Consider the following 57,671-nt stretch of genomic DNA (forward strand, 5'->3'; position numbering starts at 1 on the left):
TTGCCGATCATTTTAATCCTATTCGCGACCGCTTTAGAAATGAAGGGAAATTAAATCCAAAAGTAAAAGACGTGGAACCAAAAACATTGCTGTATAAAGTGCCTGGTGGGATGTTGTCTAATCTTTTAAGTCAATTAAATGAACAAGGATTAGGAGATAAGTACGATAAAGTTTTAGCTGAAGTGCCAAAAGTGCGGGCTGACTTAGGTTATCCGCCGTTGGTTACACCGCTGTCACAGATGGTAGGAACGCAAGCGTTAATGAATATTATCAGTGGTGAGCGTTACAAATTAGTACCAAAAGAAATTAAAGACTATGTCAAAGGATTGTACGGCAAGCCGCCAGTAGCAATTTCTGAAGCGATTAAAGAAAAAATTATCGGTAATGAAAAAGTGATTACCGAACGTCCCGCTGACTTACTGGCGCCACAATTACCAGGTTTTGAAGCCGAAATAAAGGAGTATGCCCGTTTCATGGAAGATGTCTTAAGCTATGCTGTTTTTCCACAGCAGGCTAAAGACTTCTTGGGCCGCAGAGAAGATCCATTTTACGATGTGCCATTCCAAAATGTCTCGGTGAAAATAGAAGTATAGCAAAGTGATTATCATGTTTTTGTTAGTAAAAGGCCCGAATAAAAGGTGGCGCTAAAAAAGCAGTGACAAAAATTTTGTCACTGCTTTTTTGATGTAATACTAAGTTAGCAGCTATAACAGCGGCATCGTTTAAGGCGAGTGTAGCTGCGCCGACTTAAACTCAAGCGGGCGTTTTTATGACAAATAACTTGCCACTTTCGTTGTAATCAAGTCGACAGCGACGTGATTTTCGCCACCTTCTGGCACGATGATATCTGCATAGCGCTTGGTTGGTTCAATAAATTGGTGATACATTGGTTTTACTACTGATAAGTATTGTTCAATGACCGAGTCAAGCGTACGACCTCGTTCTTCCATATCCCGTTTAATACGGCGGATAATGCGAATATCATCATCAGTATCCACATAGATTTTAATATCCATCAAGTCCCGTAAACGTTCATCTTCTAAAATTAAAATTCCTTCTAAAATAATGACTTCTTTTGGTTCTTGCACGATAGTTGCTTTACTGCGGGTATGGGCCACATAATCATAAACGGGTTTTTCAATTGCTTCATAACACATCAATTTTTTGATATGTTCAATCAAAAGATCAGTATCAAAAGCAAAAGGATGATCGTAGTTTGTATTCAGGCGTTCTTCAAAGCTTAAATTACTTTGATCTTTGTAGTAAGAATCTTGTTCCAGCATCATGATGGAGTGGTCGGGAAAATTATTAAAAATTGCCCGGCTGACACTTGTTTTACCACTACCAGAGCCACCAGTCACACCAATAATGATGGGCTTGTTCTTTGTCATGAGAAAACCTCTTTCATTTTTTGTACTAGGTCTATTATATAGATTTTTTCAGAAAATGCTATGCTTTTTCGTTAAATGACGCGCCTAAAATAGGATAGAGTTGATCTAATACTTTGACTTCATAGGTTGGTTTGACATCTGGTAATAATTGTTTTGCTTCAGGATTTAACCAGACACTGTCTAAACCAGCATTGTTAGCTCCTTTAATATCAGAGGTTAAAGAGTCCCCAATCACCAAAGCCTTTTGGGCAACAAAGTGGGGAATACGGCGGGCCACGTAGTCAAAATATTCTGGCATTGGTTTTTGATAGCCGGTATCTTCTGAAACAAAGATATCTTTAAAATAAGGGAGTAATTTTGCGTCTTCTAAGCGCTTGTATTGCGTTTCAGAAACGCCGTTTGTTACGACATATAAATCGGCTTTATTCGCCAAATCGGCGATAATGCGGCGGCTATTGCCTAATAATTGGTGTCCTTGGGTTAAATAGTGGCGATAGTTTTGATCAAGCGCGGGACCATCGACATCTTTGCCTAAAGTTGCAAATAATTTTTGAAACCGGCCGTTGGTCACTTCTTGGCGACTTAACTTACCTTGTTCATAATCAGCCCACAATTTGTGATTCATCGTCTTGTAATATTTTTCAATTTCTGGCGTTAGGGTCATATTCAGCTGAGCAAAGAGCTTTTGTAAGGCTTGGTCTTCGGCTGCTTTAAAGTCCAGTAAAGTATCATCTAAATCAAATAACAGGGTAGAATAATTCATTTTATTCGCTTCTTTCTATCTAAAATAAGGTTTTAATAAGGTTAATTGCGCTTTTGTTAAGGGAAAATAATCTCCGGGCTGCGAGTTTTCAGGTAAATATAAAGGTCCCATAGCAAGTCGGCGTAAAGTTAGTACTTTTTTTCCACAAGCTAAAAACATTTTCTTGACTTGATGGAATTTACCTTCCCAGATGGTTAGACGGATATAGCTGCGCTGATTTTTCGTATCTATTTGGAGTATTTCTAAATTGGCGGGTTTGCACTGTGTACCATCCAAAAAGATAATCCCATCTCGAAATTTAGTGATATCAGTTTCGGTTACGATTTCATTAATGCAAGCTTCATAAACCTTGGCTACTTTTTTTTCAGGGTGCAATAAATCATAACCGAGTGGCCCGTTGTTTGTTAAAAGTAAAAAACCAGAAGTATCGCGATCTAGGCGACCAACAGCGTATAAATCGGGATACCTGTCAGCTTTTTTTAAACAATCAAAAACAGTTTGGTGGTTTAGATCAGAGTTAGCAGTTACCACGCCAGCTGGTTTATCTAATAAATAATAGACTTCATCGGTAAAGAGCTGTTGATTGCCGACCATGATTTTATGAATTTGACTATCGACGTTACGATTTTGGTGGCGTTCCTTTGTGCCGTCAATTGTTACCTGTCCACTTAAAAAAAGGCGTTTCATTTCTTTGCGGCTGGTATGTAGTGCCTCTTCAATTAATTTGTCTAAGCGCATATTTACTCCTTTATTCAATAGCAAAGTCTTGTCTATTATAGCGAAAAAAAGAGGGATTTACAGCAAAACAGCACTTTCCTTGACTTAAATTTAAATAAGGCCTAAGGTTAAATAGTAAAGTAAATAAAGTTTCTCATACACACAGCGTTACGACCTGGTGGAGAAAGTTTTAACCGACTTTGACAGGACAGTTGTGCATACGACTGTCCTTTTGCGTATTTTTATACGCACCACACTGATGTGCTGAGTAACAAATTTGCTTTTAAAGATTACCGCAATTGCGGCCAAAATTTAGGAGGAATTTAGTTATGGCAGTAAAATTAAATGTAGAAAAAAGAGCAATCCGTCCCCGTTCCCTACGCAATAAATTGCGTCACGAAGGTAAAGTACCAGCAGTTGTAAATGGTTACCAAATTGAAAGTACACCAATTGCAGTTGATGCGGCAGCTCTTGAAAAAATCTATCGTGAACACGGCGCCAATGCTGTTATCGTATTAAGCATTGATGGTAAAAACGTGAACACATTAGTCCGCGGCACACAATCAGATACTTTTACTAAAAAATTGACACACGTTGAATTCTTGTCAGTAAATATGACAGAAGAAACAGAAGTTGAAGCCGAAGTAGTGCTTGTCGGCGAAGCAGCAGGCGTGAAAGCCGGCGGTGTGTTGACACAAACATTATACAATGTCGTTGTTTCAGCAACACCAGACAAATTACCAGAACGCATTGAAGTAGATGTTACGGCTCTTGAAATTGGGGATGCCTTATCAGTTGCCGACTTGCCAAAAGATGCTGACTTCACAATTGTAACTGATCCAGAAGAACAAATCGTAGCTGTAAGTGAAGCGCAAGTCGCTGAAGAAGAAACAGAAGAAGCACCAGCACCAGAAGCACCTGCTGAAGCTGAATAAATTTGACTTAAAGCGCCGCTTTTTTGCGGTGCTTTTTTTCTTTGTAAAGTAAAATTACAGCAACTTTTCCAATTTAAACAAAGCTTTTACAAATTACCTTTATAAGTGCAATTTTTTTGCATTCTTACTTATTTAAAGTATGATAGACATAGAATCGATACTGATGTTTAACCTACGAATTAAGATGGTAAAAAAACCATTTCTAAAAAAATGAATCGTAGTAAACACTGCCTTAGGAGGTTTTGAATTTGTTTGAAGTATTTGATAAAAAACGTAGCCGCTTTGCTTCTGTTGGCGTTGTTTCTAGCATGCCAGGAGAATTAATTGACAGCATTTGGTTCATTATCGACCTTGATTTAAAAGGAGTAGTACCTTTAAATAATTTAATCGCTTTTGAATTACTAAATCATGATGGCAAAGTGACCATGCATTTTTCGCAAGAAAATAGTGAAGTTGAAATGGATATAGACTTACCTTTCCCATTTTCTTATGAATTGCCCCAAGAAGTTTATGCTTATGACGATGGAAAACAACAAACAATCTTGTTGCCAAGTGAAACAAACCGTTAGAGATATTTACTCTCACCTTGAAAGGTGAGAGTTTTTTTACGATCAAAGGTTTTTTACCTGAGATAGCTAGTGTGTTTAAAGATCGTTTGCTCCTGGGATAATGCGAGGGCTAATAAGAAATGATTGACAAGGGGGAGTTTTACGGTTAGAGTAGTGAACATGCGATGAGTCGATAAGACCAACTTGTTTGGTCGAGTCAAACAGCAACACCAGAAGGAAACTTCACTGCCGGATTTGCAGGGTGTTGGAAGTGAGGTAGTGGACGACCAAGCTTCTACCAATTTTGGTACTGGAAAAAGTAGCTTTGAGAATTTTCTCTCAAAGCTACTTTTTTGTTTTACAATTAAGAGGCAAAATGAAAGCGTTTTGTCACAAGCAATAAGCAGGAGTTTTCAAAAATTTTTTTAAATTTTTAGGAAAGTTCAGCTTATTGTCGCAGCGACTGCTCTTTGTTTTACCGTTTAACACGAGGCAAAATAAAAAGTTCTTATAAAAAAGGCGGAAAGAAAAAGTTCTCGTAACTTTTTCTTTCCGCCTTTACATTTATTATGCCAGTAATAAATGAATAGTTAATGCGTTTGATTATTTTGCTTTTTCGGCAGCGTAGATAGCGTTACGTTTTTTCATTTCTCGTGCATACCAGACGAAGATTAATAAGTAAGCGACTAAGGCTAAAGCTGCGTATAAGACAAAGGTGATTTCACCTTGAGAAGCGTTTCCGACTAGGTAAGCCAAGAATTTTTCAACTGGGCCTTCCATCGTTGTATGAGAAATCAAAGCATCTGCATTTAAACCTTTAGGGAATGCGCCAACTTTTTTAGCTGTTTCTGTAATAAATGGTGCCATTAATGTACCAGACCATAAGAAGACAGGTAATTCGATTGCACCGATAACGATCATGCGGATTAATTTCCCGCGTGTTACAACTAACAATGCTGGTGTAACACCCATTGCAATGATACCACCAAGTGGCAATAATTTATTACCAGGTAAGATCATAGCTTCTAATAACATAATTGGTGCTAAAACGTTCGCAGCAGCCCAAATTTCGGCACGGCCTGCGATGAACGGCCAGTCTAAACCAATGTTTAATGTGCGACCTTTTAATTTGTTGCTGGCAAAATCAGTAATACCTTGTGATAGAGGTTCAACAGCTGCGATAAACCAAGCACCGATCATTGAGAATAACTCCAAACAGGTTGCGGCTGTAAATGCTAAAGCGAAGATTTGTGTTGGTGTTTGTCCAGCTAACATCCCCACGAAGATACCTAAATAAATACCAATTGCAAATTTAGAACCCCAAAAACCGATTTTACTGTTCAATTTAGCAGCATCAAAATCGTATTTATCTAACCAAGGGAAAACTTTGTCAAAAATTTTATCAAAAACCATAATAATTGGATTCATCATATAGTTCATGTGGGTGGTTGTCATTGGGTTAGCATCAGGTGCATTTAATAAATCGTTAAAAGTTGGTTTCATCAAGTCAGAGTTGATAATTTTCAATACGCCGATGAAGATAACCAATGCTGTTGCGATAAACAAGTTGGCACCACAAAAGATTGCAAATAAGCCAACGATAGATAAATGCCAAATATCAAAGATATCAACATCTAATGTATTGGTACGATTTAAAACTAACATTACAATATTGACAATTACCATAATCAATAAGAAATAAAGTGTGTAAGGGGAGCCCCAAGTAATAGTAGCAAGAGGAGCCCAACCAACGTCAGTGATATTTAATGAAAGACCTGTACGTTCAACAAATGATTGCATGGCATCAGCAAATGATGTCGATAAAATATTAATAATAGCTCCGATACCGGTTAATGCAATCCCTAATTTAAGCCCACCTTCTAATGCTTTGGTGAATTTTACTTTGAATAATAGTGCGATTAACGTTAAAACAATTGTCATTAATGGCGCTGCCCCTAAATTGATTAAGGGTTGAAAGACCTTGTTGGCTAAATCAATAACTGTACTCATATTTTCTTCTCCTCTTTAGATAGTGCAAACGGAGAAAAAGAACTCCGTTTGCTACTTATTTATTTTTGCACTTGTTTAATAGCTGCTTCCATTTGCGTGTAAACCGGTTCAGCCATTGCAGGAATGCGATAAAGGATTGCGCCAGCATCGACAACAGGAATATTAACAGGAAACCCTAAATCTGTGTTGGCAATTTGAGCAAAGATATCGTAGTGAGACAACATTTCTTCATTAATGTCTTTAATCATGACCGCATCACAACTTACTTGATACCCACGTTTTGCTAATTCGCTTTCTAAAGCGCTTTTAATTTGGTGGCTGGAATTAACTCCGGCGCCACATGCTGCTAGAATTTTGACCATTTCAATTTCATCCTTTCTTAATTGCGATAGTATTATTTTTGTACTTGTTTAATAGCTGCTTCCATTTGCGCGTAAACCGGTTCAGCCATTGCCGGAATGCGGTAAAGAATTGCGCCAGCATCAACGACAGGAATATTAACAGGAAACCCTAAATCTGTGTTGGCAATTTGAGCAAAGATATCGTAGTGAGATAACATTTCTTCATTAATGTCTTTAATCATGACCGCATCACAACTTACTTGATACCCGCGTTTTGCTAATTCGCTTTCTAAAGCGCTTTTAATTTGGTGGCTGGAATTAACTCCGGCGCCACATGCTGCTAAAATTTTAACCATAGTGATTACTCTCCTTTAAAATTTTCTACTAAAAATTGGTAAATTTGTTTTGGATCTTCATAAGTAAAGAATTCAAGCATTTTTTTGCGATCAGTAGAATTAATAAAATCCATGATATCTGCCAATAAACCGGCCTGCGCTTCACCATCTTCATTCAAAATCATAAATAGAAAAGAAACTTGTAATTCTTCATCTGGATTGATCATATTGTGAAATGTGATTGCTTGATTAATTTTGATTGGCACAATTCGCGTTGTTTTAACGAATTCGCTTTCAGTATGAGGTATCGCAATATTAGGTAACTGTGAATCAACAGGGGTCATATCTAAACCTGTTGGATAATTTAACTCACGTTCAATCAAATTTACGATGAAATCATCTGTTACCAAATCTTTCTTTAATAAATCTTGGTAAACTTCGTTGAAGACTTCTTCTTGCGTGGTTTTATCAGATACATAAACCGTGTCAGGGGCAAAGAATTCTTTTCCTGTACTCACTATAATTCCTCCTGTTCGCTTTTGTTTAATAGTGTGTTTAAACCTTGCTTACACTCATATTATAATCGCTTTCAAACGCTTGTCAACTAGAAATCAAAATAAAATAAACACTAATTCGCGTTTTATTGTTGAAAAATGTTTTGTTCTGTTTTAATATGAGGATGAAAGGAGGGTGCATATGCTTAAAAGTGAACGACAACGCTCCATTTTAAATCTTTGTGAGCAATATGGTGTGATTACAGTACAATTTGTGCGTAAAAATCTCCAAGTATCGGATATGACGATTCGGCGTGATTTGGAAGAATTGGCGCAGCAAGATAAAATCATTCGCGTTCACGGTGGTGCGCAAAGTAAAACATTTGCCACTGGGAAAAGTACGGTGACTGAAAATGCTGCAATAGTGCCATTAGACGATTTGGAACTTTCCCATTTAGAGAAAAAGCGCATTAGTATAGAAGAAAAAAATTATATTGCCAAACAGGCTGTTCAATTTATTGATTCAGGAGATACGATTTTTTTAGGTTCAGGGACAACAATTGAATTAATGACAAAATATTTAATGAAACATGATTTGCGGGTTGTTACGAATAGTTTGCCAGTCTTTAACTTATTACAAGAAAATGAACAGTTGGATTTATATTTGGTTGGCGGGTCTTATCGGCAAAAAACTGGCGCTTTCGTGGGATCAATCGCCAATGAAACAATTCAAAAGTTAAGTATTGAAAAAGCGTTTGTTGGAGTCAATGGCGTAAGGGAAGAATATGTATCTACTTTCAGCATCGAAGAAGGCAAGTTTCAACAACTGGTTTTAAATCAGGCAAAGAAGCGTTACTTGGTTGCCGATGCACATAAATTTAACCAAAGTGATTTTTATAACTTTTTCAATTTACGGGATATTGATGCATTATTCACCGATAAAAATATTGAAGAAGCTGTCAAAAATAAATATCAACAATATACCACTATCTATAGTTAGAAAAGATAGCGAAATTAGAGGAGGAATACAAATGCGTGTCGTACTTGGTTCAGATGCACAGGCAAAGAAATTGAAGGATATTATCAAAGAGTATTTAGTTGGCGAAGGTTTTGAAGTCGTGGATAAAACAGAAACACCAGCCGCAGATTTCGTTGATTCAACTTTAGCTATCGCAAATGATATTAAAGAAAACGAAGGCTCAATGGGAATTGCTTTTGATGGTTACGGTGCGGGGAGTTTTATGGTAGCCACAAAAGTTAAAGGGATGGTCGCTGCAGAAGTTTCAGACGAACGTTCTGCATACATGACTAGAGAACACAACAATGCCCGTATGATTACGATTGGTTCTGAAATTGTCGGTGAAGAGTTGGCAAAAAATATTGTCAAAGAATTTTTATCTGCTCACTATGACGGTGGCCGTCATCAAATTCGCGTGGATATGCTAAATAAAATGGCGTAGAGATTTTTGTTTTGCCAACTGCCTGTAAGAAGTAAGTTTTTGAATTACAAATGATGAAATTAGTTTAAAGATGAGAGGAAGAATGAATAATGAAAATTGCCATTGGTTGTGACCACATTGTCACAGATACAAAAATCGCAGTTTCTGATTTTTTGAAAAGTAAAGGTTATGAAGTAATAGATTGTGGCACGTATGATTTTACCCGGACCCATTATCCAATTTACGGTAAACGCGTCGGAGAAGCAGTAGCAAGCGGGGCTGCAGACCTTGGTGTGACGATTTGTGGTACCGGCGTTGGGATCACAAACTCTGTCAATAAAGTGCCCGGTGTACGTGCTGCCCTAGTGCGGGACATGACGACTGCTATTTATTCAAAAGAACAATTAAATGCCAATGTAATTGGTTTTGGTGGAAAAATTACTGGTGAATTCTTAATCAATGATATTATTGAAGCTTTCATTAAAGCAGAATACAAAGAAACACCAGAAAACAAAGCGTTAATTGAAAAAATTAATGCCGTTGAAGGACCAAAACCAGAACAAGCAGATGCGCATTACTTCGATGAATTTTTAGCAAAATGGGATCGTGGCGAATATCACGACTAATTTTGGCTCATAAAAGCTGAGATTTTTGTAAATTCAAGTTGTTTCTGTTAAATTTTAAGTACAGTTGTGAGTAAGCCAGCAGTTGATAATCAACTGTTGGCTTTTTTGCTATCAAAAATATATCATCCTCACAGGAATATCTCGCTTTGCAGCAGTGTATCAATGACTCAAAGATGTGCGATTCCGTCAGCTTTTCTGAGCTGGCTAACCTTTTGAGGGAACTTGCTGTGAGAATAAGCCAAATTTCAAGAAAAAGGAGAATTTATCATGATTTCATATGGAATTGTCAGTACCGCATCAATTGTACCTCGCTTTGTGGCAGGAATTCGTGCTAGTAAAGAAGGCGATGTAGCTGCGATTGCTTCACGAGAATTAGCCAAGGCACAAAAAGTAGCAACCAAGCTTCAGATTAAAAAAGCTTATGGTAGCTATGAGGAACTGTTTTCTGATGAAGAAATCGATATTATCTATATTGCAACTTATAATAAAGGACACTACGAAACCGCCAAGCAAGCCCTAGAAGCAGGAAAGCCAGTACTATTGGAAAAACCTTTTACTTTATCTGCTAATGAAGCAAGTGAATTGTTTGAATTGGCTGCAAAAAAAGGTCTCTTTTTGATGGAAGCGCAAAAAGCTGTTTTTTTACCGATTACTTTAGCTGTGAAAAAAGCAATCGAAGCTGGAAAAATTGGAGAAGTTAAATTAATGCGCTCGATAACGTCATATCCCAATATCGATCATGTGAAATGGTTTCCAAGTCTTGAAGCAGGAGGGGGAACGTTGCATGGTTCAGGCAGTTATCCGCTTCATTATATGCACTACATTACAGGGGAGAACTATCAAGCGGTGACCGGCAACGCGATCATGCCAAAGGGGCGTTCTGATAAGCAAAGCGACTTGAGTTTGAAATTTGGGACAGCTATTTTAGCTAATATTTTTATTACGACTGAATTTGGTACAGATAATGGAATGACAATTTATGGCAGTCAAGGTCGCATTGAAATTCCTAACTTTTGGAAAACGCAAGTCGCTACGATTTTTACCAAAGAAGGACGGGAAGATTTACAAATTCCTTTTACCAGTGAATTTGCTTATGAAGTCGATCACGTGAATGAATGTTTGAAAAAAGGCTTATTGACAAGTCCAATTATGACACCGGAATTGACCATTGAAACAGTAACATTAGTGGAAAATCAATATAAAAAATGGTTACAAGCTCAATAAAAGTAAAAGACCAAGGGAAAAATTGCACCATATATTTCCCCCTGGTCTTTTGTATTTGAAAATAATTTTGCAGTCAATGGTAAAACACAGGTGCGCTACTGGAGTATTTATTTTTATTGCTTAGCGGGAATTTTAACTCTAAAAATGACACCTTTTGGTTTTAAATCATGCACCGAAATTTTCCCGTGGTGATCTTTAACGATTTGCCAAGCGATAGAAAGTCCCAAACCAAAACCACCGCTATTTTTGTTGCGGGAACGTTCTTCGCGATAAAAGCGTTCAAAAATTTGTTTTTTGTCTTCATCATGAATGGTTGCGCCAGTGTTGCGGACTTCCAAAAGCCAATCATCATGCGTAATTTGAGAAAGCACCGTAATTTTATCGCCACTTTTTGTATATTTTAAAGCATTATCTAACAGAATAACCAAAAGTTGGTGAATTCTTTTTTCATCAACGGTAACTGGAATTGCGGCGTAATTTTCTAATACAAAAATTTTCCCATCTAATTGCGCAATCTCTTGGAAAGGTTTTATTGATTGTGCCAGAAAAGGCTGGGGTGCTAGCTGCTTTAAAGTAAGTGTCGTTTCGTTTGCATCACTTCTGGCAATAGTTAGTAAATCAGTCGTAAGAGAATTCAGGCGTCTGGTTTCGTTGAGGGCTTGGGCGATAGGTTTAGACTCTTCTAAGATAGTGTGATTGGGTGTTGTAAACAACTTTTGCAAACTATTTTGAATAATTGTTAATGGTGTCCGTAACTCGTGGGAGGCATTTTCCACGAATTCTTGCTGCTTTTGCCAGGCGAGCAGAATGGGCGCCATATTTTTCTTTGAAATAAAATAGCTGACTGCTAAAGATAACAGCCAAAATAAAATCATACACATAATCAATACCGTTTTGAAAGTCTGCAGCGATTCGTCGATTTGATCGGTATTTTCCAACAATTGTACATAGGCCACATTTTCTTTTGGCGTTGCTAATTTTCGCGTAATTGAACGGAAATGTAGCTGTTGCTGCCCGTTTTTTACAGTAATCCTTTCGATACTGTCTAATTTATTTTGCGTTAAAGTTAAATCTTGCAGCTCAGTAAAGCGCCCACCTAACGCCGCTTGATTTAAAATTTTCCCCTCAGCACTCCATAAGATCATTTGGGAATTAAAGCGATTGCTCCGGTTTTCCATTGGCGCAAAATCTGATTTTGGCATCAAAAAAGGATTACCTTCTTTGAGTCGTATAATTTCCATGGTGACACTGCGCTCATCTTGGCTAATATTTTTTAAAGATTCGTCTGTTTGTTTATAAGCAGAACTTTGTAATAACTGTAAAACAATAAAACCCAATAACAAGAAAATAAGGGCAAATGCGCCAGCATTTAATAAAAAAAATTGCCGGCGTTGCTTTTTGGATAGCTCTTTATTCATAATTTACTCCTATTCCTGCAGCAGGTAACCGACATTGCGCAACGTCTTGAAATCATCGGCTACGCCGGTTTTTTTTAGATGTTTGCGTAAATGGCTCATATAAACTTCCACAACTGTTAATGTCGTGTCGGAATCAAAGCCCCAAATGCGGTCGAAAATCTGTTCTTTAGTTAAAATGACGCCTTTATTTTGAATGAAATAAACGAGCAGCTCGAATTCCTTGCCTTGAATGGCTAAAGTTTCGTCTTTAAAAATAACTTGGTTACTTTGTAAATTGCAGGTGATGGGCCCATAATGCAGCAGATTTTCTTCGTATAAGCCAAGGGAGCGCTTAAGTAATGCTTTTACCCGTAACAATAATTCTTCGCGGTAAAAAGGCTTTGTCAAATAATCATCTGCTCCTTTTTGAAAGCCGGTAACTTTATCATCAATGCCGTCTTTTGCCGTTAAAATCAAAACAGGCGTTTGAATGTTTTGACGGCGCAGTTGCGCCAATAATTCGTAACCGTTAATTTCTGGCAACATTAAGTCTAATAAAATTAAATCGTAAATATTACTTTGGGCTTCAAATAAGCCAATCTCCCCATCAAAAGCTTGTGTTACTTCACCTAAGGGCTGAATAATTTCTTTGATATTATCTGATAATGTGTGTTCATCTTCGACTATAAGTAACTTCAACATACACTTCACCTCAGCTTCATTTTACCATGCTCCTCCTAAATGAAACTTAAACTTTCTCTTTGCTATTAAAAATAGTTTTTTTAGTGGTTTAAGCTGATTTTAAGCTGATAAAAATAGTCTGAAAAAACAAATAAAACCAACAGGAGGATTTGAAATGAATTTTTTAAAACGAGCTTACCAAAGTCTTTGGGCTAAAAAGGGGCGAAGTGTGTTATTAATCGCCGTTTTTTCAGCAATTTTGATTTTTGTTTTAGCTGGGTTAACAATTAAAAGTGCAGCTGAAGTTGCCAGTGAAAACGCCAAAAAAAGTATTGGTGCAACAGTCACGCTCACCACTAATCGCGCGGCGATGTTTCAAAAAAGTGAAGAAGAAGAGAGTAGCGAGACGTCAACTCGTCCTGACCCAGCCAGCTTTAATTTGACACCGGTAAATTTAGCGGATGCAAAAAAGATTGCCGCCCTTTCACAGGTGAAATCTTATTCTTTTGAAGTTAGCACCTCAGCGGCTAAAAGTACGGGGATTACGCCAATTTCAAGTGAAGCTGATCAAGCAGAAGATACAAGTAGTACGCAAAATTCAGAAAATGAAAGTATAAAAACTCCCGGTGGACAAATGCCGGCAAACATGGGGCAGATGGATCAAGGAGACTTTCAAATTACAGGTGTTTTGGCGAGTGATTCTTACAGTACGTTTGCAGCAGGTACTGCCAAAATTACGTCAGGTACTGCATTGTCTGAAAAAGATGAAGGCAGTAACGATGTCTTAATTGAATCTTCCTTAGCTAGTGCCAATGATTTAACTGTTGGGGATACCTTTAAAATTAAAAATAGTGAAGATAAAGATGTAACCGTCAAAGTAAAAGGTATTTATGAAACGAGTGATAGTGGTACGAGTATGGGGATGCGTTTTAATTTTATGAATCCTGCCAATACGATTTTTTCTTCTTATACTTTAGCTAATAGTTTAAAAGGCAGCACTAGTGCAGATACAATCGATTCGGCCGTTTACAATTTGGCTGACCCTAAAGAAATGACGAAATTTGTCAAAAAAGCGAATCAATTGATCGATACAGATACCTATAGCTTACAAACAAACGACCAAATGTATCAACAAATGCTACAACCTTTGAACAATGTTTCAGATTTTGCAAAAAATATAATAGTGCTAGTAGTTGTGGCAGGTGTCATTATTCTAACTTTAATTGTTATGTTAACGATACGCGAACGACGTTATGAAATTGGTGTTTTACTATCTTTAGGAGAATCGCGCTTTAAAGTGATTTTGCAATTCTTTAGTGAAATTTTTGTCTGCATGATCTTTGCTTTGGTGATTGCAACATTTAGTGGGAATTTAGTTGGTAATGCAGTTGGAAATCAATTGTTGCAACAGCAAAATCAAACAACTGTCACAAATAATCAAGCATCAAGAACAAATGATCAAGGCAATCCACCCTCTGAGCAAAATGGTGGACCAGCTGGTGGTAAAATGGGCGAATTTGGCGCTAGAGGCGGTGGTTTTGGTAGTGTGATGCAAACTAGTGAAGAGGTTAAAGAATTGAAAATCAGTGTTTCTCCAACTGAAATTGCAAGTTTAGCAGCTATGGGCTTAGCAATCAGTCTGTTGGCCATTTTACTAGCCAGTGTCGGCATTTTACGCCTAAATCCTAAAAAGATTTTAGTTTCGTAAATCTAGTTTAAAAATTGAAGGAGGAATAATCAATGACACTAACAACAGAAAATTTGGGCTATTGGTATGAACCAGATGGCCCTTTGTTTGAAAATGTAAATCTGAGTTTTGAGTCAGGAAAGCTCTATGGAATTTTAGGAAGCAGTGGTTCTGGAAAAACGACTTTTCTTTCGCTTTTGACAGGTCTTGATACACCAAAAGCAGGAGCTATTTTGTATAAAGGACAGTCTTTAAAAGAAATTGGCTTACAGGAATATCGTCGCAAAGATGTCTCAATTGTTTTTCAGGCTTATAATTTATTGCCCTATATGTCAGCTTTGGATAATGTTTTGACAGCAATGGAAATTGCAAAAACACAACAAAGTGATCCCAAGGCCTATGCCTTAGCCAATTTGGCGCAAGTCGGGATTACTAGTGATTTAGCGGCTAAAAAAGTAACCCAGCTTTCAGGGGGGCAACAACAGCGCGTTGCGATTGTTCGCGCGCTATGTTGTGACCATGAACTGATCGTTGCCGATGAGCCCACTGGCAATTTAGATGAAACAACGTCAAAAGAAATCGTCGCATTGTTTGAAAAAATTGCCCATGAACAAAATAAATGTATTATTTTAGTCACACATGAGCAGGAAGTAGCCGCTAGTTGTGATGCCGTTTACGAGTTGAAAAATAAAGTTTTTCAGCTTATTTAAATCATTATCGCCAAGTTTTATTAAGATGGGCAACAAAAAATGCTTTTTAAAATATTTTTCACTCTTCATTATTGCGTAAAGAAAAACACGGCGCCAAATGCTTTTCTTATTTGCTAAAACGCGTGTTGTGCTTCATACTAAAACTGACGTAGTATGAAAAAAGGGGAATGAAAATGCGTTTTGTAGTGGATGGCGACGGTTCGCCAGTAAAAAAAGAAGTAATTGGACTGGCGGAAAAATATCAGGTGCCAGTACTCATTGTGACCAGTGTTGATCACTATACAACTGAAACGTATCCAAATTTTGTCCGGTTCATTTATGTGGACAAAGGAGCTGACAGTGCAGATTATCGGATTGTCAAAGAAATCAACGCAGATGACTGGGTGATTACGCAAGACTTTGGCTTAGCTTCTCTAGTCTTACCAAAAGGTGCCCGCGTGTTTCATCATAGCGGAAAAGAATATTTAGCTGCGACAATTGATCAATTGTTAGAACAACGCTATCTAGGCGCTAAATTAAGAAAAGCTGGTCAAAAGACAAAAGGACCAAAAGCTTTCACGAAAGAAGATCGCCAAGAATTTGTCGTAAAGATGGAAAGTTTATTGCAAGAAACGTTATAAAATAGGATTACAGCAGATGGGTGAAGGTATCTGTTGTAATCCTATTTTTGACTAGAAAGAATAGAAATTCATCATTTTTTAAAGCGGCGATAAAGATAGCTAAGTGACAATAATAAAATCGTGACAAAGGCCGCAATATAACCGAATAAGCCTAAATTGTCGACAAATTTTGGCTGAGCGTCAGGACTTGAAACGACTAACAGCGAAGAACTCAGAATAACTGCTGCTAAAACTAGAGCGACTACAATGCGATTGACCATGGCTTCAAGGCGGTCTAAAATTTGTTTTTGGTCGTTAATTTCTAAGTTGACACGACTCTTACCGTTGCTGACAGTATCCAGCGCATTACTAATTTTTTCAGGTAGTTTGGGTAAACTTCGTAAATTTTTAAAGAGGTTTAGGCCTTGTCTTTTGGCTTCTTCTTTTAAATCAAATTGTTTGAAAAAATATTTTTGCGCGAAATTTTGCAAAACTTCCATCATTGAAAGTTCAGGATCTAATTCTTCCACCACGCCTTCTAAGGTGCCAAAGGCTTTTATTAGCATAGTGACAGCTTGGTCCATTTGTAAATTATTAGCGTTACAAATGCCGATTACCTGACTGAGCACTTGTTGTAAATCGATTTCTTTTAAAGAAAGATGATAGTATTCCACTAAAAATTGTTCGAGCTCATCGTGAAAACGATACTCATCAAAAGGGCCTTCTTGACGACACAAGCGCAAAACAGCTTGTGCCACCGCAGCAGTATCTTGGGTGTAAAGGGCAATCACTGTATCCGTTAATTTACCTCGCAAGTTATCATCTAAATTGCCCATCATACCAAAATCCAAATAGACAACTCGGTATGGAGGAAGTTGGGTTTTTGTTTTCCAAGTTGCTTCAGATCCAAAAGGTCCAAACCGCCCGACTCTTTCCGTTGCTAAATTTTCAATATTGGGGTTTAGCAGCTGTAAAAAAAGATTTCCTGGGTGTGGGTCGGCGTGAAAAAAGCCATCTTCAAAAACTTGCTTCATGAAGGATTCAACCAAAAGTAAGCCAATCTTTTTCTTTAACGCTTGGTTGCTAACATTTTCGTAGGCTATCTCATTTTTTGGTGCTTCTAGCAAGTAACGCAGACTTTTGCCGGACATAAATTCTAAAACGATGACTTTTTTCGTGCAGTACTCAGGAAAAACTTGTGGGACCTTTACTTCATGCCAATCGTTGTTGTTTTTATAAAAACGCGCAGCATTTTTACTTTCTTTTAAAAAGTCCGTTTCATTATCAAGGGAAGTTTTGACTTCGCGTAAAACACTGCGTAAATCAATGACTTTTGTTTCAGGAATTTTGGCAAATAAAGGGATAGCCTTTTCAAATAAGGCTAAATCAACATTGATGGCTGAAATAATACCGGGGTGCTGGACTTTAACGACAACTTTTTGACCGCTTTTTAAAGTTGCGCGATGGGCTTGCCCGATTGAAGCAGAAGCAAAAGCTTGCTCTTCAAATTCAGTGAAAATATCAGAGATAGCAAGTTCCCATTCAGACTCCAACAGTGCTTTTACTTCGCTGAAGTCATCGCTTTTGACGTTGTCTTGCAAGCTCTTAAAGGCTTTGATATAGGCAGGTGAAAGTAAATCGGTCCGCACCGATAGCATTTGTCCGATTTTGATAAAAGTTGGCCCTAATTCTTCAAACGCAGTTCTAACAGCGTCTGGATTTTTTTGTTGGCTGAAATTTTGAATAACTTTATATTTGGTGAAAATTTTGACAATCATCTGGAGTCTTTTTTTCTTAGACACTTCTTGACTCATTTTGACACCTCCTAAGTCTTGCTCACAAGTGGCGTGCTTTTTCTTCTATGGTACTGTTTAAAAGCTTTGGTGACAAATAATTCAACTAAAAAAGCATTTTACTCAGTATTTAAAAAGCATTTTACAAATCGACTTCAAAAATAGCTGACAGCTACTTTTGAAATATTATGTCGCGAAAGGCTTTTTTGTGCTAAAATGTGAGAGATAAAAAAGATGTGAGTTGATCACGGGAGGAAATACTTTTGAAAATCGTATTATTATATGGCGGTCGCAGTGCCGAGCACGATGTCTCAATTCTTTCAGCTTATTCAGTGCTGAATGCTATCTACTACGACTACTATCAAGTCCAACTAGTTTTCATCACAAAAGATGGCAAGTGGGTCAAAGGACCGTTGCTGACGGAAAAGCCAAAAAATGAATCAGTTCTTAATTTAACTTGGGATACAAAAGATGCAACAGGTGAAATTATTTCACCAAGTACCATCAAAGAAGATGATGCAGTTGTCTTTCCATTATTACATGGGCCAAATGGCGAAGATGGAACAATTCAAGGTTTCTTAGAAACGATTGATATGCCTTATATTGGGGCTGGGGTTTTAACTAGTGCTTGTGGCATGGACAAAATTATGACGAAATATATTTTGCAGGCTGCAGGTATTCCGCAAGTTCCTTATGTTCCTGTTTTGAAAAACTTATGGAAAGAAAATCCAAAGCAAATTTTTGAACAATGTGAAGGCACCTTGTTATATCCAATGTTTGTTAAACCAGCGAATATGGGTTCATCTGTAGGGATTTCAAAAGCTGAAAACAGAGAAGAATTGCAAAATGCTTTGCAAGAAGCCTATAAATACGATACCCGCGCAATTGTAGAACAAGGGATTGAAGCACGAGAAATTGAAGTCGCAATTTTAGGCAATGAAGATGTGCGGACAACTTTAGCCGGAGAAATTGTAAAAGATGTGGCTTTTTACGATTACAATTCTAAATATATCGACAATCAAATCGTAATGCAAATTCCAGCAGAAGTGACAGAAGATGTGCAAGAAAAAGCGCAAGAGTTCGCCAAAAAAGCCTATATTATGTTAGGTGGTAGCGGATTGTCTCGCTGTGACTTCTTCTTAACCAATAAAAATGAACTATTCTTAAATGAACTAAACACGATGCCAGGTTTTACCCAGTATAGTATGTATCCATCATTATGGGAAAAAATGGGCTTAAAATATGGTGATTTGATCGAAGAGTTGATTCAATTAGCATTAAAACGCTATAAACAACGGCAAAGCTTTTTAACCGACGTGAAATAAAGAAAAGGTGAGATGATTCTTTGCGAACATCTCACCTTTTTTGTTTTAATGCAAGAAGTTAGATTGTTTAAAATAAAGGTGCGTTTTATAGCGCTCATAAATATGGTTAGAACGGAGAATATAATGAATTTAACAGTTAAAGAAATTGCTGCTTTGTTTGGGCAAAATGAATTTCAGGAAGAAACACTTATTTCTAATATTGAATTTGATAGCCGTAAAATCACAACTGGTGGTTTATTTGTTCCTTTAGCAGGTGAGCGTGATGGGCATGACTTTGTCAATTTAGCCAAAGAAAACGGTGCGATTGCGACATTTTGGAGTCAGGAGCTCAATAAAGCACCAAAAGATATGATCGTTATTTTAGTTGCAGATGTTTTAGCTGCTTTTCAAACGTTAGCACAATATTATTTACAAAAAGTTAAGCCTAAAGTTGCGGCGATTACAGGAAGTAATGGTAAAACAACGACAAAAGATATGACAGCTGCGGTAATGGCGACCCAGTTTAAAACATACAAGACACAAGGAAACTATAACAATAATATCGGCATGCCTTATACTATTTTGCATATGCCAACAGACTGCGAAGTTTTAGTTTTAGAAATGGGAATGGATCATGCCGGTGAACTGACAGAATTGTCTTTGCTGGCACAGCCAGATGCAGCCGCAATTACCATTATCGGCGAAGCACACATTGAAAATCTTGGCTCGCGAGCTGGGATTGCTAAAGCAAAAATGGAAATTACAGCGGGGCTAAAAAGAGACGGCTTATTGGTTGTCCCAGCAGATGAAGAGCTATTAACACCATTAGTTTCTGATCTAACGCAAAAAGTTGTAACGTTTGGCTTAAGTGCCGGTGATTTAACCGCTACAATTACCAAAGAAGATAAAACAAAAACGACTTTTATGGTTGCCGATAAAGAATATAGTATTCCAGTGATTGGTGGCTATAATGTCAAAAATGCATTAATTGCCTATGCGTTGGGAGAGTATTTTGGTGTCTCACAACAAAATATCAAACAAGGCTTAGCAGAATTCCAATTAACAAAAAATCGGACAGAATGGCTAGCTGCAAAAAACGGTGCACAGATTTTAAGTGATGTATACAATGCCAACCCAACTGCGATGGGCTTGGTACTGGACACAGTAGCCAACCTAAATACAGCGGGACGAAAATTAGCAGTTTTAGCCGATATGTTAGAATTAGGACCGGATTCACCAACCATGCATGCGCGTATGGCAAATCATATCGATGATCGCTTTAATGTCATTTTTCTGTATGGTAGTGAGATGAAAGCTTTATTTAACGCTTTAACTAAAAAAGATAGCCAACTAATGGTTTATCATTTTGATAAAGAAAATAAAGCCCAACTAATAAAATTGGTTCAAGCTGAACTACAACCGACAGATACGATTGTTTTAAAAGGGAGTAACGGAATGGGATTAACAGAAGTTGTATCAGCTCTAATGTAACCATAAAAAGCAAACAGTTTGGAGTATGACTGTTTGCTTTTTTATATTATGGATGAAAATTGAAAACTTGCTGAAAGTTTCATTCTGTGTTAAAATGACGCGATACCGAAAATCAAGGGTAAAGTGAGACTCACTTTTTGAAGTTAAGAGGACGGTACAAAAGTAGACAATGAATAAGCGAAAAAGCATAGTTCTATGCTTGATGAAGAAATTTAGCTTTTTGATTGTGCCTCTTTTGGCCTTCCTCTTTTGCTATTTGGCAGCAGGCTGCCGAGAGTTATTTTCGGTAGAGGGGCATCAAATACTATAGATAAGAAACACATCTCAAGGAGGAAACTTTTGAAATTTAACGAACTTAATTTATCACCTGAATTATTGCAATCTGTCGAGCGGGCCGGCTTTGAAGAAGCAACTCCAATCCAAGAAGCAACAATTCCTTTAGCACTAGCAGGTCGCGATGTAATCGGCCAAGCACAAACCGGTACTGGTAAAACAGCGGCGTTTGGTCTACCGATGTTAGAAAAAATTGATACAAATAACCACACATTGCAAGGACTTGTTATTGCACCTACTCGTGAGCTTGCGATTCAAACGCAAGAAGAATTGTACCGTCTAGGACGAGACAAAAAAATCCGCGTCCAAGCTGTATACGGTGGCGCCGATATTGGCCGTCAAATTCGCGGCTTAAAAGATCGTCCCCATATTGTTGTTGGGACACCTGGTCGGATGCTTGACCACATTAACCGTCACACATTGAAATTAGGAACTGTTCGCACATTAGTCTTAGACGAAGCTGACGAAATGTTGAACATGGGCTTTTTAGAAGATATTGAAAAAATTATCTCTCAAGTTCCTGAAGAACGCCAAACATTACTATTTTCTGCTACGATGCCCCCAGCTATTAAAAATATTGGCGTAAAATTCATGAAAAATCCTGAACACGTTCAAATTAAAGCCAAAGAAATGACAGCTGATTTGATTGATCAATATTATGTTCGGGCCAAAGATTTTGAAAAATTTGATGTAATGACGCGCTTATTAGATGTTCAAACACCAGAACTTGCGATCGTTTTCGGACGCACGAAACGTCGTGTTGATGAATTGGCACGTGGCCTAGAAGCGCGGGGTTACCGTGCTGAAGGTATCCATGGTGATTTGTCACAACAAAAACGGATGAGTGTTTTACGCGCTTTTAAATCAGGCCAATTGGATATTTTAGTTGCGACTGACGTTGCTGCTCGCGGTTTGGATATTTCCGGTGTAACCCATGTTTACAACTACGATATCCCACAAGATCCAGAAAGCTATGTTCACCGTATCGGCCGTACTGGTCGTGCCGGTAAAGGCGGAATGTCAGTAACTTTTGTAACGCCAAATGAAATGAGCTACTTGCACGTTATTGAAAACTTAACGAAAAAACGGATGTCACCATTACGTCCACCAACCGAAAAAGAAGCTTTCAAAGGTCAACTAGGTGCTGCGGTACAACAAGTTGAAGATGGGTTGAAAGAAAACGGTTTGGAACGTTACATGACTACAGCAGAAAAATTAATTGAAGGCTATGATCCAGAAGTTTTAGTCGCTTTATTGCTAAAAACTATCGCAAAAGATCCAGCTGATGCTGTACCGGTTAAAATTACACCAGAACGTCCTTTACCAAGTGGTAAAAAAGGCTTCAATAAAAATGGTCGTCGCAGTGGTGGTGGCGGTAGCAACAATCGCAATCGTAAAGATGGCGGGAACTACCGTAACAAAAATAAAAATAGCCACTATAACAAAGAAGGCCAAAAACGCAACGATCGCCGGCGCGATGACCGTCGTCAAAATGACGGTGGTGGAAAACGCAGCTTTGTTATTCGCAACAATCAAGATTAATACTTGTACATGCAGCGAGTCACTTTCTAGTGATTCGCTGTTTTTTATTATCTAAAGAGGCAGGCTTTTTTTTGTGCAAAAAGGTCTTAGTGTAAAATAACGTTTTTTTATAGAAATATAGTTCAGGTGGCTTTTTTACACTATTTCTTAACAATAATATAAATTTTTATATAGTAAATATTTTCATTTTTATTTCAAAAAAGGGTTTACATAGCGTAGGAGTTTGCGTTACGCTTGAGTTTGAATAAATTTCACTTTATAAAACTTCGTTACAGCTTTTTGAAAGATGTGAAGTCTTTTAATGGTTTTTCTCGTAACATTTGGTAGAATGAGACTAGCAAAAAACATCTTTTGAAACGGCTTGAAAATTGTAATGTAGGAGTTTGCAAATGATAAAAGGAATTGGCATCGACGCGGTTGAGTTAAGTCGAATTAGAAAAATTATTACAGATAAGCCACAATTTGCTAGTCGGGTGTTAACACCAAAAGAATTAGCGATTTTTCAGCAATTGTCTTTTAAACGGCAGGTTGAATTTTTAGGCGGCCGCTATGCTTGTAAAGAAGCATTTTCAAAAGCATGGGGTACAGGTATAGGAAAAGTAACTTTTCAAGAACTAGAGATTCTGCCAGATGAATTAGGGGCGCCCAAAATGACCGCTTCTCCTTATATTGGGCAAGTATTTGTTAGTATTACCCACACAGATGAAACAGCATTTGCGCAAATCTTATTAGCAGAGTAATTTTTGTTTGAAGATAGAAAGAAGGAAAAACCGTGGTTACATCGATTCACCGTCCGACAAAAGCGATTATAAATTTAAATGCAATTGTAAAAAATATTCAAAATATCTTGCAGCAATTACCGCAAACTACAAATCTTTTTGCAGTAGTTAAAGCAGATGGATATGGTCATGGTGCCACAGCAGTAGCTCATGCCGCATTAAAAGGTGGCGCCAGTGGTTTTTGTGTCGCAACGATTGATGAGGGCATTGAATTACGTGAAGCAGGCATTACCCAGCCAATTTTAGTTTTAGGATTGGTGGAGATTAGTTATCTTCAGCTATTAAGTGAATACGATTTGGCTTTTCCAGTTGCGACGGTAGAGTGGCTACAGGAGGCTTTTGAAATGCTTCAGGTAGAACAATTGCCACGACCGTTGAAAATACATTTAAAAGTTGATACGGGCATGGGACGGATTGGATTTTTAGCTCCTGAAAGTGTCAATGAGGCCGTTCGTTTAATGGAAGCGATACCGCAAATGAAGTGGGAAGGGATTTTCACGCATTTTGCTACTGCAGATCAAGCAGATAAAACGTATTATGAAACCCAAAAAAATCGTTTTTTAGCGGTTTTAGAGAACTTACCCTATCAACCTCGTTATGTCCATGATAGTAATAGCGCAACAGCATTATGGCATGAGCCAATTGGTAATTTAGTTCGTTATGGCGTGGCTTTATATGGGTTGAATCCTTCTGGACATACATTAACAGCACCTTATCAATTAGAGCCAGCTTTAGAATTAGTGTCTCAAATTGTTCAGGTGAAACAATTACCGACAGGAAGCGGCATTGGTTACGGTGAAACGTATATTACACCCCAGGCAGAGTGGATTGGAACTATTCCAATTGGATATGCTGATGGTTGGTTGCGAAAATTACAAGGATTTAGCGTTCTAGTTGACGGGAAATTTTGTGAAATTGTTGGTCGTGTATGCATGGATCAAATTATGGTTCGCTTACCTGGTGAAGTAGCTGTAGGCACAAAAGTAACGCTGGTTGGGAAAAATGGTGGAGAAGCGATCACACTTGAGGAAGTTGCAGAAAAATTAGAGACAATTCACTACGAAGTTGCTTGCGGTATTTCACCGCGGGTACCACGGGAATATATTGAATGAGGATGAGTTAAATGGTGAAACGCGGAGATATTTTCTTTGCTGATTTGTCACCGGTTGTTGGATCTGAACAAGGCGGCATTCGCCCAGTATTAATTATCCAAAACGATCGGGGCAATCATTTTAGTCCAACCGTAATTGTTGCAGCTATTACGGCTAAAATGGCAAAACCAAAGCTACCAACTCATGTCGGCATCAAGGCGGCAGAAAGTGGTATTAATAAAGATTCGGTAATTTTGTTAGAACAGATTCGCACGATTGACAAAAGCCGCTTAAAGGAAAAAGTCTGTGTGTTGGATTCTGTTACGATGAAAGCAGTGGATCGGGCATTACGTATCAGTGTCGGGCTGGCGGATTTAACGCCTGCTTTGCATCAGCAGGATACATAATTAAAAAGCTCTTCAACAAGTTCTGGCGCTTGTTGAAGAGCTTTTTATTGATGAGTAAATACTTGCGGGAGGACAAGTATTTTATTTGGATGCAAATACTACGAGATTGTGAATGTCATTAATACAAGCTTGCAAGGTAACTCTTTCACCGCCGCCAGTACCAATCATTTTATCCCAATAATCTGCGCCATCGCTTAGCCGATACGCTTCATCATCAACTTGGGTGATTTCATTAACAGTATAAGTGGTGACTTTACCATTTGCATCTGATATTCTAAACTGAGAGCCTATTGCAAGGGTGAAAATTACATCGAAGGCACCAGGGTTATGAGCAATAATGTGAGTATTTAAACCATCGTCGCCAGATTGAACGGCAGCACCGCCCCATGTAGCTGCACGACTGTGGTCGGCATCAATTATCGCTTGTCCGCTACCTTGTCCGGCATTTTGATAGTTGATAAATTTTCCGTTAATTTCCAATTGCATGGGTTGAATTGTGGCAGGAGCAGCTGGAGCAGAATTTTGACTTGAGTTACTTGTATTTGCTGTTTGATTATTATTTTGCGAATTATTGTTAACGTTTTCTTTTGGTGCTGCCTCATTTTTAGTTTCATTTGTATTTGAACTAGTTTGGTCTGAAACTGTGTTTTGTTGCGTGTTTTCAACTTGTGCTGCCATTTCTTGTTCTTTAGCGGCTTTTTCTTCAGCCTCTTTTTTAGCAGCAGCTTCTTTTTTAGCCTGTTCCTCTTTGGCTTTTTTTTCAGCCTCAGCTTTGGCTTTTTCTTCAGCTGCAGTGTCAACGACATTAACGATAATTTGTTTTGTACTGGTATTGCCAAGTTCATCTTTAGCAGTTAGTAAGACCGGCGTAACACCGACAACTGAGGTATCTACGGGTGTTTGAACTTCCAAAGTAGGATTTTCGTCTTGATCGTCGGTTACTGTAAAGTGGTCCGCAGGATTGAAACTTGTTCCTCGTTCTAATGTGATGGCAGCATCACCTGTGATTGTTGGTGCAATGATGTCACTTGGTGTTTGTGCTGCTGCCGAGTTGCTACCGTATGTAGTGCCAGAAGTATAAAAGTCAAAAGCAAGAAATGCAACAAGAGCGCCTAAACAAAGGATGATTAATTTTGTTGCCCTTTTATTCCATAATTTCTTTAACATAGTCGTTCCCCCCATTACTATGTTTCCGTAGGTGACAAATCTGAATTTTACTGTGACTTGTTCTTTACACTCTTAGATTAACGAGAATTAAGGCAAAAGTTAAATAAATTTCACAATAGATAACACTTTATATTTTTATGGCGTTAAGAAAGCCTTAGAGGTTAGCGGTTTTTCAAAAATCATTCATAAATTTCCTTTTTGTGAAAAAAACTGGAGTAATGAAAATTAATAAATAAAAAGTTCAGAATAATTCCCGCATTAACTACTTATATGTTAAAATAAAATTAAAAAAATGGCAAGTTGGTGAGATAGATGAGATTGTTATTGAATACAGCCATGAAAAGACGTTTATATTTAATTGAATTTTTAACGAAGCATCAACGCTGGTGGTCACTAGAAGAGGCTGCAGCTACATTAGAATGTTCAACCAAAACGTTAATAACGGACGTTAACTATATCAACGATGAATTAGAAGAATACCTTCATATTGATATTTCAAAAATGAAGGGAATCAAAGCACAGCCTGTACAGTCCAACAAGATTAATAACATTTATCAAAAAATTCTACAAGATTCCAATGAATTTCAATTTATTGAGGCGGTTTTTTTGAATCCTAATCGAGATGCTGAATATTGGATCAATAAATTGTTTCTAAGTGAAGCAACATTTTATCGTATGGTAAATAGTACGGCTAAAGCATTAAAGAGAAGGGGTTTAGTCTTAGAACGTAAACCATTTCGAATTACAGCTCCAGATGAGCGCTGGGTTCGCTTTTTTTACCAATCTTATTTTCTTGAAGCTTATGGGACTACTGAATGGCCTTTTGACTTGGAACGACAGCAGCTCGTTTGTTTTGTAATGCGGACTTCAACAGATTTTGATATTTTGTGGGATGATCATGAAATTATTGAACACGCATATTTATTAATGGTGACCATAATTCGTGCATCGCAAGGGTTTATGTTAAGTGAAGAGATTTACGCTGAACCGGATGATTTCTTGGATCGTTTAATCAAAAGTAATCGCAGTTATAGTGAAAAATTTGCTGTGACCAATTATAAGTTGGTTCCCATGTGGCACCGAGAAACAAGTCGGACAGTTTTTCACGAGTATTACAACTGGGCAAATCGTCAACAAGAATTTCGTATTCAAACGGCAATTGAACAGTTTTTACAACGCGTGTGTCAGGCAGTTGACTTTCCGCTAAATGAACGGGATGAAAAGAAGATCGTCCAGCAAATGATGGGACTTTATTCGACGTATTCCCTTTACCCTTATGATCGGGAAATCTTGCATAATCAAAGTCAAGAATATGCGCGTAATATTCAACGAATCTATCCAATCTTTTCTAAGATTGTCAGTGTGCACTTAAGAGAAATTGAAAAAGACTGTAATTTTCCTTGGGTACAAAAGACAGAAGCAGATGTGCGCTGCATTTTATTGAAAGAATGGGCTAATTTACCCTTGCAGTTGGAAAGTTTGCGACGTAGTCTAAGCATTTTAGTTGTTAGCCATAGAGGCGTGCGTCACGCAAAAATGTTGCGCTCCTTGCTAAAAGCGCCGTATGGAGATCGTTTTAAAATTGATTTATATAAAGAATCGCCTTTATTTGTTTCTACAGCGGAATTGGAGCACTTTGAAGATTATGACTTAGTTGTCACAAATGACCCAATTCATAACTATCAAAACGAAAATCTCATGATTGTAGATGACTATCTTTCAGAAGCAGACTGGGAAGTGCTGAATCGCCGCATCATTGCAATTCAAAAAGAAGCTTCTGATCGTTACTTAACCCAGCTTGACGCAAAAGACTTTCACTCAGGTCGCTCCGTTTATCCAAGTCGTCAGCCTAATGAACGAATTGCAACTTTTATTATGGATGAAGCATTGGATAATAAAAAACAACAATAAATTTGTTGAAATAATGAACTTGGCGTAAAAAGACACCTTGTAACCGCGGTTGGTTACAGGGTGTTTTTTGGTCTATAATAAAGGTAAAATAAGAATAGGAGAATTGCTGATGAGAAAAGAACAGTGGCAAAAAATTAAAGAAAATTACAGTGAAGAGCGAGAATTTTTAGATGGCGTTTTTTATCGTCTGCGCCTGTTACCACAGCATAAAGCTGAGCTGGCAATTATTCATGCAGGCCCGTGTGGTGAGACGATTCATGCACCGAAAATTACATTTGATACTCAAACTTTGCAACCCTTAAGTGCTTTTGATAGTTTGGCAACACCCACCATTAATTTATCTTATGATGAGGCACCAGATAAAGTTGTCGAGTTGTTTGATTTAACAGTGGCAAAATTTTTGCAGGCAAAGAATTTAGGGTGATGTGATGATTGAGATGATAATTTTTGATATGGATGGTTTACTAATAGACAGTGAGCAAATGTATCAGCGCGGTTGGTTACAGGTTGCTAAAAAACATGGTATTTCACTGACAAAAGCAGATATGAAGGGGTGGAGTGGGCAAAGCGCTAGTCAAACAATGGCAAAATTAGCTGCTCATTTTGGTTCTGAAGAAATCGTGGAAAAAATGAAAACAGAACGGGAAATTTTTATTGCTGCTGAATTGGCAAAAGGGGCGTTGCAGTTGAAGCCTTACGCAAAAGAAACTTTAGCAAAAGTCAGAGAAAAAGGTTTATATTGTGGTTTGGCCACCTCTACTTTGAGAAAAAGAGGTAAAATGTATTTGGATTATTTCCAATTGGCGTCTTTTTTTGATGTGATCACATTTGGCGATGATGTTAAAGAATTAAAACCAGCACCAGACATCTATTTGGCAACTGCCGCAAAAGTTGGAGCAAATCCACAAAATACGATTGCAGTTGAAGATTCTTTAACCGGCGCTAAGGCGGCTTTGCAAGCGAAAATGAAAGTTGTGCTCATTCCAGATCAAAGTTTACCAGCCAATCACCGCGATCCAGCTGAAATTGGCTTAACTCCATTTTTACAAGGAACAAGTCTAAAAGTTTTATGGGATTGGTTAGATGCCATGAACTAAAATTTATAATCAAAAATCAAAATTATAGTAGCTTTTCATTCACTGCGGCAAAATGGTGGGTGATCAAAGCTACTATTTTTGTCTCTTTTTTTGTCCCTTGCTCAAAAGAACCGTATTTATTTCTATATAATGATAATTTTGGTAAACTTAAAGTAATGTTTAAGAAGTAACCCCATTTGAAAAGAATGCAAGCCTTTTCTTTATGACAGATTGTCATAAGTGTCAAAAAGTCACGACGAGCTCGTTTTTTTAGATGGTTCCTTAAAATAAAAAATGGTAAAGTAAGCAGGCAGAAAAAAATAAAGGTGATGAATATGCAACATATTAAAAATGTTTTTGAACTATATAAAACAGACTGGAAGCGAATCTTTAAAAATCCAATGGCAGCTTTCTTAATCGTTGCGTTAATGGTTTTGCCTTCTTTATATGCTTGGTTTAATATCAAGGCTTTGTGGGATCCTTATGGCAATACTGGGGAGTTGCCCATTGCCGTTTACAGTGATGACGCAGGGGCGAGTTTACAAGATAAGAAAGTAGAAATCGGCGAGCAGGTGATTGATACTCTTCATGACAACAAGCAACTAGGTTGGCGTTTTGTTGACTCGAAAGAAGAATTAACCAAAGGCGTGCGCTCTGGGAAATATTATGCGGGGATTTATCTCCCAAAAGAGTTTTCCAAAGATTTATTGAGTTTTACAACGGGAACGATAAAAAAACCGACGATTGAATATTACATTAATGAAAAAATCAATGCAATTGCACCAAAAATTGCTGACAAAGGTGCTACTAGTTTACAAGAACAAATTTCTAATCAGTTCATTGATACTGCTAGTAATACGCTGATGAAAGTTTTCAATGAAGTAGGCTATGATATTGACAGTAACTTAGTCAGCATCAATAAAGTGAAAAATTTGATTTTAACTACCAATGATAATCTGGATCAAATTGAAGGCTATACCAAAGAAGTGGTTGCGTTAAATGATAAGATGCCTGAAATTAAAGAAAAATTGAATAAGGCCAATCAATTTATCGACTATCTACCTCAAGTAGATGAAATGGGCAACAAGTTAGTTAGTTTAAATGATAAAATGCCCCAATTGAAAAAAGAAGCGGCAATTATTTTGGATTTACAAGCTAAAATTCCTGAAATCCAAAACGCAGGGAAACAATTGGCGATGGTTGATGGTGACTTTGAAAATATTAAGAGCACGATGGATGCCGGGATTAAAGACGCCAAGCAAGGCTTAACGATTATTGAACAAGTCCAAAGTATTTTACCTGATATTCAAAAATTGGGCAATCAGGCACAAGAATTTGCTAATACCACCAAAGAAGGAGCCGAAGAACTGCAAAAGGCTATTCCGAATATCACGCAAAGTGTAAATATGATTTTAAACAATCTGAAATTCATTCATACAGAAGTAAATAGTGCCTTAGAAGACGTGAAGACAGCTTTAGCCGATAACAAATTGACAGATGATGAAAAAAAAGCGATTGATAAATCATTACAAGATTTTGTTAGTCACCTGCAAACGCAACAAACAATCATTCAAAACTTGATTGATTTCATTAATAAGTTGCCAAATGCGAGTGATAGCCAAATTTTACAAGACTTGGTGAGTCGACTAAATAATGTAAAAAACCTAATTAATGGTCTTGCAAATCGCGTGACGACTTTAAATGGCTATATTCAAGCGGGAAATGTGGATGCTGCCCTTAACTTTATTGATCAAGTCCAAAGTGTAGGAAATGAAGTAGATAATGTGTTAAGCGGCATTGATGCTAATCAAATTTCAAGTGAGATTTCAAAAGGATTGACACAATTGATCACAACGATCAATACGGCCGATGGACTATTGACCAAAGCACAACACATTGATTTTCAAGCTTTATTAGCCTCAACCAAGACGACTATTACAAATGCGATTAAAATTTTAGAAAAGTATCAAAAAGAAATGCCAGCAATCGGTAAAGAGTTACATGATGCGAATGTCATGCTAAATGGCCACATGAATGCGATTGTTTCTGGTATTAATAAAGGTGCGGACCTTTATAAAAATGATTTACCTGAAGTTGAGAAAAAATTAGCACTGGCTGTTGATTTTTATGAAAAAGATTGGCCAGGAATCAGAAAAGATTTAACCAGCACCATGGGAATGGTTAATGAAAAATTACCCGAAGTTGAAAAAGCATTGGATGTAGCAACTGGCTTAATTCAAAATAATTGGCCTTCGTTACGCGCAGGCATAAAAAAAGCGGCAACTGCGATTAAAAAAGGTGAAGAAACAGCCGACCTTGGTGAAATCATCAAACTATTGAAATTGGATGCCAATAAAGAAAGTGAATTTTTCACCAACCCAGTTGCGTTAAAAACCAATCAAATGTATCCAATGGCCAATAACGGATCGGCCAGCACACCGTTTTATACCGCACTATGTTTATGGGTGGGGGCCTTGTTACTTTCTAGTGTCGCGGCAACCGATGTCTTTATTGAAGACAAAAACAAAGGTCGCTTTTCAAAACGTGAAACTTTTGTTGCTCGTATGCTAACTTTCTTAACAGAAGGTGTGGCACAGGCTTTAATTGTTACCTTAGGAAATTATTTCTTATTAGGTGTCGATGTTAAACAACCTGTTTATGCTGTTTTATTTGGATTACTAGTGGGACTTTCCTTTATGATGATTGTCTATGTTTTAGCAGCGTTATTTGGTAACATCGGTAAGGGAATTGCGATCATTATTCTGGTACTGTCCATTTCTGGTGGTGGCGGGAACTATCCAATTCAAGTTTCCGGTAAATTTTTCCAAATGATCAATCCCTTATTGCCATTTACCCATGCGGTAGATTTATTACGGGAGTCAGCGGGAGGAATTTATTGGGCAAATGCTTGGCCAAATATTTTTATCATGTTAGGACTGTTTATTTTCTTTGGTGTCGTTGGGACGATCGCCTATCCATATTTAGAAGGGGCGACAAAAAAACTCGGCAATATGACCAAAGAAAGTCATTTCTTCCATTAAAAGTAAGAGAGCAAATTGTAGCAACGCAAATTACTGCAATTTGTTCTCTTTTTTCTTTTTTTAGAAAGCGATTTCTTTTGCTTGTTAGTGGTCCTTTAAAGCTTTAAAAAAAGCTGTAGATTTTTAAATGAAATTTTCATTGACTTTTTCAAAAGAGAGGCGTAGCATACACTCTTGATTGCAGCAATTATTTCTATTTTTTGGGTTGTTACAAAACCACGATTAACTATCTTGTTAGACTAAATTATTTCGTAAAGGAGTAAGGAAAAGTGAATTATTTAAAGCGGCTGTTAGTGGGACGGCCTTTAAAATCAGCAGAAAATGATGAACAAAAATTAACGCGGTTTGCGGCGTTAGCATTATTATCTTCTGATGCACTATCTTCAATTGCGTACGGAACAGAACAAATTGTTGTTGTTTTAGTCGCTTTGTCCACAGCGGCAATTTGGTATTCATTGCCAATTGCAGCATTTGTCATTATTTTGTTGGTCTCTTTGACATTGTCTTATCGGCAGATCATTCACGCTTATCCACATGGCGGGGGCGCCTATGTCGTTAGTAGTGAGAATTTGGGGCGGAATGCGGGCCTGATTTCCGGAGGTTCCCTTTTAATTGACTATATGTTAACCGTAGCGGTATCTGTTTCTGCTGGTGCTGAAGCGATTACGTCAGCTGTACCGGCGTTGTACGGACACCAAGTTGCCATTTCCATTTTCATCGTTTTGCTGATTATGATGATGAACTTGCGGGGATTAAGAGAGTCGGCTAGCTTTTTGATGGTGCCGGTTTATACATTTATTGCCGTAATCACCATTTTAATTGCTGTTGGTCTATTTAAAATCATTAGCGGTGCACAACCACTTAATGCAACAGCGCTACCTGGAGCAGCGATTCCGGGAATTTCGATTGCGTTAATTTTACGAGCATTTTCTTCTGGTTCATCTTCTTTAACTGGGGTGGAAGCCATTAGTAACGCTGTACCTTTCTTTAAAAAACCTCGGGCAAAAAATGCAGCTGCAACGCTAGCAATCATGGCGAGTATCTTAGGCTTCTTCTTTGTCGGAATTACTTTTATCAACTATTGGTATGGGATCGTCCCTGAACAAGAGGTAACAGTTTTATCTCAAATCGGGGAAGCTGTTTTTGGTCACGGAATTATGTATTATGCATTACAATTTACGACAGCTTTAATCTTGGCTGTGGCTGCTAATACGGGTTTTTCTGCTTTTCCAGTTTTGGCTTATAATTTAGCAAAAGATAAATTTATGCCGCATATGTATCAAGATCGTGGTGATCGCTTAGGTTATTCCAATGGGATCATAACCCTTGCAGCAGGCTCTATTGTCTTGTTGATTATTTTCCAAGGTTCGACAGAGCGCTTGATTCCGCTTTATTCTATTGGGGTATTTATTCCCTTTGCGTTATCACAAACCGGGATGGTCCGTCACTGGCAAAAACAAGGCAGTGGCTGGTTGAAAAAATCAATTGCAAATATTGTCGGTGCCTTTATCTCATATGCGATTATTACAATCTTATTTGCTTATCGCCTAGGTGATATTTGGCCATTCTTTATCATTATGCCGGTTTTATTATTTATCTTTTACAAGATTCATGATCACTATCGGAAAGTTGCCGAGCAATTGCGTTTAATGGAAGATGAAGCCAAACTTCACACTTACGACGGCAATACCGTGATTGTCTTAGTTGGTAATGTGACCCGCGTAAATGTCGGGGCACTAAATTATGCCCAATCTATTGGTGATTACGTGGTTGCGATGCACGTTTCATTAGATGAAGATGTAAAAAAAGAAAAAGAGATTGAAGCAGAATTTAAACAAAACTTCCCAGATGTACGTTTTTCTGTTGTTCATTCCTCTTACCGTTCGATTGAAAATCCGATTATCCGTTACGTCGACTTAGTGAGTAAAAATGCCGTGAAACACAACTATACGACAACGGTTATCATTCCCCAATTCGTACCGCGGCGACGTTGGCAAAATATTTTGCACAACCAAACAAGCTTACGTTTGCGGATGCGTTTATCTTGGCGTCAAAATATTGTCGTCAGCACCTATAGTTACCATTTGAAAAAATAAAAAAGACTTGAATTTTTGTACCGACTGTTAAGGGTTAGTTTTTACGCTAGCCCTTAACAGTTGGTATTTTTTTCAAGTCTTTTTTAGTTGATGCACTGATATGTTTTTAACTAAAATTAGCATTCTCAAATGAATAAATCGCTTTAGCAAAGCTTTCTAACTAGCTAGCTTCATGTACTAACGCGCCAGTAATAAGCCAAAATTGCAAGAAATTTGCAGAACAATTTATTGCAATTCTGCCTTATTGCGTGCGAGTAAACCAAGTTTGAAAAACTTTTATTATTATTTTGAAGTTTTGCCAGCGGGATCTAGGCGATGTTCTACAATGCTTAAAATCCAGTCTGTGATAATCGCCATTAAAGCAGTTGGCAAAGCACCGGCTAAGATAATTGAAGCGCCATCTGTAGCATTTGTACCGCGAATAATAATGTCGCCTAAACCCCCAGCACCCACAAAAGCACCAATTGCTGTAATCCCGATCGCAACCACTAAGGCGTTACGAATTCCGGCCATAATAACAGAAATGGAAAGCGGCAATTCAATCATGTAAAGACGCTGCCAGCTAGTCATCCCCATCCCTTTACCAACATCTAAAGCATTTTTATCGACCTGTTTCATTCCCGTATATGTGTTTTTAATAATCGGTAAAATAGAATAAAGGAAAACCGTTACGATAACGACATTTACCCCTAGACCTAATCCAATCATTAAAATGGATAACATTGCCAGCTGCGGTACGGTTTGAATGACATTAGCAATCCGAATCACCCAATCGGCTAATTTGTGTCTTTTAGAAATTAAAATCCCTAGTGGAATTGCCACAATCGCTGCAAGTAACACGCCATAAATCGAAATTAAGAAGTGACGTAAAAACTGGCTGAAAACGTAACTGCCGTTTTCTTTAAAGTAATAAACAAATTGTTCGGCTAAATTCATATTTTGCAGATCCATCTACTCACTTCCCTTCGAAATAGTGGTTGTCTTTAAGAAATTTTTCTGCAACGACAGAAGGTTCAACTAAATTATTATCGGCTTCATAATTTAATTTTTGCATTTGCTTGGTGTCTATAACACCTTCTAGGCGTCCTAATGCCGTCTGTAAATCAGGGTATTTTTTTAACAATGCATTATCGGCAATAGCAGCTGCATCATAAGGTGGGAAGAATTTTAAATCGTCTTCTAACATCACCAAGTCGTAGCTGGCAATCCGGCCATCGGTGGAGTAGCCTAATACGATATCCATTTTGCCGGCGGCTACTGCGTCATAAACTAAGCCAATTTGCATCGGTAAAATATTTTTAAATGAAAAACCATATTCTTTTTGGAAGCCGTCATACCCATCACCTTTACGATTAATCCAAGAAGTATCGACGCCGGCAACTAGCTTGTCACTTACATTTTTTAAGTCGCTGATTTTTTTCAAATTATACTTTTCAGCTGTATCTTTGCGAACTAAAAACGTATACGTATTGTCAAAACCATAAGATTTAAACCAAGTTTGTTGATAACGCTTGTTAAACTCGGATTTTACAATCTTAAAAGCTTCGGCGGGATCTTTGACCGGTTCCATGCCTAAGGTGGCAGTTAAGTCAGTCCCGGTATAGCGCGCGGCTGAAATTTGAGCGTCGCCATTTACCATAGCTTGGTTGTTAATTGTAGTAGTCGCCAAGTTATTAATAATTGTCGTATCCAAATCGGTGTAGTGTTCAATCATACCAGCGACTAAACTCGCTAAAATTTGTGCTTCAGAAGTAATACCACCAGTAATGGCAACTGTATTTTCACTACTAGAAGAAGCTAGTCCAGGAAATGAACAACCAGCTAATAAAACCGTCGTCATCAGCGTAAGGAAGAGTGTTTTTAATTTTTTCATTCGTCTGCCCCCCTTAAAGCTTTTGGCGTTAAATAGTTTTCTAATAAACCTAAAAGAAAATCACTTAATAAAGCCAATAGTGTTACTGGAATAGTCCCAGCAAAAATTAAATCAGGTTGGTAGTTATTTAACCCGCTGAAAATTAGATCCCCCAAACCGCCAGCACCGATATAAGAGGCTAGCGTTGCCCAGGCGATGACATAAACTGAGGCTAAGCGAATTCCGGCCATAATGGTTGGCATCGCAATCGGCAGCTCCACACTAAAAATTGACTGCAAATTCGTCATGCCCATTCCGCGGGCGACATCTAGGTAATTGCCATCGACATTTTTCATCCCAATGTAGGTATTCCGTAAAATTGGTAAAAGCGAATAGATGAATAAGGCAATAATCGCCGGTACTTTTCCAACACCAAAAATGGGAATCATCAATGCCAAAAGTGCAAGAGAGGGGATAGTTTGCAACGCAGAGGTGACCGTAATCACAATGTTAGCTGCTTTTTTAAAGCGCGTCAAAAGAACACCTAAAGGCACTGCAATAACAATCCCTAATAGTAAAGCAAAAAAAGATATATAAATATGCTCAAAACTTTTATTTAAAATTTCAGAACCGTGTTTTGCAAAAAAATCAGCCATGCTTTACGCCTCCTCTTTTGCAGATTCAATCGCTTCACTGATGGAAGCTTCATCACCCCATAAAACATCGTAAACAATATCAACCAATGAGGCGCGGGTTAAAATTCCGACGACGCGGGTTTTTTGATCCACCACTGGAACATATTTTAAGCCTCGTTTTAAAATGCGCTGCAACACGTCCCGTAGTAATTTATCTTCTTTGACATAAAAGACGTCTTTATTCAAAATATCCCCCACACTAGAGGCTTTTCCGCGCATTTTATCGATAGACTCGACGTCGATAAACCCTTTTAATATTTTGCTGTTATCTGTTACCAGTAGCGTATCCACGCGTTTTTCCCGCATCAAGGAGATTGCTTCACGTAAAGATTTTTCTGGTGTGATCGTAATCGCGCTTTTTAGCATAACTTCGCCAACGGTGGTTGTATCAGGTTTTGCTTGTAATAAGCGGTCTTCACCAATTAATTCTTCGACGAACTCATTCGCAGGATTACGCAAGATATTTTCTGGCGTATCAAATTGGATCACTTTACCTTCACTCATAATGACAATGCGGTTGGCTAATTTTAAAGCTTCGTCCATATCGTGGGTAACAAAAACAATCGTTTTACCTAAACGTTCTTGTAGATCCTTCACTAAATCCTGTAACGCGTCACGGGTAATGGGATCTAAGGCACCAAAAGGTTCATCCATTAAAATGATGTCTTGGTTGGCTGCAAGGGCGCGTACTACCCCAATGCGCTGTTGTTGACCGCCGGAGAGTTCAGCAGGGTAACGATCTAACATTTCTCGTGGTAATTCCACTAGATCAATCATTTTTTCTGCAGTTTCTTTGCGAGTTTGTTCATCTACTTTCAGTAGCTTTTGGACCAAGGTAATATTTTCTCGAATCGTCATATGGGGCATTAAGCCGATATTTTGAATTACGTAGCCAATTTTGCGTCGTAATTCCACCGGATTAACTTCCTTGATGTCTTTGTCATTAATTAAAATTTTTCCTTTTGTCGGTTCATTCATCCGGTTAATCATCCGCATACAAGTCGTTTTACCAGAACCACTTGTGCCGATAAAACAGATAAATTCCCCCTTATCAAAAGACAAATTGACGTCTTCGACAGCGACTTTGCCGCCTTTGTAAATTTTTGTTACATGTTGAAATTCGATCAATGTGCTTCACCTCTTCATCTTTTTTCCCTGTAGGTATCACTACTAGTATGAAAGTAAATGGAAAATATGACAAATAATACGCATATTTTTGCAAAAATAAATGAATTAAAGGGTGAATGATAGCGTTTTATTATTTTTGGCTTATTTAAATCCTGTATGAAAAAATTCACGTCGGGATAACGAAATCCTAAAGGCAATCTGTGGTTCTTATTAAACAGATAAACTCAAATTAGCTTCGTATATTTTTAAATTGATGCCCTTTGTTTCAAAAAAATTCCAGACACAGAACATGTATGCAAAAAAAAGGCCCAGTGACAAAGATTGTCACTGGACCTAAGTAAAATATTTTTAGTCAACTGGATATAAATTGGCTTCAATTTCCGCCCGCTTATCAGCTAAAAATGGTGGTAAAGCAAAACTTTCCCCTAACGTTTCCAAAGGTTCATCGATAGTAAAGCCTGGCGACATCGTAGCAAATTCAAGTCGGTTACCACCTGGTTCACGAATATAGAGGCTCTTGAAGTAACCACGGGAAATAATTTCTTCAATATTCCAATTTTGCTCTTGTGCTTTTTTATATAAATCATCTAAGGCAGCATCATCTTTTACCGCAAAGGCAACATGATCGATACTACCACGACCCATCCGCATTTTTTCTGGGGTCTTTGTTTGATAGATCTCTAAATGTTCACTTTCACTTAGTTTGATTTGACCAGCGACCACATCCCAATCCAAATAGCGTTTGAAAAAGTCCGCCGTTTTTTCGAGATCAGCTACATGTAGTTGTGTTGAAGCCAACCCGAGGATTTGTTTGTCACCAGGAATATCATTTTTGACCTGTAATTCAGGTTTTAATGGACCTTCTGGTACTTCTGTTAAGATTACAGCTACATTATCAGGATCATCAAAAAATAGTTGATTTTCTTGTTGGGTGACCGCAACACCGGCATTTTCTAACCGTTCTTGCCAATAATTCAAACTATTTTTGGGAATCTTTAATCCAATCGTGGCTAAAAAGTGGTCGTGATCATATCGTTGGCCAAGATGAGGTACAACAAAAAAAGTAACAACACTGCCGGGACTGCCGGTATAATCCCCGTAGTAGTAATGTAGCATTCTATTATTTTCTTGATTGACAGTATTTTTAACAAAACGCATACCCAACAGTTCAGTATAAAACGCAACATTTTGCTTGCGGTCTTTGGTTAATAACGAAATATGATGAAACGATGGCATAAAAAACACCTCTTTTTAAAATTGGAGAAAACAAAGCAGGGGCTAAGTTTCTCTTACTTAATGTAAGGATACTTGCTAAAAGTCTTTTCAGCAAGTATTGTGTCTCATTCATCGTCAAGGCTTCTAAAAAATGTTAAAATACAAAAGACAATTTCAGGAAAAGAGTGGTAAATATGTTAACAACAGAAGATTTTGATTTTGATTTGCCAGAAGAACTAATTGCGCAAACACCCTTGGAAAAGCGTTCTAGTTCACGTTTGTTAGTTTTAAATCGGCAAACAGGTGAAATGGAAGACAAACACTTTAGGGATATTATTGATGAATTGAATTCTGGCGATGCGCTAGTCATGAATGACACGCGTGTTTTACCAGCCCGTTTGCATGGCGAAAAACCAGATACAGGGGGCCATTTAGAAGTTTTACTTTTAACCAATACCAAAGGTGATACATGGGAAACACTGATTAAACCTGCTAAAAGAGCTAAAGTGGGGACAGAAATTGTTTTTGGCGATGGTAGATTAAAAGCCGTGGTAGAAGAAGAGTTAGAACATGGTGGTCGCATTATTACTTTTAAATATACGGGCATTTTCTTAGAAATTTTGGAATCATTAGGAGAAATGCCGTTACCACCTTATATCAAAGAACGTTTAGAAGACCCAGATCGCTATCAAACAGTATATGCAAAAGAAAATGGTTCGGCGGCAGCACCAACAGCAGGATTACACTTTACCCCTGAATTATTAGCAGCAATTGAAGCAAAAGGGGTCAAATTGGTTTATCTAACATTACATGTGGGACTTGGCACATTCCGACCGGTTAGTGTCGATAATATCGCTGAACACCAGATGCACAGTGAATTTTATCGTCTGACCGAAGAAGCCGCCCAAGTGTTAAATGATGTTCGTGCAAATGGGGGCAAGATTGTCGCAGTGGGAACGACATCCATTCGTACCTTGGAGACAATTGGTACGAAATTTGATGGTGAAATTAAGGCAGATAGCGGTTGGACAGATATCTTTATTACGCCAGGCTATGAATTTAAAGTTGTCCAAGCTTTCAGTACCAACTTTCACTTGCCAAAATCAACATTAGTTATGTTAGTCAGTGCCTTTGCCGGTCGTAAATTAACTTTGGATGCTTATCAACATGCCATAAACGAGCGTTACCGCTTCTTTAGTTTTGGCGATGCAATGTTTGTAAAATAAATGGCGTTAAAAAATTCCTAAGCAGGTAGTGATCCTTTAAGATTAGCTTTGCTCTAATTTTAAAGGAAAATATCCGCTTAGGAATTTTTTATGGGGAAATAAAGATTTATCCTCCCTTAACTAGGTTTTGACAAGTTAAAAGCATTTTGCCGGTTTGAGATGTGGCGAAAGTGAATTAGAAAATAAGCGTAACAATATCCACCAATACATGAGAAAGCCAAGAGCCCCAAATACTGTGATTTGTTTTTAAATAGACGGAGTTAAAAATCAGACGTGCCACTCCTTGGAGCAGTAAAACGTGGAGCAAGGTTGAAAATATGGAACCATCCCAATAAACAAAGCTATGCATCAAGCCAAAAATCAAGGCGCTCAAAAGTGAGCTACTCATTAAAGATAGACCTTTATTTCTAGCGGTTTCTAAAATGCCGATACCTAATAATTCTTCTCCCATTAACATAAAGGGAATTTTTAACAGCATACTGCCCAGTTGGTTGGCAATGGGATTACCTGCCCAAGAAAAACCTAGAAAATTAGCCAAGGTACCAACAACAATACCTAAAATTAAGTAACCGACAAATCCTACTAGTATAATCCAAGAATGCTTTGGGAAGGTAAAAATAGTAAATAAGTCTTTCTTAAAGACGATAAGCCAAGCAGCGATACTTCCTAATAGCAGTGCCCACCAGGCCCATGTGAAAAGCGATAATAGTGTAAATCCAATACATAAAAATAAAGCACCCAGCACAATGTTGCGTGTTTGTAGTGGCTTTGATTCTAATCGATTCATTTAAATTTCTCCTTTCTATTTTTTTAGCGTGACCTACATAAATTATTGTAACAGCCGAACTTCTTAATGAAAAAAGATAGCGCTTTAGATAATCAAAAGTGCAACACTGAAGTCTATTGAAATACTATTTGTACACTTTTTTTGCAATAGTTAAAAAGACAAAAAGAAGAGGATGGGCTCTCGAGTGCCCATCCTCTTTTATATCATGGAAGGATTTGTTGAAAAGGGTATTTGCAGTTTATATATGCAAAGTATTAATCTCTTGTGTTAAACATAAAATTTTGTTTTCACTACATTTTCTACACTAAAACATGTGATTCTTGTTGCTATTCACTTGTAATTTTGTATACTGTAATTGTTACGTATTGATTTTTTTACTACATGTTGCTTAATTCTCAACCTCTAATACGCATTCACTATTTATAATTTGGTGCTACTTCACACATATAAATCTAGGTGAATCTTGTACATCGAACAACTTTTAGCTTGTTTAATTTTTCTTCTTTTCGAGATCTCCTTTCCAACAAATATCTTCCTTCCTTACACCCATAGTATAGCATGATATAAAAGCGCTTTCAAGTAATAAACTCACCTTTTTCAAAAGAAAATTCCTACCTTAAATATGAATAAAGTATGAACATTTGTGAAAAAACCGCATATAATTTGTGGTCTTAAAAAATCATATGTTATAGTTAGATTGTGAATCAAATTAAAGGGAGAGAAGATGATGGACTATTATAAAAAAACAGCAGACGAAATAGTGAAGGAGTTTTCTTCACAAAGTAAAGCAGGCCTTAGTCAAGATGAAGTAAAAAAGCGTTATGAAAAATATGGACCAAACCGTTTTGCTGAAGAAAAAAAAGATTCCATGCTAAAGAAAATTTTATTAAGTTTAACGGATTTTACTACATTAGTTTTAATGGTAGCGGCAATTATTTCGTTTTACACCGCCATTGCAACGGATCATGGTGACTTATTTGAAGGGATTTTGATTATTGCGATTATTGTCATTAATTCGGTTTTGACAATTGTGCAAGAAGGAAATGCTGAAAAAGCGCTCAGTGCGTTGCAGGATATGAACAAACAAACGGCAACTGTTATAAGAGACGGTCAGCAAAAAGATATCGATGCGGATGAATTAGTACCAGGTGATTTATTGGTTATTGAAAATGGTGCAATGATTGCGGCGGATGCTCGTTTAACGCAAGCTTCCCAATTGCGAATTGAGGAGTCTGCGTTGACCGGGGAAAGTGAGCCGGTGGAAAAAGATGCTGATTTTGTTAGTGAGGAACAATTACCATTAGGAGATCAGCAAAACATGGTCTTCAAAGGCTGTACTGTCGTAAATGGACGCGGACAAGCGATTGTTACTGCTACCGGGATGCAAACGCAAATGGGTAAAATTGCGGGCTTGTTAAGTGACGCAGGCACTTCTTTGACACCTTTACAAAAAAGGTTAAATCAATTAGGCAAACGGATCAGTTTAATTGCTTTGGTTGCTGCAGCTTTAGTCTTTTTAATTGGGTATTTACAAAATGAGCCAATTTTAGAGATGTTTATGACGTCAGTTTCTTTAGCTGTTGCGGCAGTTCCTGAAACCCTAACTGTCATTGTCACATTAACATTAGCTTATGGCGTGCAGAAAATGGCCAAGAAAAATGCAATCATTAGACGATTACCGGCAGTCGAAACGCTCGGGACTGCAAGTGTGATCTGTTCGGATAAAACCGGTACCTTGACTCAAAATAAAATGCAGGTTCGCCGTGTTTGGTCTAGAGGCGATGAAGTAACAGACGTTGAAGATGGCATGACCGATGAAGCGATGGAAGTATTAAAAATTGCCAGCCTTTGTACCGATGTCATTGTAGAAAAAGGCGAAGATGATGAAGTAATCGTCAAGGGTAACCCGACAGAAGTTGCCATTGTAAAAGCGATCGAAGAAAATTATCATACAAAAAAAGAATTAGATGAAGAATATCCGCGGATTGCAGAATTGCCTTTTGATTCACAGCGCAAGATGATGACAACGGTGCATAAAATGGGGAATAAGAAATTTCTTTCCGTTACCAAAGGCGCCTTTGATGTTTTAATGCCCAAATTTCATTATGGGGACGTAGAGCGGGCACAAGTTGTAAATGATCGTTTTGGGAAAAAGGCGTTGCGCGTCATTGCAGTTGGGTATCGAATCTTTGAGGCAGAGCCAACTGAGATCACTTCGGAAAATTTGGAACAAGATTTACGCTTACTGGGATTAGTGGGGATGATCGATCCGCCGCGACCTGAAAGTAAAGGTGCGATTAAAAAAGCACGCAAGGCAGGAATTAAGACCGTTATGATTACAGGGGACCACGTAGTAACTGCTAGTGCAATCGCCAAAGAGTTAGGTATTTTGAATCACAAAAATCAAGCAATCTCCGGGGCGCAATTGCAAAAATTAACCGATGATGAATTAGATGGAAAAGTAAAAGATTTAACCGTCTATGCTCGTGTAACACCAGAAGATAAAATCAGAATTGTAAAATCATGGCAGCGAACGGGTGCTGTCGTGGCCATGACCGGAGATGGTGTCAATGATGCACCGGCACTAAATGCTAGTGACGTTGGATGTGCGATGGGAATTACCGGGACAGATGTTGCCAAAGGAGCAGCAGATATTGTTTTAACCGACGATAATTTTGCTACAATTGTTGATGCAGTTGCGCAGGGGCGAACTGTTTATCAAAATATCCGTAAAGCAATCAACTTTTTATTAAGCTGTAATATCTCAGAAATTTTCATCGTCCTTATTGCCATGCTGATTGGCTGGGGAGCACCATTTAGTGCTGTGCAATTGCTATTTGTAAATGTTGTAGCAGACGGCTTACCAGGCTTTGCCTTAGGAAGAGAGCCAGCTGAAGCGGGAATTATGAATGAGCCACCAATTCCAGCTCATGAGGGAATTTTTGCCCGTGGTCTTTGGCAGAAGATTGCGGTAAATGCAGGTATCTTTACTGTAGTAACACTATTTGGTTATTATCTTGGTTCTTTTGTGGATAGCGTTAGTCCATGGGTAGATGCAAGTGCTGAAGTAGGTCAGACGGTTGCCTTTTTAGTCTTAGCCTATTCTTCGATTATTCATGTTTTTAATGTTCGGAGCAGTCGTTCGATTTTCCAAGTGAAATTAGCAACGAATAAATCATTGTTTGAAATGGCAGTCTTAGCAATTTTGATTACAACTGCAATTGCTTTGTTGCCTTTTACACAAGACTTGTTTAATTTAGTGCATATTAGCTTAAATCACTGGTTTTTAGTGGCGATTTTATCAATCGTCCCGGTATTTGTAAATGAAATGATTAAGTTTCATTTTTCAACTGACGAAGAATAAAAAATTCCTGAAATTTTTAGAATGCTCTTTTTACGCTAAGATAAAAAAACCTCTGTTGCCTTCATCTAAAATGAAAGTAACAGAGGTTTTTTGTGTTTGATCTTTTCACACTAGCATGACTTATTAAAAAGTTTCGGCTTCGTTTGGTAAGTTGTTGTAAAAAGCTGCTTTAGTGGCATAAATATAAGGATTTAACCATAAGTAGCCAATACCACAAGTCAATACTGCCAAGATGTGCCAACCGATAAAGCTTAGATCCAACCAGAATAACTGGCCTTTGTAGCCGTTCATTAAGCGACGGCTTGCAGTAATACATTCAAGATAACCTGGTTTTTGGCCAGTACCATCTAAAATATCGTAATAGATAAAGTTCGCTTGTGAATAAGAATAACTTTTAACAATCCCAGGAATTAAGAATAGTAAAGACCACAAACCAATAAAGATTGTTGAAAGTAGGTAAATACATACAACGCCAACTAGATAAGGGCTTTTGAATGCGCGGAAAATATCACTCATTGGATGGATGTCCACACGTTTGCCACGGTAAATATCTAAGAAAGTCCAAGACATTCCAGAGACAAAAATAGAGGTCAGAAGCCCGCTAATAATGCCGCCACCTTGTTGTCCAATTTGTGCTGTCCAAGAGACATCACCGTTACTGTTTTGAATCCCATTTGAAACGGTATCCAATGTATCAGGACTAAAAAGTGCGATACCACTAATAATAGCAATAAGAGGAATGATAATAATTGCTGCAATTGCAATACCAATAACCGTTGGGATTAAGTTCATTAAAACGGCATCTTTCCAGCGCCCTTGTAGCATTTGTTTTGCTTCTAACTTTAATTCACCAGATGATTTCATTTTTTTCAACTCCTTTTTCAAAGTAATATTAGTATAACAAAAACTTTAACTTTTGGAAAATTACAAGAATTTTTCTGTATTTTGCCTTTTTTTAAGGGAATAAAAGCACATTTATTAAGAGAAAATAACAGTAGAAATTATGACCTTGCAAATTTTTTCCCGAGCCTTTATGATGGTTGAAGCTACAAAGAACAAAGTAGAAAGTAGGGAGTAAAATGGCACAAGAACCAGCCATCAAATACCGTTTAATAAAAAAAGAAAAGCATACGGGAGCTCGGTTAGGTGAACTGATTACACCTCACGGGACTTTTCCAACCCCAATGTTTATGCCAGTAGGAACATTAGCAACTGTAAAAACTATGGCGCCAGAAGAATTAAAGGAAATGGGTGCCGGAGTAATTTTGAGTAACACTTACCATTTATGGCTACGACCAGGGGAAGATCTAGTTGCAGAAGCTGGTGGTTTGCACAAGTTTATGAATTGGGATCAACCTATTTTAACTGATTCAGGTGGCTTTCAAGTATTTTCATTAGCCGATATGCGTAATATCACCGAAGAAGGCGTTCATTTTAAAAATCACTTAAATGGTGCACCGCTTTTCTTATCACCAGAAAAAGCGATTGATATTCAAAATAAACTGGGTTCAGATATTATGATGAGTTTTGATGAATGTCCGCCGTTTGATGAAAGTTATGATTATGTCAAAAAATCCGTTGAACGGACTTCACGTTGGGCACAAAGAGGATTAGAAGCCCACGCCAATCCAGATCGCCAAGGTTTGTTTGGTATTATCCAAGGAGCTGGCTTTGAAGATTTACGTCGTCAAAGTGCCAAAGATTTAATTAGTATGGATTTTCCCGGCTATTCTATTGGTGGGTTATCAGTTGGTGAACCAAAAGCTGAAATGAATCGCGTCTTAGATTTCACAACACCGCTGATTCCAGATCATAAGCCCCGCTATTTAATGGGCGTTGGGGCAGCAGATTCACTAATTGATGGTGTGATTCGCGGAATTGACATGTTTGACTGTGTCTTACCAACAAGAATTGCCCGCAATGGTACTTGTATGACTTCACAAGGCCGGTTAGTTGTAAAAAATGCGAAATTTGCCCACGATTTTAGACCATTAGATGAAAAATGTGATTGCTATACTTGTCGTAATTACAGTCGCGCATATATTCGTCATTTGATTCATTGTGATGAAACCTTTGGGATCCGTTTAACCACATATCACAACTTATACTTCTTGTTGAATCTAATGAAACAAGTTCGCCAAGCAATCATGGATGATAACTTGTTAGAATTTCGTCAAGCTTTCTTTGAAGAATATGGCTATAATAAAGAAAACGCGAAAAGTTTTTAAAATTCATAGAAAAAACTAGTTTAAGTAAAGAATCTTTGTTAAAGTTATTCTTGTGAATCAAATTAAACGAGGTGAATAAAATGGGTGGCTTACCAACGATTATCATGTTCGTTGTTTTATTAGGGGCAATGTGGTTTATGTCACGTTCAACGAAAAAACAACAACAAGAACGTCAAAATACGTTGAATGCAATGAAACCAGGCGATGAAGTTGTAACAATCGGCGGCTTGCATGGTGTTTTGTCTGAAGTTGACGAAACGAATAAAACCGTAACAATCGATTGCGAAGGTGTGTTTCTTGTTTTTGATAAACAAGCAATCAAATCAATTACTCCTGGTAAATCTGTCGTAGTTGACGATACGGTGACAGAAGTTAAAACAGAAGACTTAATTTCTGATTCAACAGATTCAACTGACGAAAATAGCGATAAAGAATAATCCTGCTTTTGCGGGATTTTTCTTTTATCCTTTAGTGTTAGTCAGCTAATAAAAAAATACCCGATACATAAAAAAGATGGAGTTTGCACGACCTTTTTAATACAAGGAGAAAAAAATGCAAAGCTTAATTAATAAATTGCAAAAAAGACGGGACCAGCTAAGTGAATTGGAACGCCAAGTTTTTGATTATATTTTACGTAATCCGCAAAAAATTGGGCAGATGACCGCCGATGAAGTCGCAGGGGAGCTGTTCATTTCAACGGCGACAGTATCGCGTACGGCAAAACATCTGGGATTTCGCGGCTTTCAAGAATTAAAATACGCGATTGCGCAATATGACGATGTGGAAAAAGCAGAACAGCACGATTTACGAATTGATCACGACATAAAAACCATTATGGCCTCAATTGAAAAACAATTGCATCAAACATTTCGCCTGTTGCAAAAAGAGCCGTTAGATGAAGTAGTGACAAAGTTGTTTCATGCTGAAAAAATTGAAATATTTGGTGTTGGAGGCAGTTTGCCAAATTGTATTGAAGCTGCACGCAAATTAACCTTCTTAGGTAAAAATGCCTCTGCGAGAATTGATTGGGATGAACTTCAAGCGGTTTCTAAATCTTTAACAAAAAAAGATGCCGCAATTATTGTCTCCAATAGCGGCGAGACAATTCATTTAATGGAATACGCCCGTAACCTGATGGCAAATAAAGTTCCAATCATTGCTATCGTGGGAACGAAGAATTCAACCTTGGCTAAACTAGCGGACTATCCCTTACAAGTTATGGTAGAAATGGTTTATTTTGATCAAGTTGATTTAAGCTCGCGGGTGTCTTTAACAGCTGTTACAGATATTTTAATGATGAAACTAGCAGAAAAAATGGGATAAAAATGGCAATAGCGATAATGAAAGAGCATACAAAACCTTGTATGCTCTTTCATTATCTTTCGCAAATATTGCATTTTTGTTTTAACTGGCTAAAATAAGACAAGTAATAAGAAAACGGATACATAACATTTTTCTTGTTGCAGGTGATGTGTAATAAAATAAAAAAATATTATGCACTGCCACAAATTAAAAATTATCACTGAAACTTATCTAATGTATCCGAAATAATTTACAGCACTCATTTAATTAGCATAAGAACAGATGATAATAAAAATAACAAGTGTGGAGGACACAAGAATGAAGAAAAAAGCTGGGTTTTGGGAATTTTTTCAAGGATTAGGAAAAACGTTTATGCTTCCAGTAGCATTGCTGGCGTTTATGGGGATTTTACTAGGGATTGGGAGTTCATTTTCTAGTGAGTCAACAATCCAAGCCTTACCATTTTTAGGAAATGATATTTTACAAGTTATCTTCCGCTTTATGTCAGCGATTGGTGGTTTTGCATTTACTTATTTACCAGTTATGTTTGCCATGGCAATTCCTTTAGGTTTAGTTCGTAAAGAAAAAGGGGTAGCAGCCTTTTCTGGTTTTGTCGGCTACGTTGTAATGAATTTAGCCATCAATTTTTACTTAACTGAAACGAACAACTTAGCTGCTGCTGAAAGTTTACGAGAAGCAGGCCAAGGAATGGTCTTTGGTATTCAGACAATAGAAATGGGTGTACTAGGGGGTATTATTGCCGGAGTAATCGTCTATCATCTGCATAATCGTTTTTATCAAACGCAGCTGCCAGATAGTTTTGCTTTCTTTTCAGGCGCTCGTTTTGTCCCAATTATCACATCACTTGTGATGGCGTTGGTAGGGACAGCGATTCCGATGATTTGGCCAGTATTTGCTTTACTTATTACTGGTATTGGCACTTTAATTCAAAAAGCTGGTCCATTTGGTCCATTTTTATTTGGTTCAGGCGAACGTTTATTACTCCCATTTGGCCTGCATCATATTCTAGTATCTATGATTCGTTTCACAGAAGCTGGGGGTCATGCAGTAATTGATGGTAAAGAAGTTTTTGGTGCATTAAATATTTTTTATGCAGAATTGCAAAATAATTTACCAATCAGCTCTGCTGCTACTGCCTTTTTATCACAAGGTAAAATGCCTACATTTATGTTTGGTCTACCAGCAGCCGCACTGGCAATGTATCAAACTGCCAAACCAGAAAATCGTCATAAAATTAAAGGTCTATTAATTTCCGGCGTAATTGCAACTTTTGTCACAGGAATCACAGAACCGATTGAATTTCTATTTTTGTTTATTAGCCCATTACTATGGATTTTCCATGTTATTATGACTGGCGCTGGTTTTATGATTATGAGCTTATTAGGAGTTACGATTGGCAACACTGATGGTGGGGTATTAGACTTCTTAATCTTTGGTGTAATGCAAGGTAATTATACGAAATGGTGGATGGTATTAATCGTGGGTGCTTTTTGGTTTGCAATTTACTACTTCGTCTTTAAAACTGTTATCTTACGAAAAGACTTGAAAACACCAGGTCGTGAGGCAGTAGTAGATGAAACAGAATACACTGATACTGAGACAAACTACGCTAAAAAAGGTGGCTATGATGCGACTGGCATTTTAAATGCTTTAGGTGGCGCAGAAAATATTGAATCATTGGACAATTGTATTACACGTCTTCGTTTAGTTTTACAAGATGGCAAAAAAGTTCAAGATGATGAATTAAAAAAATTAGGGGCTTTAGGCGTCGTGCATTTGGATGATACCAATGTTCAAGTCATTATCGGTACTAAAGTTACAACAGTGCGCAATGCACTAGACAATTTGATTTAAGAAAAGAGGCAAAGACGATGGATTTTGACACAGTCGTCAATCGTAAAGGTACATTTTGTACCCAATGGGATTATGTTCAAGATCGTTTTGGCGTAGCGGACTTGCTACCCTTTACGATTTCAGATACCGATTTTGCTTTACCTGATGAAGTAATGACAGCTTTAAAAGACCGGTTGCAACATCCAGTTTTTGGTTATACCCGCTGGAATCACGAAACATTTAAACAAAGTATTTTACATTGGTATGAAAAAAGGTTCACGAGTTATCTTACGCCAGAAGATATCGTTTATAGTCCGACAGTCATGTATAGCATTTCAAAATTATTGCAAATCGTCTCTAAAAAAGGAGAAGGTGTTATCGTTCAAACGCCGGCCTATGATGCGTTTTATAAAACAATTGCTGGCAATGAGCGTAAAATTATTCCCAATCCCTTACGTTATGAAGAAGGTCAGTATGAAATTGATTGGCAAGATTTAGAACTAAAATTAGCAAGTCAAGAGAATACGGTGCTGTTATTATGTTCTCCTCACAATCCTACTGGACGCGTGTGGCAAAAAGAAGAATTGGCTAAAATTGTCAGCTTGTGTTGGCAATACGATGTCTTTTTGATCAGTGATGAAATTCATATGGATATCCTTCGTAAGGGGCAAAAGCACCACCCGATTATAGATTTCATGGATAAAAATGTTGCGCTAGTAACATCGGGGTCTAAAACTTTCAATTTTCCGGGGTTAATTTTTTCATACGCTATTTTACCAGATGAAAGAATACGCGAGCAGTTTCAACTGGCTTTGAAAAATCAAGATGGTCTGTCTTCAGCTAGCAATCTTGGCATGTTGGCTACTATGACTGCGTATTATGAATGTAGTTACTGGGTGGATGAATTAAATGAATACTTAGACGCCAATTTTGCATTTGTTAAAAAATATCTGGCAGCAAATTTGCCGCAAATAAAAATCGTTGATTCAACAGCAACGTATTTGATGTGGTTAGATATCACAAAACTTAATTTACCAATGGAAGTTGTCCAACGACGCTTAATAGAAATTGGGCAAGTTGCAATTATGGATGGCAGTGTTTACGGCGATGAGGGGAGTAATTTCTTGCGTCTAAATATCGGGTGTTCAAAAAGCAAGTTAGAACTGGGCTTAGAAAAAATGGTAAAAAGTTTCACTTAAAAATAAATTGTGGCATTTTGCACGAGTGTTTAAATGGTATTAAAAAGTCTAAATGAAAATAAAATACTTAAGTTATAATTAATCTATTTTCATTTTATCTAACGAAATAAAAAAATATTTTATGAGCAGTTACAATAGATGAAAATCTTGTAACTGCTTTCTTTGTTTTTAAATCAATGTTTGCCAAAACGTGATTGGAACAGTGAAAACAGCGTTATAACAAAAACTGTGAAAAAAATCACAAAAAGTATTTACAACGAAAAAAATATAGTGTATAGTTCTGTATGTGAAATGATTAACAAAGAAAATTTAACCAACTTTTAGGAGGAACACAATGGCTAAGACATTGGAAAAAGAAGTTAAAGTAATCGATACAGATGCAGTAATCGACGATTTGGCAGCAAAAGCAAATGCGGCTGCTAAACAAATGGAAAACTTTACACAAGAACAAGTAGATAAAATCGTTCATGAAATGGCAATGGCTGCTTTAGACAAACATATGCCTTTAGCAAAAATGGCAGTTGAAGAAACTGGTCGTGGGATTGTTGAAGATAAAGCAATCAAAAACATGTACGCATCAGAATATATCTGGAATTCAATTAAACACGATAAAACAGTCGGCATTATTGGCGAAGACAAGCAAAAAGGTTTAATCGAAGTTGCAGGACCAGTTGGCGTGGTTGCAGCAGTTGTACCAACAACTAACCCAACTTCAACAACAATTTTTAAAGCGATGATCTCATTGAAAACTGCAAATGCAGTTATCTTCTCTTTCCACCCATCTGCACAAGAATGTTCAAAAGAAGCAGCTCGTATCGTGCGTGACGCAGCAATTGCAGCAGGTGCTCCTGAAAACTGTATCCAATGGATTGAAAAAGAACATTCTTCAATCGAAGCAACACAAAAATTAATGAATCATCCAGGCGTTGCCATTGTATTAGCAACTGGTGGTCCTGGTATGGTTAAATCAGCTTATTCAACTGGTAAACCAGCTCTAGGTGTAGGTGCAGGTAACGTACCAGCTTACATCGAAAAAACAGCTAAAATCAAACGGGCAGTAAATGACGTTATCGTTTCAAAAACATTTGATAACGGTATGATCTGTGCTTCTGAACAAGGTGTGATTGTCGATAAAGAAATCTACGCTGCTGTTAAAGCTGAATTTGAAGCGCATCAATGTTATGTTGTGAAAAAATCAGAATTGAAAAAATTAGAAGATGCTGTAATGAACGAAGGTAAATATGCTGTTAACCCAGCAATCGTTGGTCATCCAGCAGTTGAAATTGCAAAATTAGCCGGTATCAAAGTTCCTGAAGGGACAAAAATGCTAATCGCAGAACTTGACGGTGTGGGTGCGGATTATCCATTATCTCGCGAAAAATTATCACCAGTTTTAGCTATGATGAAAGCTGAAAGCACAGAACACGGTTTTGACTTAGCGCAAGGTATGTTGGAATTAGGCGGTCTTGGCCATACAGCAGTTATCCACTCTGAAAACGAAGACTTGCAATTACAATATGGCTTGAAAATGAAAGCTTGCCGGATCTTAGTAAACTCTCCATCTGCTGAAGGTGGTATCGGGAATATCTACAACGAAATGATTCCATCATTAACATTAGGTTGTGGCTCTTACGGTCGTAACTCTGTATCTAAGAACGTATCTGCGATCAACTTAATCAACGTTAAAACTATCGCGAAACGGAGAAATAACATGCAGTGGTTCAAATTACCTTCAAAAATTTACTTTGAAAAGAACTCTTTATTGTACTTGGAAAAAATGGAAAATGTTGAACGTGTCATGATCGTTTGTGACCCAGGTATGGTGCAATTTGGTTACGCAGATACAGTTCGTGAAGTTTTAGCTCGTCGTAAAAACGATGTGAAAATTGAAATCTTCTCAGATGTTGAACCTAACCCTTCAACAAACACTGTTTACAAAGGTCTTGAAGTATTCAACGCTTTCCAACCTGACACAGTAATTGCTCTTGGTGGTGGTTCTGCAATGGATGCGGCAAAAGGTATGTGGATGTTCTTTGAACACCCAGACACTTCATTCTTTGGCGCGAAACAAAAATTCTTAGATATCCGCAAACGGACTTACAAAATTGGCAAACCTGAAAAAACACAATTTGTATGTATCCCAACTACTTCAGGTACTGGTTCAGAAGTAACACCATTTGCAGTTATCACAGATAGCGAAACCCATGTAAAATACCCGTTAGCTGACTACGCATTGACTCCAGATGTTGCCATCGTGGATCCTCAGTTTGTAATGTCAGTACCAGCAGGTGTAACTGCCGATACAGGTATGGACGTATTAACTCACGCAATTGAATCATATGTTTCTGTTATGGCATCTGATTACACACGTGGTTTAAGTTTACAAGCAATTAAAATTGTCTTTGACTATTTAGAAAAATCAGTGAAAACACCGGATATGGAATCTCGTGAAAAAATGCATAACGCTTCAACAATGGCTGGTATGGCATTTGCGAATGCATTCTTGGGTATTTGTCACTCAATTGCACATAAAATTGGTGGCGAATACGGTATTCCTCACGGACGCACAAATGCGATTTTATTACCGCACATCATCCGTTACAATGCCAAAGACCCACAAAAACATGCGATGTTCCCTAAATATGACTACTTCCGTGCTGATACAGACTATGCGGATATTGCGAAATTCTTAGGCCTTAAAGGTGAAACAACTGAAGAATTAGTTGAAGCATTAGCAACAGCAGTTTACGAATTAGGTAAAAAAGTCGGCATCGACATGAGCTTGAAAGCACAAGGTGTAACGCAACAAACATTGGATACAACTGTTGATCGTATGGCAGAACTTGCTTATGAAGACCAATGTACAACAGCAAATCCAAAAGAACCTTTAATCTCTGAATTAAAAGGTATCATTATTGAAGCGTACAACGAAAAAGCTTAATTTTATAGCTGACGTTTAAGACGATATTTGATATTTTTGATTAACAAAAACCGCCCGGCTTCTTAGCAGCTGGGCGGTTTTTTACTAGAAAAGATTAAAATCTTTGCCTAGATAAATTCATTTACAGAAGATTTTTCATGTCTAACTTTCTGCGACATTAAGCCAAAATTCCAAGAAATTTGAAAAGCAATTTATTGCAATTTCGTCCTAATGCTTGGAAGCAAAACAAGTTCAAAAAGCTTTTCCAGTTGTCTAGCTTTCTGAATCACCCCTTCGGCCAAAATCCAAAATTAGCAAAAATGAAACAGCCATTTTAGCAAATTGTGGTCTTATGGCTCAGGGCAGAGCGATTCCTTCAGCTTTTCTAGATGTCTAGTTTTTTGAACTAACTTTCTGCGACATTAAGCCAAAATTCCAAGAAATTTGAAAAGCAATTTATTGCAATTTCGTCTTAATGCTTGGAAGTAAAACGAGTTCAAAAAGCTTTTCTCATACTCCTTGACTTTTTGGGCACATAATTTGATACTTGGCTATAAAGAAATAAGGGGAAAGGAAGTGAAAAAATGTTAGCAGAAGCAATTGCGCAATTAAAAACGTCTCAAGTATTATTGAAGAAATTTGTCGCAGGAATTGAAAATCCTACTGATGACGCAACATTAATCCAATTACGTAATGACTTAGTCGATTACGGCGAAAGTTTATCTGTCGTAACATATTTTTTTAAAGATCAAGCAGAAAACGAGCTTAAAAATTATGAATTGCGAAATATTTTGCAGCAGCAATATACCTTATTACAAGCTATTATTGGTGAGTTACAGTCAACAGAAGGGCAAGCAGAAGCAAAAGCAAAATTTGATTTGACACCAGGGGCAATCCGGCGATTGACAGAAAGTTTAAAAGGTATCACAGAACTCAACCGGACTTTGCAAAAAGAACCTAATCTGGTAGTTGATTTAGCTAAAGTGCCGGTTACAAAAGAAAGTGCGGCACCAGAAAAAAATGGTTTTTTTAAACGACTTTTTAAAAAATGATCAATAAAAAATAACGTCCTTTTCAAATTTTGAAAAAAGACGTTATTTTTTGTTTTATCTAAGTGATAACTGAAGTTTAAAAACGAAGCGGTATTTCATTTTGTCCTCTACTTGCATACTTTCTTACATCAATGCCGCGGGCTTGGCACCACTGCCAAACTTCATCAGTAAAAATAAGCGGAACTGTTTCTAAACTATGAGTATTTTTTTTACCTACCATGGTGTAAAGAAGCGCCAAATCTTCTTGCCAATTTTGAATCATCTCAATCGTAGCCTCAACGCCGTGGCTTAAAAGTTGATTTAAAATGGTGGCAGAAATACCTACTGTGTCAGCACCTAAAATTAATGATTTGAAAATATCAAAAGCATTGCGAATGCCACCTGAGGCGATTACTTCAAAAGAGCGCGTTACTTGGGCAGCTTCAAGTAACGAAATAACAGTCGATTGACCAAATTCACTTAAATACGCCATTTCACGTTTTGGTCGGCGTGCATTTTCAATTTGGGTAAAACTAGTACCGCCTTGACCAGAAACATCAATCGTTTGAACCCCAACACTGATTAATTGCAGCATCGCTTCTCTGGTCATGCCAAAGCCAACTTCTTTGACTATTACTGGTACTTGGAGTTTTGCGACAATTTCAGCGATGTTGTCTAACCAATCCGAAAAAGTTCGATCTCCTTCAGGCATGACCAATTCTTGCGGTGCATTTAGATGGATTTGTAAGGCGTTAGCACCAAATAGTTCCACGGCACGTTGCGCATTTTCCAAGGCGTTGTGCGCACCAATATTGGCAAGAAAAAAGCCAGCTGGATTAATCTGGCGCACTATTTTAAAACTATCACTGACACTTTCGTCTTTTAAAGCAGCTGTGACAGAGCCTGTTGCCATCATTAACTGACATTCTTTAGCAATAAGGGCCAAATCGTGATTAATCTGTAATGACTTTTTGGAACCACCAGTCATGGCATTAATGAAAAAAGGAAAGTTTTCTTCGTGATTTAAAATCTCTGTTTTTAAACTGACATCTTTTACATCAATTTGTGGTAACGGGGTATGAATTAAACGGACTGCGTCAAAATCATTTGTTTTTTCTTTATGAAAAGCTTTTGCTAAGCTTACGTGTTCATCTTTACGATTCATGCTGCGTCCTTTCTTCAACCTTTTTTGGATAATGATAAACGTGTAGGGGCAGCGGTGTGATACCAGCTTTTTCCCAAACGCTCATCAAAGGCAATATACCACTTTTTTGATCGGTAATCACGATACCGCAATCACCGCCACCAGCGCCAGAGGATTTGGCAGCACCACCGTAATTTTCAGCTAAATCACAGAGCATTTTTAATGGGGGTGTTTCAATCGTGACATTGGTGATTTGGGTTAATTCGTTTAAAAGCCGCCGGTTCTTCTTGATCATTTTTTTTATCAAGCTGATATTTTGGGTGTGAAAACCAGTAATCATTTGCTCTACACAGTCTTTACTAGTGGCTAAAAATTCTTCATAAGAAGTAGAGGTTTTCTTATCTGCTCTGGATTCATTTACTTGATCCACCAGATCAGAAGTAGACGCAGGAGATCCTGTCCAACCGATCAACAAACGCAGATGAGAAACTTCTGGCAGCGGTGTAATAGCAAGCTTAGGCCATTTTTTTGCTAATAAAGTCGTGATACTTTCGGTTTGGCGATGTTTTTGCAACCAATTTTGTTCAAAGGTAGAAAAAGCAATCCAGCCGCCGTAAGAGCTTGCGGCAATATCTCCGCAAGAGCCATTGCCTTGCACTTCTAGGTGAGATAAGGCTGCGAGTTTAAAAGTCATCATGGGAGTTAGCGAAAGTTCATAAAACGCACTTAATGCTTTTACTGTTGCGACTGTTACCGCTCCGCTGGAACCCAGACCGTATTTACGACCATTAGAGTTATCCAATTCACTTGTGACCTTTAAATCAAAGAAAGCCAATTGTTTGCCTTGTTCTTGGGCATATTTTTCGGTGATTTTAATTGCTGCCAAAATATAATGAAATGGATTTTCCCGAATATCTAAAACCAGTTCGCCACCGCGGCGCGTCCATTTTACTGGCAAGTCACTGTATTGCGCCGATTGGATGCTACCACTTTTTGTGGCTTTTGTGATGGTAACTGTGATAAATTGATCGACGGCGATAATAATTGCAGGGTGCCCAGCTTCAACCACGGCATATTCTCCTGCAATATAAAGTTTTCCTGGAGCCGAAGCTTCCACTAACATTTCTTTTTCCCCCTGTAATGTGTCTCCATTTATAAATACGTAATTCCTGGACCGCTAAAAGCGGTGACAAGCTGATCTGCTGCAAAATAATCACGTAATTTAGCTTTGATTTTTTCAGCATCTTTTTTCAGGCATAATACTTTAACATTTGGTCCAGCATCCATGGTGAAATAACAAGGGATTCCTGCTGCCCGCATTTTTCTGACCGCCTGCATTGCTTTTAAACTGTCAGGTGACCAATAAGTAAATGGTGGTACGGCTGCTAATGTCGTGCCGTGCATTTTTAAAGCATTGTTTTCAGCGATGCTACCTAACTTATTAAAATCTTGCGCGTGGATGGCAATTTTAGCACTGGCTAAATCTTGCGGTGTCGTTTGCAACCAACCTTCATAAAAGGCTGAAGTTTCGACTGTTCGTCGCATACCATCACGGCTGGAAACATCTTTTTCTTGATCGTTAATCAAAATAAAGAGCATTGCCAGTTCATTTTCCCAGCCATTGCTTGGCACCACTTCAGCAAAAGAAGTTTCATCACTGTTACCTTTTTGCCATTCCACAAAACCAGGGAAAATACTGCGACAAGCAGAACCTGAACCACGGCGCGCTAAGCGGGATAAATCCCGATCAGACAAATCTAATTGCAGCGCTTGGTTGCAAGCGGCAGCTAGGGCGGCT

General features: G+C 37.8%; 51 protein-coding genes (2 of these 51 cut by a window edge). 30 read left to right on the forward strand and 21 right to left on the reverse strand.

The window, feature by feature from the left end; translation table 11 throughout:
* Window positions 1-593, forward strand: partial view of an oxaloacetate decarboxylase subunit alpha gene (locus K4422_RS11790; protein ID WP_230711241.1) — the end only. The gene continues 796 nt to the left of window position 1, outside the view; only the last 593 of its 1,389 coding nucleotides appear in the window; the start codon falls outside the window, past its left edge; the stop codon is at window positions 591-593.
* 174 nt (window positions 594-767) lie between these two features.
* Here K4422_RS11790 and udk read toward each other — a convergent pair whose 3' ends face one another.
* Genes udk through K4422_RS11805 form a run of 3 tightly spaced genes read right to left on the reverse strand, consistent with a single transcriptional unit; the run spans window position 768 to window position 2,892 of the window.
* Entirely contained in the window at window positions 768-1,391 is a 624-nt protein-coding gene (gene udk / locus K4422_RS11795) for a uridine kinase (protein WP_206903543.1), read from the reverse strand.
* 58 nt (window positions 1,392-1,449) lie between these two features.
* On the reverse strand, window positions 1,450-2,154 hold the full coding sequence (locus K4422_RS11800) for a YjjG family noncanonical pyrimidine nucleotidase (RefSeq protein WP_230711242.1): 705 nt from the start codon (window positions 2,152-2,154) through the stop codon (window positions 1,450-1,452).
* A gap of 15 nt (window positions 2,155-2,169) precedes the next feature.
* Window positions 2,170-2,892: a 16S rRNA pseudouridine(516) synthase gene (locus K4422_RS11805; protein ID WP_230711243.1), complete on the reverse strand. Its 723-nt coding sequence runs from the start codon at window positions 2,890-2,892 to the stop codon at window positions 2,170-2,172.
* Between the two features lie 308 nt (window positions 2,893-3,200).
* Between K4422_RS11805 and K4422_RS11810 the strand changes: the two genes are divergently transcribed.
* Both K4422_RS11810 and K4422_RS11815 read left to right on the forward strand, forming a co-directional pair.
* A complete protein-coding gene (locus K4422_RS11810; protein ID WP_230711244.1) occupies window positions 3,201-3,806 on the forward strand; it encodes a 50S ribosomal protein L25/general stress protein Ctc in 606 nt (201 codons plus the stop codon).
* 248 nt (window positions 3,807-4,054) lie between these two features.
* Window positions 4,055-4,375 (forward strand): DUF960 domain-containing protein, encoded by a 321-nt coding sequence (locus K4422_RS11815; RefSeq protein ID WP_173103702.1) that lies wholly within the window; start codon window positions 4,055-4,057, stop codon window positions 4,373-4,375.
* A 582-nt stretch (window positions 4,376-4,957) separates the two neighbouring features.
* On the opposite strand, the gene K4422_RS11820 is transcribed toward K4422_RS11815, so the two are convergent.
* Genes K4422_RS11820 through K4422_RS11835 form a run of 4 tightly spaced genes read right to left on the reverse strand, consistent with a single transcriptional unit; the run spans window position 4,958 to window position 7,558 of the window.
* Window positions 4,958-6,364 (reverse strand): PTS galactitol transporter subunit IIC, encoded by a 1,407-nt coding sequence (locus K4422_RS11820; protein ID WP_206903547.1) that lies wholly within the window; start codon window positions 6,362-6,364, stop codon window positions 4,958-4,960.
* 59 nt (window positions 6,365-6,423) lie between these two features.
* On the reverse strand, window positions 6,424-6,726 hold the full coding sequence (locus tag K4422_RS11825; RefSeq protein ID WP_206903548.1) for a PTS sugar transporter subunit IIB: 303 nt from the start codon (window positions 6,724-6,726) through the stop codon (window positions 6,424-6,426).
* Window positions 6,727-6,758: 32 nt separating this feature from the next.
* Entirely contained in the window at window positions 6,759-7,061 is a 303-nt protein-coding gene (locus K4422_RS11830) for a PTS sugar transporter subunit IIB (RefSeq protein ID WP_206903549.1), read from the reverse strand.
* A gap of 5 nt (window positions 7,062-7,066) precedes the next feature.
* Entirely contained in the window at window positions 7,067-7,558 is a 492-nt protein-coding gene (locus tag K4422_RS11835; RefSeq protein ID WP_206903550.1) for a PTS sugar transporter subunit IIA, read from the reverse strand.
* A gap of 178 nt (window positions 7,559-7,736) precedes the next feature.
* Here K4422_RS11835 and K4422_RS11840 point away from each other — a divergent pair, with 178 nt between their 5' ends.
* From K4422_RS11840 to K4422_RS11855, 4 genes are all read left to right on the forward strand, one after another.
* Window positions 7,737-8,534 carry a DeoR/GlpR family DNA-binding transcription regulator gene (locus K4422_RS11840; RefSeq protein ID WP_230711245.1) on the forward strand — a complete coding sequence of 266 codons (798 nt, stop codon included), beginning with the start codon at window positions 7,737-7,739 and terminating at the stop codon, window positions 8,532-8,534.
* A gap of 31 nt (window positions 8,535-8,565) precedes the next feature.
* Complete coding sequence (lacA, locus tag K4422_RS11845) at window positions 8,566-8,994, forward strand: galactose-6-phosphate isomerase subunit LacA (RefSeq protein WP_230711246.1); 429 nt, start codon at window positions 8,566-8,568, stop codon at window positions 8,992-8,994.
* A gap of 89 nt (window positions 8,995-9,083) precedes the next feature.
* Complete coding sequence (lacB, locus tag K4422_RS11850; protein WP_230711247.1) at window positions 9,084-9,599, forward strand: galactose-6-phosphate isomerase subunit LacB; 516 nt, start codon at window positions 9,084-9,086, stop codon at window positions 9,597-9,599.
* Window positions 9,600-9,866: 267 nt separating this feature from the next.
* Entirely contained in the window at window positions 9,867-10,823 is a 957-nt protein-coding gene (locus K4422_RS11855) for a Gfo/Idh/MocA family protein (protein WP_230711248.1), read from the forward strand.
* Between the two features lie 113 nt (window positions 10,824-10,936).
* On the opposite strand, the gene K4422_RS11860 is transcribed toward K4422_RS11855, so the two are convergent.
* Complete coding sequence (locus tag K4422_RS11860; protein WP_230711249.1) at window positions 10,937-12,241, reverse strand: sensor histidine kinase; 1,305 nt, start codon at window positions 12,239-12,241, stop codon at window positions 10,937-10,939.
* Between the two features lie 9 nt (window positions 12,242-12,250).
* Window positions 12,251-12,922: a response regulator transcription factor gene (locus K4422_RS11865; RefSeq protein ID WP_206903556.1), complete on the reverse strand. Its 672-nt coding sequence runs from the start codon at window positions 12,920-12,922 to the stop codon at window positions 12,251-12,253.
* A gap of 154 nt (window positions 12,923-13,076) precedes the next feature.
* On the opposite strand from K4422_RS11865, the gene K4422_RS11870 reads away from it, so the two are divergent.
* The 3 genes from K4422_RS11870 (at window position 13,077) to K4422_RS11880 (ending at window position 15,918) form a co-directional block, all read left to right on the forward strand.
* Window positions 13,077-14,609, forward strand: coding sequence for an ABC transporter permease (locus K4422_RS11870; RefSeq protein ID WP_230711250.1), 1,533 nt, complete (start codon window positions 13,077-13,079; stop codon window positions 14,607-14,609).
* A gap of 32 nt (window positions 14,610-14,641) precedes the next feature.
* A complete protein-coding gene (locus K4422_RS11875; protein ID WP_230711251.1) occupies window positions 14,642-15,298 on the forward strand; it encodes an ABC transporter ATP-binding protein in 657 nt (218 codons plus the stop codon).
* A gap of 173 nt (window positions 15,299-15,471) precedes the next feature.
* Entirely contained in the window at window positions 15,472-15,918 is a 447-nt protein-coding gene (locus K4422_RS11880) for a YaiI/YqxD family protein (RefSeq protein ID WP_206903559.1), read from the forward strand.
* Window positions 15,919-15,989: 71 nt separating this feature from the next.
* Here the strand turns inward: K4422_RS11880 and K4422_RS11885 are convergent, their stop codons facing one another.
* On the reverse strand, window positions 15,990-17,711 hold the full coding sequence (locus K4422_RS11885) for an ABC1 kinase family protein (RefSeq protein WP_230711252.1): 1,722 nt from the start codon (window positions 17,709-17,711) through the stop codon (window positions 15,990-15,992).
* A 242-nt stretch (window positions 17,712-17,953) separates the two neighbouring features.
* Between K4422_RS11885 and K4422_RS11890 the strand changes: the two genes are divergently transcribed.
* From K4422_RS11890 to K4422_RS11915, 6 genes are all read left to right on the forward strand, one after another.
* Window positions 17,954-19,015: a D-alanine--D-alanine ligase gene (locus K4422_RS11890; RefSeq protein ID WP_206903561.1), complete on the forward strand. Its 1,062-nt coding sequence runs from the start codon at window positions 17,954-17,956 to the stop codon at window positions 19,013-19,015.
* Window positions 19,016-19,138: 123 nt separating this feature from the next.
* The gene (locus tag K4422_RS11895) at window positions 19,139-20,485 is read left to right on the forward strand and encodes a UDP-N-acetylmuramoyl-tripeptide--D-alanyl-D-alanine ligase (RefSeq protein ID WP_230711253.1); all 1,347 of its coding nucleotides are present in this window, start codon (window positions 19,139-19,141) and stop codon (window positions 20,483-20,485) included.
* Window positions 20,486-20,824: 339 nt separating this feature from the next.
* The gene (gene cshA / locus K4422_RS11900; RefSeq protein ID WP_206903566.1) at window positions 20,825-22,360 is read left to right on the forward strand and encodes a degradosome RNA helicase CshA; all 1,536 of its coding nucleotides are present in this window, start codon (window positions 20,825-20,827) and stop codon (window positions 22,358-22,360) included.
* Window positions 22,361-22,749: 389 nt separating this feature from the next.
* Window positions 22,750-23,100: a holo-ACP synthase gene (gene acpS / locus K4422_RS11905; protein ID WP_230711254.1), complete on the forward strand. Its 351-nt coding sequence runs from the start codon at window positions 22,750-22,752 to the stop codon at window positions 23,098-23,100.
* Window positions 23,101-23,132: 32 nt separating this feature from the next.
* Window positions 23,133-24,251 carry an alanine racemase gene (gene alr / locus K4422_RS11910; protein WP_230711255.1) on the forward strand — a complete coding sequence of 373 codons (1,119 nt, stop codon included), beginning with the start codon at window positions 23,133-23,135 and terminating at the stop codon, window positions 24,249-24,251.
* An 11-nt stretch (window positions 24,252-24,262) separates the two neighbouring features.
* Complete coding sequence (locus K4422_RS11915; protein WP_206903569.1) at window positions 24,263-24,637, forward strand: type II toxin-antitoxin system PemK/MazF family toxin; 375 nt, start codon at window positions 24,263-24,265, stop codon at window positions 24,635-24,637.
* Window positions 24,638-24,718: 81 nt separating this feature from the next.
* Here the strand turns inward: K4422_RS11915 and K4422_RS11920 are convergent, their stop codons facing one another.
* A complete protein-coding gene (locus tag K4422_RS11920; protein ID WP_230711256.1) occupies window positions 24,719-25,804 on the reverse strand; it encodes a sortase domain-containing protein in 1,086 nt (361 codons plus the stop codon).
* A 312-nt stretch (window positions 25,805-26,116) separates the two neighbouring features.
* Here K4422_RS11920 and K4422_RS11925 point away from each other — a divergent pair, with 312 nt between their 5' ends.
* The 5 genes from K4422_RS11925 (at window position 26,117) to K4422_RS11945 (ending at window position 33,928) form a co-directional block, all read left to right on the forward strand.
* Window positions 26,117-27,715 (forward strand): helix-turn-helix domain-containing protein, encoded by a 1,599-nt coding sequence (locus K4422_RS11925; RefSeq protein WP_230711257.1) that lies wholly within the window; start codon window positions 26,117-26,119, stop codon window positions 27,713-27,715.
* A 109-nt stretch (window positions 27,716-27,824) separates the two neighbouring features.
* Window positions 27,825-28,139, forward strand: coding sequence for a hypothetical protein (locus K4422_RS11930; protein ID WP_206903571.1), 315 nt, complete (start codon window positions 27,825-27,827; stop codon window positions 28,137-28,139).
* A 4-nt stretch (window positions 28,140-28,143) separates the two neighbouring features.
* Window positions 28,144-28,812: an HAD family hydrolase gene (locus tag K4422_RS11935; protein WP_230711258.1), complete on the forward strand. Its 669-nt coding sequence runs from the start codon at window positions 28,144-28,146 to the stop codon at window positions 28,810-28,812.
* A gap of 314 nt (window positions 28,813-29,126) precedes the next feature.
* Window positions 29,127-31,832: a YhgE/Pip domain-containing protein gene (locus tag K4422_RS11940; protein WP_230711259.1), complete on the forward strand. Its 2,706-nt coding sequence runs from the start codon at window positions 29,127-29,129 to the stop codon at window positions 31,830-31,832.
* Window positions 31,833-32,101: 269 nt separating this feature from the next.
* Window positions 32,102-33,928 (forward strand): APC family permease, encoded by a 1,827-nt coding sequence (locus K4422_RS11945; RefSeq protein ID WP_206903574.1) that lies wholly within the window; start codon window positions 32,102-32,104, stop codon window positions 33,926-33,928.
* A gap of 282 nt (window positions 33,929-34,210) precedes the next feature.
* On the opposite strand, the gene K4422_RS11950 is transcribed toward K4422_RS11945, so the two are convergent.
* The 5 genes from K4422_RS11950 to K4422_RS11970 form a co-directional block, all read right to left on the reverse strand.
* Window positions 34,211-34,873, reverse strand: a complete 663-nt coding sequence (locus K4422_RS11950) for an ABC transporter permease (RefSeq protein ID WP_206903657.1) — start codon at window positions 34,871-34,873, stop codon at window positions 34,211-34,213.
* A gap of 10 nt (window positions 34,874-34,883) precedes the next feature.
* The gene (locus tag K4422_RS11955) at window positions 34,884-35,801 is read right to left on the reverse strand and encodes an osmoprotectant ABC transporter substrate-binding protein (protein ID WP_206903575.1); all 918 of its coding nucleotides are present in this window, start codon (window positions 35,799-35,801) and stop codon (window positions 34,884-34,886) included.
* Window positions 35,798-36,436: an ABC transporter permease gene (locus tag K4422_RS11960; RefSeq protein WP_206903576.1), complete on the reverse strand. Its 639-nt coding sequence runs from the start codon at window positions 36,434-36,436 to the stop codon at window positions 35,798-35,800. The genes K4422_RS11955 and K4422_RS11960 overlap by 4 nt, the downstream gene beginning before the upstream one ends.
* A 3-nt stretch (window positions 36,437-36,439) precedes the next feature.
* Window positions 36,440-37,603, reverse strand: a complete 1,164-nt coding sequence (locus K4422_RS11965; RefSeq protein ID WP_206903577.1) for a betaine/proline/choline family ABC transporter ATP-binding protein — start codon at window positions 37,601-37,603, stop codon at window positions 36,440-36,442.
* Window positions 37,604-37,951: 348 nt separating this feature from the next.
* Complete coding sequence (locus K4422_RS11970; protein WP_230711260.1) at window positions 37,952-38,839, reverse strand: VOC family protein; 888 nt, start codon at window positions 38,837-38,839, stop codon at window positions 37,952-37,954.
* A gap of 173 nt (window positions 38,840-39,012) precedes the next feature.
* Between K4422_RS11970 and queA the strand changes: the two genes are divergently transcribed.
* The gene (gene queA / locus K4422_RS11975; protein ID WP_230711261.1) at window positions 39,013-40,044 is read left to right on the forward strand and encodes a tRNA preQ1(34) S-adenosylmethionine ribosyltransferase-isomerase QueA; all 1,032 of its coding nucleotides are present in this window, start codon (window positions 39,013-39,015) and stop codon (window positions 40,042-40,044) included.
* A 175-nt stretch (window positions 40,045-40,219) separates the two neighbouring features.
* Here queA and K4422_RS11980 read toward each other — a convergent pair whose 3' ends face one another.
* Window positions 40,220-40,831: a CPBP family glutamic-type intramembrane protease gene (locus K4422_RS11980; protein ID WP_230711262.1), complete on the reverse strand. Its 612-nt coding sequence runs from the start codon at window positions 40,829-40,831 to the stop codon at window positions 40,220-40,222.
* A gap of 727 nt (window positions 40,832-41,558) precedes the next feature.
* On the opposite strand from K4422_RS11980, the gene K4422_RS11985 reads away from it, so the two are divergent.
* On the forward strand, window positions 41,559-44,195 hold the full coding sequence (locus tag K4422_RS11985) for a cation-translocating P-type ATPase (protein ID WP_230711263.1): 2,637 nt from the start codon (window positions 41,559-41,561) through the stop codon (window positions 44,193-44,195).
* Between the two features lie 123 nt (window positions 44,196-44,318).
* On the opposite strand, the gene K4422_RS11990 is transcribed toward K4422_RS11985, so the two are convergent.
* The gene (locus tag K4422_RS11990; RefSeq protein WP_206903582.1) at window positions 44,319-45,059 is read right to left on the reverse strand and encodes a DUF975 family protein; all 741 of its coding nucleotides are present in this window, start codon (window positions 45,057-45,059) and stop codon (window positions 44,319-44,321) included.
* A 215-nt stretch (window positions 45,060-45,274) separates the two neighbouring features.
* Between K4422_RS11990 and tgt the strand changes: the two genes are divergently transcribed.
* The 7 genes from tgt (at window position 45,275) to K4422_RS12025 (ending at window position 54,750) form a co-directional block, all read left to right on the forward strand.
* Window positions 45,275-46,423, forward strand: coding sequence for a tRNA guanosine(34) transglycosylase Tgt (gene tgt, locus K4422_RS11995; protein ID WP_206903583.1), 1,149 nt, complete (start codon window positions 45,275-45,277; stop codon window positions 46,421-46,423).
* Between the two features lie 80 nt (window positions 46,424-46,503).
* On the forward strand, window positions 46,504-46,860 hold the full coding sequence (yajC, locus tag K4422_RS12000) for a preprotein translocase subunit YajC (protein ID WP_206903658.1): 357 nt from the start codon (window positions 46,504-46,506) through the stop codon (window positions 46,858-46,860).
* Window positions 46,861-46,975: 115 nt separating this feature from the next.
* Window positions 46,976-47,746 carry a MurR/RpiR family transcriptional regulator gene (locus tag K4422_RS12005; RefSeq protein WP_230711264.1) on the forward strand — a complete coding sequence of 257 codons (771 nt, stop codon included), beginning with the start codon at window positions 46,976-46,978 and terminating at the stop codon, window positions 47,744-47,746.
* 297 nt (window positions 47,747-48,043) lie between these two features.
* On the forward strand, window positions 48,044-49,600 hold the full coding sequence (gene malX, locus K4422_RS12010; protein WP_230711265.1) for a maltose/glucose-specific PTS transporter subunit IIBC: 1,557 nt from the start codon (window positions 48,044-48,046) through the stop codon (window positions 49,598-49,600).
* A gap of 17 nt (window positions 49,601-49,617) precedes the next feature.
* Entirely contained in the window at window positions 49,618-50,778 is a 1,161-nt protein-coding gene (locus K4422_RS12015) for a MalY/PatB family protein (RefSeq protein ID WP_230711266.1), read from the forward strand.
* Between the two features lie 334 nt (window positions 50,779-51,112).
* Window positions 51,113-53,719 carry a bifunctional acetaldehyde-CoA/alcohol dehydrogenase gene (adhE, locus tag K4422_RS12020; RefSeq protein ID WP_206903586.1) on the forward strand — a complete coding sequence of 869 codons (2,607 nt, stop codon included), beginning with the start codon at window positions 51,113-51,115 and terminating at the stop codon, window positions 53,717-53,719.
* 563 nt (window positions 53,720-54,282) lie between these two features.
* Complete coding sequence (locus K4422_RS12025; RefSeq protein ID WP_230711267.1) at window positions 54,283-54,750, forward strand: hypothetical protein; 468 nt, start codon at window positions 54,283-54,285, stop codon at window positions 54,748-54,750.
* Window positions 54,751-54,826: 76 nt separating this feature from the next.
* Here the strand turns inward: K4422_RS12025 and fni are convergent, their stop codons facing one another.
* The 3 genes in view from fni to mvaD are tightly spaced (at most 29 nt apart) and all read right to left on the reverse strand, a layout consistent with a single transcriptional unit that may run on beyond the window.
* Complete coding sequence (gene fni / locus K4422_RS12030) at window positions 54,827-55,894, reverse strand: type 2 isopentenyl-diphosphate Delta-isomerase (RefSeq protein ID WP_195515716.1); 1,068 nt, start codon at window positions 55,892-55,894, stop codon at window positions 54,827-54,829.
* Window positions 55,884-56,996 carry a phosphomevalonate kinase gene (locus tag K4422_RS12035; RefSeq protein ID WP_230711268.1) on the reverse strand — a complete coding sequence of 371 codons (1,113 nt, stop codon included), beginning with the start codon at window positions 56,994-56,996 and terminating at the stop codon, window positions 55,884-55,886. Before K4422_RS12035 ends, fni begins: the two co-directional genes overlap by 11 nt.
* Before the next feature lie 29 nt (window positions 56,997-57,025).
* Window positions 57,026-57,671 carry the 3' portion of a diphosphomevalonate decarboxylase gene (gene mvaD / locus K4422_RS12040; RefSeq protein ID WP_206903590.1) on the reverse strand. Its footprint extends 329 nt past the window's final position, so 646 of the gene's 975 nt are visible here — the last part of the coding sequence; its start codon lies off the right edge, out of view; the stop codon is at window positions 57,026-57,028.

The sequence above is a fragment of the Enterococcus sp. SMC-9 genome (assembly GCF_021011285.1).
In the GTDB taxonomy this organism is placed as follows: Bacteria; Bacillota; Bacilli; order Lactobacillales; family Enterococcaceae; genus Enterococcus_C; species Enterococcus_C montenegrensis.

What these genes read in the sequence shown, in the direction of transcription:
- udk (WP_206903543.1), bottom strand. Translation starts at nt 1,391, where the DNA reads ATGACAAAGAACAAGCCCATCATTATTGGTGTGACTGGTGGCTCTGGT.
- K4422_RS11800 (WP_230711242.1), bottom strand. Translation starts at nt 2,154, where the DNA reads ATGAATTATTCTACCCTGTTATTTGATTTAGATGATACTTTACTGGAC.
- K4422_RS11805 (WP_230711243.1), bottom strand. Translation starts at nt 2,892, where the DNA reads ATGCGCTTAGACAAATTAATTGAAGAGGCACTACATACCAGCCGCAAA.
- K4422_RS11810 (WP_230711244.1), top strand. Translation starts at nt 3,201, where the DNA reads ATGGCAGTAAAATTAAATGTAGAAAAAAGAGCAATCCGTCCCCGTTCC.
- K4422_RS11820 (WP_206903547.1), bottom strand. Translation starts at nt 6,364, where the DNA reads ATGAGTACAGTTATTGATTTAGCCAACAAGGTCTTTCAACCCTTAATC.
- K4422_RS11825 (WP_206903548.1), bottom strand. Translation starts at nt 6,726, where the DNA reads ATGGTCAAAATTCTAGCAGCATGTGGCGCCGGAGTTAATTCCAGCCAC.
- K4422_RS11830 (WP_206903549.1), bottom strand. Translation starts at nt 7,061, where the DNA reads ATGGTTAAAATTTTAGCAGCATGTGGCGCCGGAGTTAATTCCAGCCAC.
- K4422_RS11840 (WP_230711245.1), top strand. Translation starts at nt 7,737, where the DNA reads ATGCTTAAAAGTGAACGACAACGCTCCATTTTAAATCTTTGTGAGCAA.
- lacA (WP_230711246.1), top strand. Translation starts at nt 8,566, where the DNA reads ATGCGTGTCGTACTTGGTTCAGATGCACAGGCAAAGAAATTGAAGGAT.
- lacB (WP_230711247.1), top strand. Translation starts at nt 9,084, where the DNA reads ATGAAAATTGCCATTGGTTGTGACCACATTGTCACAGATACAAAAATC.
- K4422_RS11855 (WP_230711248.1), top strand. Translation starts at nt 9,867, where the DNA reads ATGATTTCATATGGAATTGTCAGTACCGCATCAATTGTACCTCGCTTT.
- K4422_RS11860 (WP_230711249.1), bottom strand. Translation starts at nt 12,241, where the DNA reads ATGAATAAAGAGCTATCCAAAAAGCAACGCCGGCAATTTTTTTTATTA.
- K4422_RS11865 (WP_206903556.1), bottom strand. Translation starts at nt 12,922, where the DNA reads ATGTTGAAGTTACTTATAGTCGAAGATGAACACACATTATCAGATAAT.
- K4422_RS11870 (WP_230711250.1), top strand. Translation starts at nt 13,077, where the DNA reads ATGAATTTTTTAAAACGAGCTTACCAAAGTCTTTGGGCTAAAAAGGGG.
- K4422_RS11875 (WP_230711251.1), top strand. Translation starts at nt 14,642, where the DNA reads ATGACACTAACAACAGAAAATTTGGGCTATTGGTATGAACCAGATGGC.
- K4422_RS11880 (WP_206903559.1), top strand. Translation starts at nt 15,472, where the DNA reads ATGCGTTTTGTAGTGGATGGCGACGGTTCGCCAGTAAAAAAAGAAGTA.
- K4422_RS11885 (WP_230711252.1), bottom strand. Translation starts at nt 17,711, where the DNA reads ATGAGTCAAGAAGTGTCTAAGAAAAAAAGACTCCAGATGATTGTCAAA.
- K4422_RS11895 (WP_230711253.1), top strand. Translation starts at nt 19,139, where the DNA reads ATGAATTTAACAGTTAAAGAAATTGCTGCTTTGTTTGGGCAAAATGAA.
- acpS (WP_230711254.1), top strand. Translation starts at nt 22,750, where the DNA reads ATGATAAAAGGAATTGGCATCGACGCGGTTGAGTTAAGTCGAATTAGA.
- K4422_RS11915 (WP_206903569.1), top strand. Translation starts at nt 24,263, where the DNA reads ATGGTGAAACGCGGAGATATTTTCTTTGCTGATTTGTCACCGGTTGTT.
- K4422_RS11920 (WP_230711256.1), bottom strand. Translation starts at nt 25,804, where the DNA reads ATGTTAAAGAAATTATGGAATAAAAGGGCAACAAAATTAATCATCCTT.
- K4422_RS11925 (WP_230711257.1), top strand. Translation starts at nt 26,117, where the DNA reads ATGAGATTGTTATTGAATACAGCCATGAAAAGACGTTTATATTTAATT.
- K4422_RS11930 (WP_206903571.1), top strand. Translation starts at nt 27,825, where the DNA reads ATGAGAAAAGAACAGTGGCAAAAAATTAAAGAAAATTACAGTGAAGAG.
- K4422_RS11935 (WP_230711258.1), top strand. Translation starts at nt 28,144, where the DNA reads ATGATTGAGATGATAATTTTTGATATGGATGGTTTACTAATAGACAGT.
- K4422_RS11940 (WP_230711259.1), top strand. Translation starts at nt 29,127, where the DNA reads ATGCAACATATTAAAAATGTTTTTGAACTATATAAAACAGACTGGAAG.
- K4422_RS11955 (WP_206903575.1), bottom strand. Translation starts at nt 35,801, where the DNA reads ATGAAAAAATTAAAAACACTCTTCCTTACGCTGATGACGACGGTTTTA.
- K4422_RS11960 (WP_206903576.1), bottom strand. Translation starts at nt 36,436, where the DNA reads ATGGCTGATTTTTTTGCAAAACACGGTTCTGAAATTTTAAATAAAAGT.
- K4422_RS11970 (WP_230711260.1), bottom strand. Translation starts at nt 38,839, where the DNA reads ATGCCATCGTTTCATCATATTTCGTTATTAACCAAAGACCGCAAGCAA.
- queA (WP_230711261.1), top strand. Translation starts at nt 39,013, where the DNA reads ATGTTAACAACAGAAGATTTTGATTTTGATTTGCCAGAAGAACTAATT.
- K4422_RS11980 (WP_230711262.1), bottom strand. Translation starts at nt 40,831, where the DNA reads ATGAATCGATTAGAATCAAAGCCACTACAAACACGCAACATTGTGCTG.
- K4422_RS11985 (WP_230711263.1), top strand. Translation starts at nt 41,559, where the DNA reads ATGGACTATTATAAAAAAACAGCAGACGAAATAGTGAAGGAGTTTTCT.
- K4422_RS11990 (WP_206903582.1), bottom strand. Translation starts at nt 45,059, where the DNA reads ATGAAATCATCTGGTGAATTAAAGTTAGAAGCAAAACAAATGCTACAA.
- tgt (WP_206903583.1), top strand. Translation starts at nt 45,275, where the DNA reads ATGGCACAAGAACCAGCCATCAAATACCGTTTAATAAAAAAAGAAAAG.
- yajC (WP_206903658.1), top strand. Translation starts at nt 46,504, where the DNA reads ATGGGTGGCTTACCAACGATTATCATGTTCGTTGTTTTATTAGGGGCA.
- K4422_RS12005 (WP_230711264.1), top strand. Translation starts at nt 46,976, where the DNA reads ATGCAAAGCTTAATTAATAAATTGCAAAAAAGACGGGACCAGCTAAGT.
- malX (WP_230711265.1), top strand. Translation starts at nt 48,044, where the DNA reads ATGAAGAAAAAAGCTGGGTTTTGGGAATTTTTTCAAGGATTAGGAAAA.
- K4422_RS12015 (WP_230711266.1), top strand. Translation starts at nt 49,618, where the DNA reads ATGGATTTTGACACAGTCGTCAATCGTAAAGGTACATTTTGTACCCAA.
- adhE (WP_206903586.1), top strand. Translation starts at nt 51,113, where the DNA reads ATGGCTAAGACATTGGAAAAAGAAGTTAAAGTAATCGATACAGATGCA.
- K4422_RS12025 (WP_230711267.1), top strand. Translation starts at nt 54,283, where the DNA reads ATGTTAGCAGAAGCAATTGCGCAATTAAAAACGTCTCAAGTATTATTG.
- fni (WP_195515716.1), bottom strand. Translation starts at nt 55,894, where the DNA reads ATGAATCGTAAAGATGAACACGTAAGCTTAGCAAAAGCTTTTCATAAA.
- K4422_RS12035 (WP_230711268.1), bottom strand. Translation starts at nt 56,996, where the DNA reads ATGTTAGTGGAAGCTTCGGCTCCAGGAAAACTTTATATTGCAGGAGAA.